We start from the raw sequence: 57,671 nt of genomic DNA, 5'->3' as shown, positions 1-57,671 counted from the left end.
CGGCGGGCGGTAACACTTTCGAGGTGCTGATGGACGCCGTGCGGGTGTGTTCCCTGGGCCAGATCAGCGCGGCGTTCTTCGAGGTCGGCGGACAGTACAGGCGTAACATCTGATGACGTGACCGCGGGCCGGTGCCGGTGCGCGGGCAGCGGCGCGTCGAGCGTGTGCACCCACGCCACCTGGTTCGTCGATCATCAGGCGATCACCAGATGTCGGTCGGACGTCGATCCGGGCGTCGGCGGGGATGCGCACCTGGGCGCGCTGTGTGGCCTTCATGTTGCCGGCATCGCCAACGTTGCCAGCATCGCCGTTCCCGGATGCAACGGTCGTACGCCGGAATGGCTATTGTTGATGGCTCCGCTGTCGATGGTCTGCCGGCCCGACGATCCCGTCCTGGAGATATTGCACCCGTGTCACAGCCGAAACCGCTTCCGACCGACCCGATCGCGGAGGCGCACCGGCAGTGGACCGCCCACGGATGGGGGCCCGTCGCGGACGGCATGGCCGCCGTCACCTCGCTGATGCGCGCGCAGCAGATCCTGCTCGCCCGGGTCGACGAGGTCCTGCGGCCCCTCGATCTCACGTTCGCCCGCTACGAGCTGCTCATGCTCCTGCTGTTCAGCCGCAAGGGCTCGCTGCCGCTGAGCCGCATCGGGAGCCTGCTGCAGGTGCACCCGACCAGCGTCACCAGCGCCGTGGACAGGCTGGAGGCCCGCGGGCAGGTGCGCCGCCTGCCGCATCCGACGGATCGGCGCGCGATCCTCGCCGAGATCACTGAGGACGGGCGGGCGACGGCGCTCGCGGCCACCGAGAAGCTCAACGACACGGTGTTCGCCGACCCCGGGCTTCCTGACAGCGGTGTGCGGGACCTCGTCGAGCTGCTCACCGACCTGCGGCGCGGTGCCGGCGACTTCTGACCCGCCCGGACCCGGACCCGGACCCGGGCCAACCGGTGCCCCGGCCCGGTGCGCGGCCGGGTTCGGGCGGTCGTCCCGAGGCCGGGTGGGGCGCCCGAGTGGCAGCTACCCTCTACAGACGTGACCTACCTCGACCACGCGGCGACCACGCCGATGCGCCCGGAGGCCGTCGCGGCGTTCACCGCCGTGTTGACGGACGCCGGGAACGCCTCATCGCTGCACGCCGGCGGTCGGCGCGCCCGCCGGATCGTCGAGGAGTCGAGGGAGTCCCTGGCCGAGGTGCTGGGCGCGCGGCCGTCCGACCTGATCTTCACTGCGGGCGGCACGGAGAGCGACAATCTGGCGATCAAGGGGCTGTACTGGTCGCGCCGCGCCGCCGACCCGCGCCGGCGCCGGATCCTGGTCAGCGCGGTGGAGCACCCGGCGGTGCTGGACACCGCGTCCTGGCTGGCCCGGCGGCAGGGGGCGGTGCTGGAGACGCTGCCGGTGGACGAGACCGGCCTGGTCGCCCCCGAGGTGCTGCGCGCCGCGGTGGAGTCCGACCCGGCCTCGGTCGCGCTCGTCTCGGTGATGTGGGCGAACAGCGAGGTGGGCACCATCCAGCCGGTCGCCGAGTTGGCCCGGGTCGCCCACGCTCGCGACATCCCGTTCCACACCGACGCCGTCCAGGCGTTCGGGCAGATCGAGACGTCGTTCGCCGCCAGTGAGGCGGACGCGCTGACGATCAGCGCGCACAAGATCGGCGGCCCGGTGGGGGTGGGCGCGCTGCTCGTGCGGCGCGGGGTCGAGGTGGAGCCGCTGGCGCACGGCGGCGGGCAGGAGCGCGACGTCCGCTCCGGGACGCTCAACACCCCGGGAGTGGCCGCCTTCGCCGCGGCGGCGGCCGCCGCCGCGGCGGAGCTGCCCGCCGAGCGGGTCCGGCTGGCCTCGCTGCGCGACGACCTCGTGCGCCGGGTGCTGGCCGAGGTGCCCGGGGCGACGCTCAACGGTGCCGCCCCCGGCGCCGGCCGGCTGCCCGGAAACGCACACCTGACCTTCCCCGGCTGCGAGGGCGACTCGCTGCTGATGCTGCTCGACGCGCACGGGGTGGAATGCTCGACGGGCTCGGCCTGCTCGGCGGGAGTGGCGCGGCCCTCGCACGTGTTGTTGGCGATGGGCGCCGGTGAGGCCCACGCCCGTGGGTCGCTGCGGTTCTCGCTCGGGCACGGCTCGTCGGCGGCGGACGTCGACGCGCTGGTCGCCGTGATCGGTCCGGTGGTGGCGCGCGCCAGCCGCGCCGGTGAGCTCGCGGGTCTGAGCGCGGGGTGAGTCGATGAGCCGGCGGCGGGAGCGCCCGCCGAGCCGGCGGTGTGGACGAGGGGTGGGATCGTGAGCCGGATGAGGGTGCTCGCGGCCATGTCGGGCGGCGTCGACTCGGCGGTGGCCGCCGCCAGGGCCGTCGACGCCGGCCATGACGTGACCGGCGTCCACCTGGCGCTGTCGCGCTCGCCCGCCTCGGACCGGGTCGGTGCCCGTGGGTGCTGCACGCTCGAGGACGCCCGCGACGCCCGCCGTGCCGCCGACGTGCTCGGCATCCCCTTCTACGTCTGGGATCTCGCGGAGCGTTTCGAGACCGAGGTCATCGACGAGTTCGTCGCCGACTACTCGGCCGGGCGCACGCCCAACCCCTGCGTGCGCTGCAACGAGCGCATCAAGTTCGCCGCGGTGCTGGAGAAGGCGCTCGCGCTCGGCTTCGACGCGGTCGTCACCGGGCACCACGCCCGGCTGGACGAGGACGGCACGCTGCGCCGCTCGGTGGACCCGGCGAAGGACCAGTCGTACGTGCTCGGCACCCTGCGGCCCGAGCAGCTCGCCGCGGCCCGGTTCCCGCTCGGCGACTCGACGAAGGCCCAGGTCCGCGAGGAGGCCGCGCGCCGTGGCCTCGCCGTCGCCGACAAGCCGGACAGCCACGACATCTGTTTTGTGGCCTCCGGGGACACCGGCGCCTGGCTGCGCGAGCGCCTGGGGCCGCGCCCGGGCCCGGTCGTCGACGCGGAGACCGGCGAGACCCTCGGCGAGCACGACGGGGCGTACGCCTTCACGGTCGGGCAGCGCCGGGGGCTCGGGCTGGGACGTCCCGCGCCGGACGGCCGCCCGCGCTACGTGCTGGAGATCTCCCCGGCGACGTCGACGGTGACCGTCGGCCCGTCCAGCGCGCTGGACATGCGCAGCCTGGTCGCGGAGCGGATGGTCTGGCCCCATGACGGGCCGGTGTCGTGCACCGCGCAGGTCCGGGCGCACGGCGGGGTGGTCCCCGCGGTGGTGACGGCCCGGGGCGACGAGCTCGACGTGCGGCTGGCGGAGCCGGTGCGCGGCACCGCGGCGGGCCAGGCCGTGGTCTTCTACGACGGCGACCGGGTGCTCGGCGGCGGGCGCATCCGCTCCCTGGCGGCCTGAGGCACCGGGCCCGCCCGAAGCCCGGCCGCCCGCCTGGCCGGAGTGGCTCGTGTGGCCTGCGGCGCGCCTTCGGTGATGCGCCGGGCGCGGTTGCCGCGTGCTGACGGGTCCTGCCAGCGAGTCATCCGAGGGGTTCCGCCGGCGGGTCGTTCCGACGGGTGATCCTGACGGGCGATCCTGGTGGGTGATTCTGGCGAGTGATTCTGGTGGGTGTTGTTCGCCGGCCGTGGCCTGGGGTCGCGGCCGGAATCTAAGGAGTCGATGTGGTGATGACGTGGTCTGCCACTGAGCGGGGCGCGGGCCCGGAGCCGATCCGGGACGTGCCGGGGGAGGGTGTCTCACCGCTGGGCAGCGACGGGACCGCCGAGCGGGCGGGCATCCCCTGGCCGCCCGGGACGGCCTCCGGGGTCGGGTCGCTGCCGGATCTCGACCCGGTCGAGGCCGCGCGGTACGTCCTGGGGGAGGTGCCGGACCTGCCGTTCCTGCCGGAGCTGCCGGGCCGCGGGGTCGGCGCCGACATCATCGGCCGTTCGTGCGCGCTGCTGGTGGACCTGCCGGTCGACTTCCAGCCGTCCGGGTGGCGGCTGGTGCCGCGGCCCGGCCTGGACCTGCGCCGGGCCCGTGACCTGCTCGCCCGGGATCTGGACGCGTTCACCGAGGCGGCCGCCGGCTACACCGGGCCGCTCAAGGTGTCGGCCGCGGGCCCCTGGACGCTGGCCGGCGGGGTCGAGCTGCCGCGCGGGCACAAGGCGCTCGCCGATCAGGGCGCGGCCCGGGACCTGGCGGAGGCGCTCGCCGAGGGGCTGGTCGCCCACCTGGCCGACCTGGGGCGACGGATTCCGGGTGCCCGGATGCTCGTCCAGCTCGACGAGCCGTCGCTGCCGGCTATGCTCGCCGGCCACATCCGCACTCCCAGCGGGTTCTCCGTCCTGCCCGCCGTAGAGGAGGGGCCGGCGACCGAGCGGCTGGCCGGCGTGCTGTCCGCGGTGACCGGGGCGGCGTCGGTCGCCGCGTCCGGCGTGCACTGCTGCGCGCCGGACGTGCCGCTCGACCTGCTGCGGCGGGCCGGCGCGCGGTTCGTCGGCCTCGACGCGACCCTGCTCACCCGGGCGCAGGACGACGCGGTCGGCGAGGCGGTCGAGGCGGGCGTCGGCCTGATGTTCGGCCTGGTGCCGACGGACGGCGCCGGGAACCTGTCGGACCCCCGTCGTACGGTCGCGGTGGCGGTCGACCTGTGGCGTCGGCTGGGGTTCGCTCCGGAACTACTCGGGGAGGTGGTGGCCGTGACACCGACGTGTGGTCTGGCCAATGCCAGGGTGGGTGACGCGCGCGCCGCGCTGCGGCACTGCCGTGAGGCGGCGCGGGTCCTGGTGGAATCTCCACAGTGAGCGTGGACGAGCGCGGCCTGGCCGCCGACGAGGTTGGTCTGGCTGCCGACGAGCGTGGCCGGGCCGCCGAGCTGGCCCGCGAGCTGGAGGAACACGCCTACCGCTACTACGTGCTCGACAAGCCGACCGTCGCCGACGCCGAGTACGACGCGCTTATGCGCGAGCTGGAGGCGATCGAGGAGCGGCACCCCGAGCTGCGCACCCCGGACTCGCCGACCCAGAAGGTCGCCGGCTCCTACTCGACGCTGTTCACCCCGGTCGAGCACCTGGAACGGCTGCTGTCACTCGACAACGTCTTCACCGACGAGGAGTTCCACGCCTGGGCGGCGCGCGCCGCGCGGGAGCAGCCCGTCACGGCGTGGCTGTGCGAGCTGAAGATCGACGGGCTGGCGGTCGACCTCGTCTACGAGGGCGGCCGGCTCGTCCGCGCGGCCACCCGCGGTGACGGTCGCACGGGGGAGGACATCACGCCCAACGTGCGGACCCTGGCGAGCGTGCCGTCCCGGCTGTGCGGCCCGGCCGTGCCGGAGCTGCTCGAGGTGCGCGGCGAGGTGTTCTTCCCGACCGAGCGGTTCACCGAGCTCAACGCCGCGCTGGTTGAGGCGGGGAAGGCGCCGTTCGCCAACCCGCGCAACGCCGCCGCCGGGTCGCTGCGCCAGAAGGACCCCCGGGTCACCGCCAGCCGTCCGCTCGACATGATCGTGCACGGCCTCGGCGCCCACCAGGGCTTCGACGTGGCGTCCCAGTCGGGCGCGTACGCGCGGTTCGCCGAGCTGGGGCTGCCGGTCTCCGCCCGTCACGAGGTGATGGCCTCGGTGGAGGACGTGCTCGCCTTCGTCCGGCGCTGGGGCGAGCACCGCCACGACGTCGAGCACGAGATCGACGGGGTCGTCGTGAAGGTCGACGACTTCGGCCAGCAGCGTCGCCTCGGCGCCACCTCGAAGGCCCCCCGCTGGGCGGTCGCGTTCAAGTACCCGCCGGAGGAGGTCACCACCCGGCTGCGCGACATCCAGGTGAACGTCGGCCGCACCGGCCGGGTGACCCCGTTCGGGGTGCTCGAGCCGGTGAAGGTGGCGGGGTCGACGGTGGCGATGGCCACCCTCCACAACATCGACGAGGTGGGTCGCAAAGGCGTCCTGATCGGCGACACCGTGGTGCTGCGCAAGGCCGGTGACGTCATCCCCGAGATCGTCAGCCCGGTCGTCGACCTGCGTGACGGTTCCGAGCGCGCGTTCGTGATGCCCACGCACTGCCCGGAGTGCGGCACCGAGCTGGTCCGCCCCGAGGGCGAGGTCGACATCCGCTGCCCGAACACCGTCTCGTGCCCGGCGCAGCTGCGGGAGTCGGTGTTCCACCTGGCGTCGCGCGGCGCGCTCGACATCGACGGGCTCGGTTACGAGACGGCGACGGTCCTGCTCGCGGAGGGCCGGATCCACGACATCGGCGACGTCTTCCACCTGGCCCCGGAGTCCTTCGAGGGGCTGCGTGGCTTCGCCGACAAGAAGATCGAGCAGATCCTGCGCGGCCTGGAGGCGGCTCGTGACCGCCCGCTGTGGCGGTTGCTGGTCGGGCTGTCGATCCGTCACGTCGGGCCGACGGCCGCCCGCGGGCTGGCCCGGGAGCTGCGTTCCCTCGACGCGATCGCGACGGCGCCCGCCGAGCGGCTCGCGGCCGTCGACGGCGTCGGGCCGAAGATCGCCGACGCGGTGGTCGACTGGTTCGCCGACCCGCGGCACCGCGACATCGTCGCCCGGATCGCCTCGGGCGGGGTCCGCCTGGCCGACGAGGGCGCCGGCGAGGGCCCCGGGCCGCTGGACGGCGTCGCGGTGGTCATCACCGGCACCCTGGACGGCTGGAGTCGGGACACGGCGACCGAGGCGGTGCAGTCCCGCGGCGGCAAGGTGACGGGCTCGGTGAGCAAGAAGACGACGTTCGTCGTCGCCGGCGCCGATCCCGGGGCGTCGAAGTACGACAAGGCCCGCACCCTGAAGATCCCGCTCCTGGACGAAGCCGGATTCGCCGTGCTTCTCCGTGACGGAGCGGATGCGGCTAGGGCACTCGCCGTGCTCGAGGAGGTCGACGGGTAACCTTCGCATCCTGGCAGCGAAAGGTTCATTACGGTGAGCACTCATATGTTCCGTCATGTTCTCGTCGGTGTGGCCGGGCGTCGGTGCGCCCGTCCCCGACACGTCGAGGGATCGACGCGGGGCCGTTCCGGTCGCCGCTGATGCGCGCCCCGCGAGCCGGCGGCGTGCCGCCGGAGCCAGGGGCCGGGTGGGGGGCCGCGGTCGGCGCGGCGGGATGCCTGACGGCCGCGGTGGTCGCCGTCGCCGGGGGCTGGCGCGGTGCCTTCGACAACCTGGGCGTGGCCTTCGTGCTGATCGCCGGGCTCGCCCTTCTCGTCGGGTCGCAGCCGGTGCCCGTCGGTGGGGCCTGGCCGGGCGCCTTCGGGCCGGCCGGTCTGCCGGCGGGCGCGCTGGGTGCCCGGCGCCGAGCGGGCGGGCCGGGCGCCGGCGGCAGTGATCTCACGATGACCTTCCTGTTCGCGCTCCTGCTCGGTTGGGGAACGCCGCCCGCGCTGGCGGCGCACCTGGTCGTCGGCGTCCTGCTGGAGCTCGTGCGGGGCGCGCGCCCGCGGTGGGTGATGGTGGTCGTCGGGCGCCGCTCGCTGGCGCTGTGCGCGGCGGGAGCCGTGGTGGCCGCGTACGGCCTCGGAGCCGATCTCGGGGCCGGGGATCTGCCCGAGGTCGCGCTCGCCGGCCTCGCGCTGTTCGCCGTCGACGACCTGCTCGGCCTGCCTACGCACCCGCGCGGGCCGGCGGCCGTCGGCGGCGCGGCCGTCGGCGGCGCGGCCGGCCGTGGCGGGGGCCGTGCCCACGCCGGGTACCGGGCTCCCCTCGCCGACCTGCGGCGCCGGGTGGCGGGCGGGGTGGCGACGCTGTCCCTCGCGCCGCTGGTGGTGGTCGCCGCGGCGCGAAGCGCCTGGCTGGTGCCGCTGCTGCTGCCGGCGCTGCTGGTGGTGGCCCGGGTCGGTGAGGTCTCCCGGCAGAAGGAGCACGAGGCCCGCCACGACGGGCTCACCGGGCTGCCGAACCGGGCGGAGCTCGCCGAGCGCGCGGCCGCCAGCTTCCGCGCGGCCGAGCGGACCGGCTGCCGGGTCGGCCTGCTGCTGCTCGACCTGGACCGGTTCAAGGAGGTCAACGACCGGCTGGGGCACGAGGTCGGCGACCGGCTGCTGGTCGTCGCCGCGGCCCGGCTCACCGCCGCGCTGCGCCCCGGTGACGTCGTCGCGCGGCTGGGCGGCGACGAGTTCGCCGTCCTGCTGCCCGCGCTGCCGGCCGGCGAGGCGGGCCGGACGGTGGTCGGGGAGGTGGCCGGGCGCGTCCGAGGCGTGCTGCGTGCCCCGTACGAGATCGACGGGCAGTTCTGCGACGTCGACGCGAGCGTCGGGGTCGCGCTCTACCCGGACCACGGCGGCGACCTTCCCGCGCTGTCGCGGTGCGCCGACCTCGCCATGTACACCGCGAAGGAGCACCACCTCGGCGTCCAGGCCTACGGGCCGCGTGACGCCAGCCGTGCCCGGCTACGGGCCCGGACGACCGCCGAACTCGGCTACGCCCTGGAGCACGGACAGCTCGAGGTGCACTACCAGCCGCAGGCGGAGATCGCCGACGGGCGGGTGCGGCGGGTCGAGGCGCTGCTGCGCTGGCGGCACCCCAGCCGGGGGCTGCTGCTGCCGGGAGTCTTCGTCCCGCTCGCCGAGTCCGCCGGCCTGATCCGCCCGATCACGTCGTGGGTGATGGGCCGCGCGCTCGCGCAGGTCGCCCGGTGGAACGCGGCGGGGATCCCGGTGGCGGTCGCGCTGAACGCGTCCGCGCGTGACCTGCGCGACCCCGGCTTCGTCGGCTCGGTCGCGGCCGCGCTGGCCGAGACCGGCCTGCCGGCCACGGCGCTGACCTTCGAGGTCACCGAGGGCGCCGTCACCGCGGACGGTGACGAGCCGGCCGGGGCGCTGCGCGACCTGGCGGACCTCGGTGTGCGGGTCAGCCTGGACGACTTCGGCACCGGCCGGGTCTCCCTCGACGCGCTGCGGCGCCTGCCGTTCGAGGAGATCAAGATCGACCGGACCGTGATCGGCCGGATGGCGGGCGCCGACCGCGACGCCGACTTCGTCCGCGCGGTCGTTCGGATGGCCGCGGACCTGGGGCTGCGGGTCGTCGCCGAGGGCGTGGAGACTCCCGTCGAATGGCGCCGGCTGGCCGGCTTCGGCGCGGACGCGGCCCAGGGGTGGCACGTGGCGCCCGCGCTGCCCGCGGTGCTGCTCACCCCGTGGCTCGCCGCCGCGTCGGCGGAAACGGCCGCACCGCCGCGGTCGGCAGCCGCGGTCAGCGGCGCGCAGCCGTGCTCAGCGGCCGGGGCCGGCCGTGCGGGCGAGGGTGGCGGCGATGCCGGCCAGGTGCGCGAGCCGGGCCACCTCGGAGGAGCGGAACGCGGGGCCTCCCGGCCGGCCGACCAGGACGGCCAGCCGTTCGTGCCCGACCGGGGCCGCGGCGAGCTCCATGTTGACCGCCTCCCAGCGGGCCGGGAACTCGCCGTCGTCCGGCACGACGCGACGCGCCGCGCGCAGCGGCAGCCAGGGCAGCGGGAGGCGCACCCGCTCCGGAACGCCGAGGTCGTCGCCGCCCAGGCTCGGCGCGCCCACCGAGGCCTCCCGGACCCGGACGTCGCCCGGCCCCAGGTACTCGAGCAGCAGCGTCCAGTCGGCGTGGAAGACCCCGGCGACCAGGTCGGTCAGCACGGCCACGGCGTCGGCGGGGCGTTCGGCGAGCGCGTCGACGAGCTCGAGGTCCTCGCTGATCCCGGCGCCGTCGGCCTGGTAGGGCCGCAGCGACTCGACTGAGACCCCGGGCACGGAGTGGGCCGCGGTGAACAGCCGCTCGGCCAGGCCGCCCGGGGGCAGGAGCACGATCAGGTCGTCGACCGCCCCGGCCGGTGTGTGCTCCACCACGGTGAGGCTGACGATGTCGATGCCGGCGGCACCGAGTGCCGTGGCCACCGCTCCCAGCACACCGGGATGATCGGGAAGCAGGAGCCGGAGCAGGTACGACATGTGGTTGAGCATGCGCAAGGGGCGTGACGGAACGGTGGCCGCCGGGTCACGCCCGCGTGTCGCGCCGCCCTACCGACGCCCGCCGCGCCCATGCCGTGTCGCCAACCGCCACGGATGAGTCGGGGTGGGGTGGTGGGCCGTACGATGTGGGGAACGCCGACGTTGTGTTCGCCGGCATGTCACCGCCGGCAGCAACCGGCGCGGCAGTCGTCCGGCGCCCAGCCGGCCGGGCCGCGGTCAGGGTCGCCGGTAGCGGCCTGCCGCCGGTCGTGGCCACCACCGGGCCACCACCCGCACGACGGCGCGCGACGACCTGACCGATCTCGGGCCTGTGCCCACCGCCCACGAGGGGTCCACCGGAATGGCGATCACCCGGGACGAGGTAGCCAACCTCGCCCGCCTGTCGCGGATGTCCCTGTCCGACGCCGAGCTCGACGCGCTCGCGCCGCAGCTCGAGGCGATCCTCGGCGCCGTCGCGCGGGTCTCCGAGGTCGCGGCCGCGGACATCCCGCCGACCTCGCACGCCGTGCCGCTGACCAATGTCTTCCGCGCGGACGTGACCCGCCCGTCGCTGCCGGCCGCCGACGTCCTCGCCGGTGCGCCCGCCGCCGAGGAGGGCCGGTTCCGGGTGCCGCGCATTCTCGATCCGGACGAGTGAGGGGCACCAGGCCGCACATGACCGACGTTTCCAGCACCTCAACGCCTGCCGCCGCGGCTGCCGCCGGCGCGGGCGCCCCCCGCCGCACGGACGACGTCGTCCGGCTGACCGCCGCCGAGACGGCGGCCGCGATCGCCGCGGGCGAGCTGTCCGCGCAGGACGCGACCCTCGCCGCGCTCGACCGCATCGCCAAGGTCGACGAGGCCGTCCACGCCTTCCTGCATGTTGACGCCGAGGGCGCGCTCGCCGCCGCCCGCGCGATCGACGCCCGCCGCGCCGCCGGGGAGAAGCTCGGCCCGCTCGCCGGCGTCCCGCTCGCGCTCAAGGACGTGCTCACCGCGCGGGGCATGCCGACGACCTGCGGCAGCCGCATCCTGGAGGGCTGGCGGCCGCCGTACGACGCGACCGTGGTCTCCCGGTTGCGCGCCGCCGACGTGGTCATCCTCGGCAAGGTCAACATGGACGAGTTCGCGATGGGCTCGTCCACCGAGAACTCGGCGTACGGGCCGACCCGCAACCCGTGGGATCTCACCCGCATCCCCGGCGGTAGCAGCGGTGGCAGCGCGGCGGCGGTCGCCGCCTTCGAAGCGCCGCTGTCCATCGGCACCGACACCGGCGGGTCCATCCGCCAGCCGGCAGCGGTGTGCGGGCTGGTGGGGGTCAAGCCGACCTACGGCGGGGTGAGCCGCTACGGCCTGGTCGCGTTCTCCAGCTCGCTCGACCAGGCCGGGCCGCTGGCCCGCACCGTCGGCGACGCCGCCCTGCTGCACGCCGCGATCGCCGGGCACGACCCGCTGGACAGCACCAGCGTCGACCTGCCGGTGCCGCCGGTGGTCGAGGCCGCCGCGCGCCGCGACATCCGCGGCCTGCGGGTGGGCGTGGTGCGCGAGCTCTCCGGTGAGGGCTACGACCCGGGTGTGCAGGCGGCGTTCGACGCGGCGGTCCAGGAGCTGGCCGGTCTCGGCGCCGAGGTCGTGGAGGTGAGCTGCCCGCACTTCACCTACGCGCTGGCGGCGTACTACCTGATCGCGCCGAGCGAGTGCTCGTCCAACCTGGCCCGGTTCGACGCGATGCGGTTCGGGCTGCGCGCCGGGGACGACGGCCGGGCCGGTGCCGAGGAGGTCATGAGCCACACCCGCGACGTCGGCTTCGGTGCCGAGGTCAAGCGGCGGGTCATGCTCGGCACGTACGCGCTGTCCTCGGGCTACTACGACGCCTACTACGGGCAGGCGCAGAAGGTCCGGACGCTGATCAGCCGCGACTTCGCCGCCGCCTACGAGAAGGCCGACGTGCTGGTCTCGCCGACCACGCCGACGCCGGCCTTCCCGCTCGGCGACAAGGTGGACGACCCGGTGTCGATGTACCTGTCGGACCTGTGCACGATCCCGTCCAACCTGGCGGGCGGGCCGGCGATGAGCCTGCCGGCCGGCCTGGTGGGCGGGCTGCCCGCCGGCATCCAGATCATGGCCCCGGCGTTCGCGGACGACCGGCTCTACCTGGTCGGCGGAGCGCTCGAGGCCGCCCTGGAGGCGCGCCGCGGACATCCGCTGCTGGACGAGGCACCCGCGCTCTAGCGCCGGCACCCGGAACACCGGGAAGCCGGGGAAGCCGGGGAAGGTCGGGAAAGTAAGGACGAGGAGGGACATGGCCGGGCTGCGCAGCGGCCGGCAGGACCGCGCACTGCTGCTGATCGTCTGGGGGCTCACGCTCCTGGTGCTCGTCCTCGGCGGCCTGACGCTGAGCCCGATCCTGCTGGTCTGGGGGATCATCGGGCTGCCCGCCGCGATCGCGCTGAGTTACGTCCACGTCCGTGACACCCGCTCCGCTCCCCGCCCGCCCGCCGCGGGTGAGGAAGACGGCGTCGACGGCATCGAAGAGGAGTCATCCCGGTGAGCACATCGGCTCCCGTCATCGCCACCCCGTCCTACGAGGACGCCACCGCCCGGTACGAGTCGGTGATCGGGCTGGAGACCCACGTCGAGCTCGGCACCGCGTCCAAGATGTTCTGCGGGTGCGCGACCGCCTTCGGCGCGGAGCCGAACACCCAGGTGTGCCCGGTCTGCCTGGGCCTGCCCGGCGCGCTGCCCGTGGTCAACGAGGCCGCGGTGCGTTTCGCGACGCTGATCGGGCTGGCGCTGAACTGTTCGATCGCGTCCTGGTGCCGGTTCGCCCGGAAGAACTACTTCTACCCGGACATGCCGAAGAACTTCCAGATCAGCCAGTACGACGAGCCACTGTGCTCGAACGGCTGGCTCGACGTCGAGGTCGAGGGCGAGATCCACCGGGTCGGGATCACCCGGGTGCACATGGAGGAGGACACCGGCAAGTCCCTGCACGTCGGCGGGGCGACCGGTCGGATCCACGGGGCGACCCACTCGCTGGTCGACTACAACCGCGCCGGCATCCCGCTGGTCGAGATCGTCACCGAGCCCGACATCCGCTCGCCGGAGGTCGCCCGCGCCTACGTCGACGAGCTGCGTGAGCTGTGCCGCGCGCTGGCCGTCTCGGACGTCCGGATGGACCAGGGCTCGCTGCGCTGCGACGCGAACGTCTCGCTGCGGCTGCGGCCCGCGCCCGGTGAGCCCGACGCGCCGTTCGGCACCCGGTCGGAGACGAAGAACCTGAACTCGCTGCGCTCGGTCGAGCGGGCGGTGCGGTTCGAGATCGTCCGGCAGGCCGCGCTGCTGGACGCGGGCGACCGGGTCGTGCAGGAGACCCGGCACTTCGACGAGGCCTCCGGGCGGACGTCGTCGGGCCGGTCCAAGGAGGAGGCGACCGACTACCGGTACTTCCCCGAGCCGGACCTGACGCCCCTCGCGCTCACGCACGAGTACATCGAGGCCGTTCGCGCGGTGGTGCCGGAGCTGCCGGCGCAGCGGCGCGTCCGGCTCATCGCCGAGCACGGGTACACGGTGCGCGACATCCAGGAGATGCGCAACGCCGGGGTGCTCGACCTGGTCGAGGCGACGGTGGCGGCCGGGGCCAGCCCGCCCGCGGCCCGCAAGTGGTGGCTCAACGAGCTCGCCCGGCGCGCGGCGGACGCCGGGGTCGAGCCGCGCGAGCTGGCGATCGGCCCGGCTGACGTGGCGCGGATCTGCGAGCTGGTCGCGGCCGGGCAGCTCACCGACGCGCTCGGGCGCAAGGTCATCGACGGGGTGCTCGCCGGTGACGGCTCCGCCGACGAGGTCATCGCCGCCCGTGGCCTGGCCGTGGTCTCCGATGACTCGGCGCTGCGCGACGCGGTCGACACGGCGATCGCCGGCGCGCCCGACATCGCCGAGAAGGTGCGGGGCGGCAAGGTGAACGCCGTCGGCCCGCTGGTCGGCGCGGTCATGAAGGCGATGCGCGGCCAGGCCGACGCCGCGGCCGTCCGCCGCCTGCTGCTGGAGCGCCTCGAGGCCTCCTGACACATCCGGGGCGGCGTCCGGGGCGGCGACGTGGGCCACATCACTGGTTCCGTTCTCGCTCCGGGCCCGGGGCGGCCGGTGTGCGACGATCGTCAGTGATGCAATCGACCACGCCGGGCCGGATGCCGGCGACCACACAGGGGCGGCTGCTCGCCACCAGCGACATCCACGTCCGCCACCCCGACAACCGGGCGATCGTCGAGGCGATGCGCCCGGGCCGCCCCGACGACTGGCTGCTCGTCGTCGGCGACGTCGGGGAGCTCTACGAGGACGTCGAATGGGCGCTGCGGCTGCTCGCCGACCGCTTCGCGCAGGTCGTGTGGGTACCGGGCAACCACGAGCTGTGGACGCTGGGGCGGGACCAGACGTCGCTGCGCGGCGAGGCGCGCTACCGGCGCCTGGTCGACCTGTGCGCCGGGCTCGGCGTGCTCACCCCGGAGGACCCCTACCCACTGTGGACGGGTCAGGGCGGCCCGGCGCGCATCGTGCCGATGTTCCTGCTCTACGACTACACGTTCCGGCCCGAGGGCACCTCGACCAAGCAGGAGGCGCTCGCCGCCGCCTACGAGGCCGGCATCGTGTGCTCGGACGAGTCGGTCCTCTTCCCCGACCCGTACCCGACCCGGGACGACTGGTGCCGGGCCCGGGTCGAGCTGACCCGGCGGCGGCTCGACGCGTGCCCGCGCGACGTCCCGCTCGTTCTCGTGAACCACTTCCCGCTGGTGCGGGAGCCGACCAGGATCCTGCGTTACCCGGTGTTCGCCCAGTGGTGCGGCACCGAGCTGACCGCGGACTGGCACACCCGCTACAACGTCGCCGCCGTGGTCTACGGGCACCTGCACATTCCGCGGACGACCTGGTACGACGGGGTGCGGTTCGAGGAGGTCTCGGTCGGCTACCCGCGCGAGTGGCGGTCCTGGCCGGCCCGTCGGCCGGTGCTGCGCCAGATCCTGCCGGCGCCGACGGGCGAGCCGGTGCCCCCGTGGGGGGCGCCCCGGGACGAGTCCGCCGCCGCGGCGATCCGGTCCGGGCTGGCAACGGATCGGGTGGATTAAGCCGAACGTCCGGTCGGTCGGCGTGGTCCTCCGTGTTACCACCATCAGTGCATCCGCGTGTCGGCTTGCCGACGAGCGACGGCGCGTCGGATGCGGAGCGGGTTAGCCGTTCGTAGGGTGTGGTCGGGCCGCACGGTCCTGTCAGGCGGTTCTCCGAGCGAGGGGGGAGGCGAGCCGTCGTGCCTCTCACCCCGACGGGGTTCAGCCCGTCCATGTCACGCCGCCGAGGCCGGGGCCGCGGCCGGCGTAACGCACTCATCGTCGCGCTCGTTGTGGTCCTGCTGGCGGTCGGCGGCGGGGTGGCCTACTGGTTGAAGTCCCGCTCCGACGCGCGTGAGGCCGACCGCCGGGTGGCCGCGGTCGCCCACGCCTACCTGGACGCCTGGAAGACGCTGACGACCGCGCCGGCCGCCGAGGAACCGGCGGCGGGTGACCCGGGCGGCGGCACCGCGGGCGCGCCGGCGACGGCCGCACCGGCAGCATCGGCCGCGCCGGCAGCTGCCGGGCAGGTCCGGGAGCGGGCGGGCGCCGCCGTGACGGCCCTCAGCACCGACGGCGACATCGCGGTCGGTGCCCTTGTCGGGCTGATGGGCGACGTGCGCGACCGGCTCTCGGTGACCGGGGCCGAGCTCGTCCCCGGCGAGCTGACCCGGTCGGGCACGAGCGCCACCGTCCCGTACACCGCGAAGCTGACGCTCGCCGGTTTCGCCGAGCCGCTGGCCTACGTGGGTGAGCTGGCCCTCGTCGACACCGGCGGCGGGCAGTGGAAGGTGCGGGCCCGGCCGTCCTCGGTGCACCCGTCCCTCAAGCCCGGCCTGCGCCTCGACCGCGCCGCGTCCACCGGCGAGCGCGGCGCCCTGCTCGACGTCAACGGGCGGCCGCTGGACGGCAGCCCCGAGCTCGCCGGGAACCTCGTCGGCCGGGTCGATCCGGCGTCCGGCCTGCAGCGGGTGTACGACGCCAGGCTGCGGCCGCAGGGCGGCTCGGTGGTGGTGCGCACCGACGGCAACGAGACCGTCGAGACCCTCAAGACCTACCCGAGCAGCAACGGCGAGGAGATCCGCACCACCATCAACCTGGACGTCCAGCGCGCGGGGGAGGCGGCGCTGGGGACCGCGTCGCGCCCCAACGGGGCCCTCGTCGCGATCGACACCCGTACCGGCGGGGTGCTGGCGGCGGTGAACCACCCGCTCAACGGCTACGGCCGGGCGGTGCGCGGCTCCTACCCGCCGGGCTCCACCTTCAAGATCGTGACGGCTACCGCGGCGCTGATGAGCGGCAAGGCCGCCGACACCATGATCGACTGTACGCAGACGGTGAGCGTCGGCGGGCGCGAGTTCCAGAACGCCGAGGCGGAGCAGTTCGGGGCCATCCCGCTGCGGACGGTCTTCGCCAAGAGCTGCAACACCGCCTTCATCCGGCTCGAGCAGTCGCTGCCCGACGACGCGCTCGAGCGGGCCGCGAAGCTCTACGGGTTCGACAGCTCCGAGCCGTTGCCGATCGCCAGCGTGGGCGGCTCGTTCCCGACCCCGCGCGACGCCGTCGAGTCGGCGTCCGCCTCGATCGGGCAGGGGCGGGTGGCCGCGTCGCCGCTGCAGATGGCGAGCGTCGCCGCGGCGGTGGCCAGCGGCACCTGGCATCAGCCGTTCGTCGTCGGAGAGTCCCCGCGCAGCAACCCCCTCCCGGCCGAGGCACTGGGGCCGCTGCGGGACTTCATGCGCGCGGTGGTCACCGAGGGGACCGCGGCCGGCGTCCCGATGCCCGGCGACGTCCACGGCAAGACGGGCACGGCCGAGTACGCCGACGGCAACCCGCCGCCCACGCACGGCTGGTTCGTCGCCTACCGCGGCGACGTCGCCGTCGCGGTGGTGATCGAGGACGGCGGGTTCGGCGCCGAGTCGGCCGCGCCGGTGGTGTCGGCGTTCTACACCGCCCTCGACGGCGGCCAGGTCGGCGGCCCGCCCGCCGCGGCCGGCTGATCGGTTCCCTGCCACCCCGCCGGCATCGACCGGACCATGATCACATGGCCGTCGCCGGCGGGGTGGCGCATGCTTGTCTGGCGTCCCGGCGGGCGGCGCGGCGACTGTCGTCGCGGTGTCGGTGTTGTGGTCTGTCTCTCCGGACGCGACGTGGTGCTTGACGCGGTGGCGGATGTCGGGGATGGTTATCCGCATGCTGCTCGGCATTCTCGTACGTACGATTCTCGTAGGCTCGGAGCGCGTGTAGTCGGACCAGATCGGTCTCCGACCACCCGCGCCGCCCCTCAGTGCCCATGGCACGAGGGGTTTTTTCGTGTCCGGCCCCGACCCCGGCCCCGCGTGACGCCGTTCCCGGACACGGGCACGGCGGCAACGCCGCGCACGGCGACCACCCGCCGCCGTCCGTGGACCCGTCCGTGGACCCGTCCGTGGACCCGCCCGTGAACGACGTCCCGTCCGCACCTCGCCGGCCCCGTCAAGGAAGACGACAGATGACCAGAGAGACCAGACAGATCACCGGAGCGCAGTCGCTCGTCCACTCGCTCGAGGCGGTCGGTGCCGACGTGGTCTTCGGCATTCCGGGCGGGGCGATCCTGCCTGCCTACGATCCGCTGTTCGACTCCACCCGGGTCCGGCACGTGCTCGTCCGGCACGAGCAGGGCGCCGGGCACGCCGCCGAGGGGTATGCCCAGGCCACCGGGCGTGTCGGGGTCTGCATGGCGACGTCCGGGCCGGGCGCGACGAACCTCGTGACACCGATCGCGGACGCCTACATGGACTCGGTGCCCATCGTCGCCATCACCGGGCAGGTGCCGAGCGCGGCCATCGGCACCGACGCCTTCCAGGAAGCCGACATCTGCGGCATCACGCTGCCGATCACCAAGCACAACTTCCTGGTGCAGTCGGCGGACGACATCCCGCGCACGATCGCCGAGGCGTTCCACATCGCCTCGACGGGTCGCCCGGGCCCGGTGCTGGTCGACCTGCCGAAGGACATCCTGCAGGCGGTCACGTCGGTCCTGCCGCACGAGGTGTGGCCGCCCACGCTCGACCTGCCCGGCTACCGCCCGGTCACCCGGCCGCACGCCAAGCAGGTCCGCGAGGCGGCCAAGATGATCAGTGCGGCGCGCCGGCCGGTGCTCTACGTGGGCGGTGGGGTGCTGAAGGCCCGTGCCGCCGCCGAGCTGCGGGTGCTCGCCGAGCTCACCGGCATCCCGGTGGTCACCACGCTGATGGCGCGCGGCGCGTTCCCCGACTCCCACCCGCAGCACCTGGGCATGCCCGGGATGCACGGCTCCGTCGCCGCGGTCACCGCGATGCAGAAGGCCGACCTGCTGATCACCCTGGGGGCCAGGTTCGACGACCGGGTCACCGGCAAGCTGTCGTCGTTCGCGCCCGGCGCGGCCGTCATCCACGCCGACATCGACCCGGCCGAGATCGGCAAGAACCGGATCGCCGACGTGCCGATCGTGGGCGACTGCCGGGAGGTCATCGCCGACCTGACCGCGGCACTGCGCACCGAGGAACGCCCCGACCTGGAGGGCTGGTGGCGGTCGCTGGACCGCTGGCGCAAGACCTACCCGCTCGGCTACGACCAGCCCGCCGACGGCTCGCTCGCCCCGCAGCAGGTCATCGAGCGGATCGGCCGGATCGCCGGCCCGGAGACCGTTTTCGCGGCCGGGGTGGGGCAGCACCAGATGTGGGCCGCCCAGTTCATCTCCTACGAGCACCCCTACACCTGGCTGAACTCCGGCGGCGCCGGCACCATGGGCTACGCCGTGCCGGCCGCGATGGGCGCCAAGGTCGGCCGCCCGGAGGCCACCGTGTGGGCGATCGACGGCGACGGCTGCTTCCAGATGACCAACCAGGAGCTCGCCACCTGCGCCCTGGAAGGCATCCCGATCAAGGTCGCGGTCATCAACAACGGTTCGCTGGGCATGGTCCGGCAGTGGCAGACGCTCTTCTACGACAAGCGCTACTCGAACACCGACCTGGGCACCCACCCGGTGTCGGCGCGCACCGGGGTGACCCGGGTCCCCGACTTCGTGCGCCTCGCCGAGGCCCTGGGCTGCGTCGGCCTGCGCTGTGAGTCGCCCGCGGACGTGGACGCCACGATCGAGAAGGCGATGAGCATCGACGACGCCCCGGTCGTGGTCGACTTCGTGGTCCACCCCGACGCGATGGTGTGGCCGATGGTGGCCGCCGGCTCGAGCAACGACGAGATCCGCGTCGCCCGCGACATCGCCCCCGACTTCGACTACTCCGGCGACGCGGAGGTCAACCTGTGACCCGGCACACTCTCTCGGTGCTCGTCGAGAACAAGCCCGGCGTCCTGGCCCGGGTGTCCGGCCTGTTCTCCCGGCGCGGCTTCAACATCGAGTCGCTCGCCGTCGGGCCGACCGAGCACGCGGACGTCTCCCGGATGACGATCGTCGTCGCGGTGGAGGACCTGCCGCTGGAGCAGGTCACCAAGCAGCTCAACAAGCTGGTGAACGTGCTGAAGATCGTGGAGATGGACACGGCCGTCTCCGTGCAGCGCGAGCTGATGCTGGTCAAGGTGCGGGCCGACCTCTCGGTCCGCTCCCAGGTGCTCGAGACCGTGCAGCTCTTCCGGGCCAAGGTCGTGGACGTCGCCCCCGACGCGGTGACGATCGAGGCCACCGGTACCCGTGACAAGCTGGACGCGCTCATCCGCATGCTGGAGCCCTTCGGGATCCGCGAGCTGGTCCAGTCCGGCATGGTCGCGCTCGGCCGCGGGTCGCGGTCGATCACCGATCGCAGTCTGCGCGCCGTCGAGCGCTCGGCCTGACTCCCATCCCTCATTCACCCCTCATTCACCCCTCATTTCCCTCGAGGAGATTCACCGAAGATGGTCGAGATCTACTACGACGACGACGCCAACCTCGACAACCTGGCCGACCGCAAGGTCGCCGTGATCGGCTTCGGCAGCCAGGGGCACGCGCACGCGCTGAACCTGCGCGACAGCGGGGTCGACGTCCGCGTCGGGCTGCCGGAGACGAGCACCAGTCGGGCCAAGGCCGAGGAGCAGGGCCTGCGGGTGGTGACCCCGGCGGAGGCGTCCGCCGAGGCCGACATCATCATGATCCTCACGCCGGACACGACCCACCGCAAGATCTACGCCGAGTCGATCGCGCCGCACCTCACCCCCGGCAAGGCGCTGGCGTTCGGGCACGGGTTCAACATCCGGTACGGCCTCATCGAGCCGCCGGCCGGCGTCGACGTCTTCATGGTCGCGCCCAAGGGCCCGGGTCACCTCGTCCGCCGGGTGTTCGTCGAGGGCAAGGGCGTACCGGTGCTCGTCGCCGTCGAGGCCGACGCCACCGGCAAGGCGCTCGACATCGCGCTCGCCTACGCGAAGGGCATCGGCGGCACCCGGGCCGGCGCGCTGCGCACGACCTTCACCGAGGAGACCGAGACCGACCTGTTCGGCGAGCAGGCGGTGCTCTGCGGCGGCGCCAGCGCGCTGGTCCAGGCCGGCTTCGAGACACTGGTCGAGGCGGGCTACACCCCCGAGGTCGCGTACTTCGAGTGCCTGCACGAGCTGAAGCTGATCGTCGACCTCATGTACGAGGGCGGCATCTCGCAGATGCGCTACTCCATCTCGGACACCGCCGAGTACGGCGACGTCACTCGCGGCCCGCGGGTGATCACCCCGGCGGTCAAGGCCGAGATGCGCAAGATCCTCGACGAGATCCAGGACGGGACGTTCGCCCGCGAGTGGGTCGCCGAGGACGACGCGGGCCGGGCCACCTTCACCAAGCTCGTCGAGGAGGGCAAGCAGCACCCGATCGAGCAGGTCGGTGGCAAGCTCCGCCCGATGATGTCCTGGATCGCGAAGGACTGAGGCGAGCCGGGCCGGGCGGCACGTGCCGCCCGGCCCGTCGACGTGCGCCCGCGCCCGCCACAGGTGAGAGCGGGCACACCCGTCGCGGCGCCCGAACGTGCGGAGCTGCGTCTGTAGGCTGTACCCGCACCGAACCGCCCACCGATTCGACATCGTCGTCGTCCGCCCGGGCCGCGGCGCAGCGCGTCCACGCCGCTGCGTCCTCCTCAGCGGTGGCCGGCGACGAGCGTGCTAGGAGCAGACCGTGCCCGTCGTACTCGTCGCCGAGGAACTCTCACCGGCCGGGCTGGAGGTCCTGTCCGGGGACTTCGAGATCCGTCATGTGGACGGGGCCGACCGATCCGCCCTGCTGCCGGCGCTGGCGGACGTCGACGCGGTCCTCATCCGCTCGGCAACGAAGATCGACGCCGAGGCGCTCGCGGCCGCCCCGCGACTGAAGGTCGTGGCCCGCGCCGGGATCGGGCTCGACAACGTCGACGTCCCCGCCGCCACCAACCGCGGCGTCATGGTGGTGAACGCGCCGCAGTCGAACATCGTCAGCGCCGCCGAGCACGCCATCGCACTGCTGCTCGCGGTCGCCCGCCGGGTCCCGGCCGCCCATGAGTCGCTCGTCGGCGGTGAGTGGAAGCGCTCGAAGTACGTCGGCGTGGAGCTGACGGAGAAGACCGCGGGCGTCGTCGGCCTCGGCCGCATCGGTGTCCTGGTCGCGCAGCGGCTGGCGGCCTTCGGCATGAAGGTCCTGGCCTACGACCCCTATGTCTCCGTCGCCCGCGCCTCGCAGCTCGGTGTGCGCCTGGTGGACCTCGACGAGCTGCTCACGTCCAGCGACGTCATCACGATCCACCTGCCGAAGACACCCGAGACGCTGGGGCTCATCGGGGCCGACGAGCTGGCCAGGGTGAAGCCGGGCGTGATCATCGTCAACGCGGCGCGCGGCGGCCTGGTCGACGAGGGCGCCCTGGCCGACGCGGTCCGGTCCGGCCGGGTCGGCGGTGTCGGGCTCGACGTGTACGTCAAGGAGCCGACCACCTCCTCGCCGCTGTTCGGGCTGGAGAACGTCGTCGTCACCCCGCACCTGGGCGCCTCGACGCAGGAGGCGCAGGACAAGGCCGGTCTGGCCGTGGCCCGTTCGGTGCGCCTCGCGCTCAGCGGCGAGTTCGTCCCGGACGCGGTGAACGTGCAGGCCGGCGGGGTCGTGGCCGAGGACGTGCGGCCCGGTCTGCCGCTGGCGGAGAAGCTGGGCCAGCTCTTCTCCGGGCTGGCCGCGGGCGTGGCCGCCGCGATCACCGTCGAGGTGCGCGGCGAGATCGCCGCGCACGACGTGTCGGTGCTGCAGCTCGCCGTCCTCAAGGGTGTCTTCATCGACATCGTCGAGGAGCAGGTCACCTACGTGAACGCGCCGCTGATCGCCAAGGAGCGCGGCGTCGACGTGGCGCTGGAGACCTCCGAGGAGAGCCCGGACTACCGCAACCTCGTCACGGTGCGCGGCGTCCTGCCCGACGGGACGGCGGTCTCGGTCAGCGGGACGCTCGTCGGTTCCCGCCAGGTCGAGAAGATCACCGCGATCGACGGGTTCGAGGTCGACCTGCGTCCCGAGGACCACCTGGCGTTCTTCCGTTACGAGGATCGTCCCGGCATCGTCGGGGCCGTCGGCGCGCTGCTGGGCGAGGCCCACATCAACATCGCCAACGCTCAGGTCAGCCGGCTCAGCGCCGGTGGCGAGGCCCTCATGTCGCTGTCCCTGGACGACGCGGTGGCGCCCGACATCCTGGCCGAGATCGCCAAGATCATCGGTGCGTCGTACGCCCGCGCGGTGAGCATCTCCGCGGGCTGAGCGCGCCCCGGTGCAGGTAGGGCGCCTGTGCGGCAAGATTCTCCGTACTTGACCGGAGTCGTGACGACTCGGCCCGGTGTGGGTGATCTTTAGCGGGAAGCGGCGCTCTTGCGCGCTTGCGCGCGTTACCGTGACAGGCATGGCGGCACGGCACCCGGATCCGTTCGAGGACCTTCGGCTCGACGAGCGCTTCGTCCGGTCGGCCCGGTTTCTCGAGCCATCGGCCCGTGAGCGGGCCGGTCAGGTTGTTCGGGGCCACGGGACACGGTGCCAGGTGGTGCCCGCGCCCCGTGGACTGCAGGGATTCGTTCACCGGTTGTTCGTCGCGCCGCCACGCCCGGCGCCGCGGACGAGACGACTCACCCGGGTGCTGGCGGTTGTCACGCTCGCCGTCGGCATGATCAGCCTGACGTTCGTGGCGCTGCGTCAGACCGCGGGCCGCGGCACACCGGTGGCGACGGAACCGCTGCCGGTCTCGCAGGTCAGCACCCCCGTCGGCGGGCCGGCGTCGGCGAGCAGCGGGGGTGAGCTCGCCGACGGCGCCGCGGCCACCGGCGGTGGGGGCGGTGTCGGGTTCTCGGCCAGCTCGGTTCCGCTCACCGTCGACCCCGCGGTCGGGGTGCCGGGGGGCTTCGACCTGGCGCCCGGGCTGTTCGCCGCGATCCGCAAGGGTGACTGCATGGCCTGGTCGGCCCGGTCCGTGTCTCCGGTCACGCCGGTCCGCGTCGACTGTGCGGCCCCGCACGTCGACGAAGTCACGAAGATCGTCAATCTCGGCGGCCGCTTCGCCGACTGGCCCGGCGTCGAGGTCCTGCACACCACGGCGCGGGACGTCTGCGCCGGGTCGATGCGCGAGTACGTCGGCGCCCTCGACGTGGCCCCGCACCAGGTCGTCGGGTCGGTGCGGCCGGACGAGGCGAGCTGGGAGCGGGGGGTGCGAGCCGTGGTCTGCACCATCCGCTCGGATGATCTCGCCGCGCGCTCGGGGCGGTTCGTGGTGGCTGGCGTGGTGGCTGGCACCGTCCGGAGCTGACCGCTGGGCCGGCGGGTGGGCTGGGCGATCCGGTAAACTGCCACCGTGATGCGTGCGCTGCTTCTTCTTAGGTGCCGCGGCGGGGCCTGATCCGATCCGGCTGATCCGAGCCGGACAGATGGCTGGCTTCCCCGCCGCGGAGTTCTCGTGCGTCAGCGCCGGGTCCCGCTCGGCGGGGGATAACCGCCGGCTCTTCCGAGGAAGCAGGAGCAGTGATCACACCGCAGCAACCGTCCGGCATGCCCATTGAGAAGTACCGCCCGTTCCCGGCGGTCGCGCTGCCGGACCGCACCTGGCCCAACGCCACGATCACCGAGGCCCCGCGCTGGTGCAGTGTCGACCTGCGGGACGGCAACCAGGCCCTGATCGACCCGATGACGCCGTCGCGCAAGATGCAGCTGTTCGAGCTGCTGGTCGCGATGGGCTACAAGGAGATCGAGGTCGGCTTCCCGGCGGCGAGCCAGACCGACTTCGACTTCGTCCGTCAGCTGATCGAGGATGACCTGATCCCCGACGACGTGACGATCCAGGTGCTGACCCAGGCCCGCGAGGAGCTGATCGAGCGCACCGTCACCTCGCTGGTCGGCTCCCGCCGCGCCCTGATCCACCTGTACAACTCGACGTCCACCCTGCAGCGCCGGGTCGTGTTCGGCCTGGACCGGGCCGGCGTCACCGACATCGCGGTGCAGGGCGCCCGCTGGTGCGCCCAGTACGCGGAGAAGCTGCTGGAGGGGACCGACGTCCGCTGGCAGTACAGCCCCGAGTCGTTCACCGGGACCGAGCTGGAGTACGCGCTCGAGGTCTGCGAGGCGGTGATGGACGTCTGGGCGCCCACCCCGGACAACCCCGTCGTGCTGAACCTGCCCGCCACGGTCGAGATGTCGACGCCGAACGTGTACGCCGACCAGATCGAGTGGATGAGCCGCAACCTGACCCGCCGGGACTCGGTGGTGCTGTCGCTGCACCCGCACAACGACCGGGGCTGCGCGGTCGCCGCGGCGGAGCTGGGCGTCATGGCCGGCGCCGACCGGGTGGAGGGCTGCCTGTTCGGTAACGGCGAGCGTACCGGCAACGTCTGCCTGGTCACGCTGGGGATGAACCTGTTCTCCCAGGGCATCGATCCGATGATCGACCTCTCCGACATCGACGGCGTGCGCCGCACCGTGGAGTACTGCAACCAGCTGCCCGTGCACCCGCGCCATCCCTACGGCGGCGACCTTGTCTACACGGCCTTCTCCGGCTCCCACCAGGACGCCATCAAGAAGGGCTTCGAGGCGATGGAACGGACCGGCCAGACGCTGTGGGAGGTCCCCTACCTGCCGATCGACCCGAAGGACGTCGGCCGCTCGTACGAGGCCGTCATCCGGGTGAACAGCCAGTCGGGCAAGGGCGGCGTGGCGTACCTGATGAAGTCGGAGTACGCGCTGGACCTGCCCCGCCGGCTGCAGATCGAGTTCTCGGGCGTGGTCCAGAAGCACACCGACGACGCCGGCGGCGAGGTCACGGCCGGCCAGCTCTGGGAGATCTTCACCCGGGAGTACCGGCCGGAGGGCGGGGACCCGGCGGCATCGCTGGAACTGCTCGGATCACGGACGACCGCGGCGAGCGGCGCACGGGACGAGGTGACCGTCTCGGTACGTCTGGACGGCACGGAGACGGTCATCACGGGCAGCGGCAACGGCCCGATCGACGCGTTCGTGGCCGCGCTGTCCGAGCGGGGTGTGTCGGTGCGCGTCCTCGACTACAACGAGCACGCGCTGGGTTCGGGCGCGGATGCCCGCGCCGCGGCCTACCTGGAGGTCGCGGTGGGGGAGACGGTGCTGTGGGGGGTCGGGATCGACCCCAACATCGTCACCGCCTCGCTGCGCGCGGTCGTCAGCGCCGTGAACCGGGCGTCCCGGGAGAGCTGAGTATCCGGCCGGTGCGGGTGGGCGGGATGGCCGTGCCGTCGTCCGCACCGGCCACGACCTGCGCCGCGGCCAGTGCCGTGATCAGTCGTTGAGGGAGGCCGGCTCGGCGTCCCTGATGCCCTGCCGGACCTGGTCGACCAGCTCGGCGGGAACGTCGGCCATCGAGTGGTCGACCCGGGCGTGGGTGTTGACCGCGCCGAGGAGCTCGTCCTCGGTGCCGGCGACGAACCGGGCCTCGCAGCCGGGGATGATCGCCCCGCAGTAGAACTCCTTCATGGCGGGCGGCCGCGCGATGCTCACCTCGCGCACCCGCGCGCCCGGGTCGCCGACGGGGCGCGGGCCCATCAGCGCCTGCGCCGTCCAGAATCGGTTCCGCCTCATGCGGCCGACAGATCCGCGAGACGCAGCATCAGGCGCTCCATCCGTACCAGGCCGAGAGGCCGTCCCATCTCGGTCACGATTATCACCGGGTCGAACCGGCAGCCGGCGGGCCGGGTCATCGCCCGGCGGGCGACCTCCGTGACGGGCTCGTCCGGGAGCGCGAACAGCGACGTGGGAATCCGCTGCGGTTCCCGCCCACCCGCGCCGCCGGCCAGCCGCACGGCGACCGGCCGGCACCGGTTGCTGACGATGATGGCAGTCCCGCCACCGGAACCGTCGCCCCTGAGCGTTTCGTGATCCTCGGCGTGTTCTTCGGCGTGTTCCTCGGGACGTCCGCCCGGGGACGGCGAGCCGGCGTCGTCGCTTGGAGCGGGCGAGCGCGCGCAGGGCGGGCAGCCCGGGACCTGGCCGCAGCGCCCGTAGTCGCCGGTCGAGATCCGGACCGGCTCCATCAGGCTCACGATGCGCGAGGAACGGTCGGAGCGCGCGGAGAGCAGCCTGATCCGCCTGGCCACGGCCGGGTCGAGCTCCTGCCAGCGGGCGGACGGCCGTCCGAGCAGGAAGCCCTGCCCGAGGGGGACGCCGAGGGCGACCAGCATGGTCAGCTCCTGGACGCGCTCCACACCCTCGGCGATGACCCAGCTGTTGAGGCGGCTGGCGAATCCGCCGACCAGCTCGGTGAGTGCGATCTTCACCTGGTCGTCGTCGATGTTCGAGACCAGTGACGCGTCGAGTTTCACGAAATCGGGCCGGATGTGGGTGAGCTGGCGCAGGCCGGCGTATCCCGAACCGACATCGTCCATGGCGAGGAACGCGCCGTGGTCCCGCAGCTCCTGCGAGGTCGCCGTCAGACCGGTCGCGCGCTCGATGTCGACGGCCTCGTTCAGCTCGAGAACGATGCGGGAGAGATCGGCGCCCCGCCAGACCGCCGCGACCTCGGGGGAGGAAAGGAGATGCGGGAACACGTTGACGGCGAGAAAACAACGGTCGGGAAGATGATCGCGGGCGGCGAGTGCCCGGCGCAGGACCCGGGCCTCGAGCTCGGCCGCGCAGCCGCGGCGGTCCGCCTCGCCGAACACGAGATGGGGTGCGTTGCGCGGGTCCGGGCCGAAGCGTGCCAGGGCCTCGTAGCCGGCCGTGACGCCGCGGCGCAGGTCCACGATTGGCTGGAAGACAAGGGATGGCGCGTCGGGGTCGGCCAGGATGCCGTCGAGATCCGGCCGCACGGGCAGGCCGGGAACCTGGCGGCGTCCGTCCGCGGGGCAGGCTCCGCCCGCCTCGTCCACCTGACCCTGACCGGCGGGTTCGCGCGCCCCCGGTGGACCAGCCTCGACCGGGCGCCTGATGGTCGACTGTTGAGAAACCATGCGCCGTGCACCCCCTCGTGTCGCCGCACGCCGCATCGTCGATGTTGTTGATTTCTTATCACTTTTTCAACGCTCTGGGCACGGCTGGTGGCGGGAGTTGTGGTGCCGTTCGAGTGCGTGGTCCGAATTTTGTCTGCTGCGCATTTATCGTGGCCAGGGCGATTGTGGTCCGGTTGATGTGGTGGCGTCTTTGTCTGCTGCCGCTTACGTCAACGCGCGATGTGTCCTCGTACGTCGTCTCCTGGTTCAGTGGAATGACGACCGGCGACGGCCGGGGCGGCACGATCCGTCGCCGGTGACCCGGGTCGCCCCGGGCCACCCCGGGGTGGCCCGCGATCTGTTCCCCGGCGGGCGCGACCGGGCGCCCGTCCGGCCTGGTCGCGCCCGGGGCGGGCGCGCCGGACGTCCACGCCGGGCGGACTAAAGTCGAGCCCCATGAGGCTTGCGGTCATTGGTGGCGACGGAATCGGTCCGGAAGTGGTCGCGGAGGGGCTGCGCGTGCTACGAGCCGTGCATCCCAAAGTGGAGACCACCGACTACGACCTGGGCGCGCGGCGCTGGCACGAGACCGGCGAGACCCTGCCCGACAGCGTCCTGGCGGAGCTGCGCGGGCACGACGCGATCCTGCTCGGCGCCGTCGGCGACCCCGGGGTGCCCAGCGGCGTCCTGGAACGCGGGCTGCTGCTGCGGCTGCGGTTCGAGCTGGACCACCACGTCAACCTCCGGCCGGTCCGGCTGTACCCCGGAGTGACCTCACCGCTCGCCGGTGACCCCGCCATCGACATGATCGTGGTGCGGGAGGGGACGGAGGGCCCCTACGCCGGCGCCGGCGGCACGCTGCGGCGCGGGACGCCACAGGAGGTGGCGACCGAGGAGAGCCTGAACACGCGCTTCGGGGTCGAGCGGGTCGTGCGCGACGCCTTCGCGCGGGCGAGCCGGCGTCCCCGCGCCCACCTCACCCTGGTGCACAAGACCAACGTGCTCACCAAGGCGGGCGACCTGTGGGCCCGCACGGCCGCCGAGGTCGGCGCCGAGTTCCCCGGCGTCAGCGTCGACTACCAGCACGTGGACGCCGCCTCGATGTTCTTCGTGACCGACCCGGCCCGGTTCGACGTGGTGGTCACCGACAACATGTTCGGCGACATCCTGACCGACATCGGCGCCGCGATCACCGGTGGCATCGGGCTCGCCGCCAGCGGGAACCTCGACCCCTCGGGCGCGAACCCGAGCATGTTCGAGCCGGTCCACGGCAGCGCTCCCGACATCGCCGGCCAGGGGCTGGCGGACCCGACCGCGACGGTCGCCTCGGTCGCGATGCTGCTGGACCACCTCGGCCACGCCGACGAGGCGGCTCGGGTGGAGGGCGCGGTGGCCGCGTCGCTGGCCGCCCGCGCCGCGGCCGGCGGTGCCCGCCGCTCCACCCGCGAGATCGGCGACGACCTGGCCGCCCGCGCCGTGGGCTGAGCCGGGCCCCACTCCGACCGGCCGCGCGAGCGGGAACGACCGCGCGGCCGGCGAGCCGGGGGAGGGCCGGTGTGTCCCCGCCGATTCGTCGTTCGTTTTCCGTCCGGTCATCCGGCGGCTATTCTTCGGTGAACCCGTAGATCCGGTACGACGGCAGCCGACAGGGCCCGACCACGGCGACGATCGGCGGTTTCGTCCTCTCTGACCGTTTGTTTGCTGATCGTTCGGCACTTCGCTGATCGTTCGGCACGGAGCCGTTCGTCACGGCACCGGTGGGCGACAGCGCAGGCGAGCGCTGGTCAGTGACAGCGTTCGCGCACCGCGGTGCTCGTGCCCGCGGTGCTCGCCAGCCCGCACGTCCCCCTGACGTAGCCCGTCCTGGAGTCATCATGGCCATCACGCCCACCTCGAAGATCTGGATGAGCGGCGAGTTCGTCGACTGGGACGACGCCCGCATCCACGTGCTCAACCCGACCCTGCACTACGGCTGGGGCGTGTTCGAGGGCATCCGCGCCTACTCGACGCCCGTCGGCAGCGCGGTCTTCCGGCTGACCGACCACATCGCCCGCCTGTACCGCAGCGCGAAGATCTACCTGATGGAGCCGACCTTCACGCCGGAGGAGCTCGTCCAGGCGACGAAGGACACCATCGCGGTGAACAACGTCGAGGAGTGCTACATCCGGCCCCTGATCTACCTCGGGTACGGCGAGATGGGCCTCAATCCGCTCCCGTCCTCGATCGAGGTCATGATCGCGGTCTGGCCCTGGGGCTCCTACCTGGGCGAGGACGCCGAGCGCAACGGGGCTCGGGCGACCATCTCGACCTGGCGCCGCAACGACCCGAACATCATCCCGCCGGCCGCGAAGGCGTCCGGCCAGTACCTCAACTCGTCGCTCGCCAAGGTCGCCGCGATCAAGGCCGGTTACGACGAGGCGATCATGACCAGCCCGAACGGCCACATCGCTGACGGCTCCGGCGAGAACGTCTTCATCGTCTCCGGCCGGCAGGTGATCACCCCGCCGCTCAGCGACGGGCCGCTCGGCGGCATCACCCGCGCCTCCGTCATGCAGATCGCCGCGGACCAGGGCTACGAGGTGCGCGAGCAGCACATCGTGCGCACCGACCTCTACCTCGCCGACGAGGCGTTCTTCACCGGCACCGCGGCCGAGATCGTTCCCATCTCCGAGGTGGACGACCGGCGGATCGGCACGGGCCGGCCCGGCCCGGTCACCCGGGAGATCCTCGACATCTTCCACCAGGCCACCCACGGCGAGGTCGACCGCTACAAGGACTGGAACGAGCTCGTCAGCTGACGTCCCGCCCGGCGGCGAGCCGACTGCGTGACCACGCCGCCGCCGCGTGTGCCCTGGCCAACCCGACCTTGGACGCCTACCGTCTCCAGTAGTCGTTTCACGAGCGCACAAGCGTCCGGAGTCGGAGTTCGGGAGGACGTCATGCGGGTTTCGGAGGGCACGCGTGTTTCGGGGGATACGCGCGTTTCGGAGGATATGCGGGCTTCGGAGGGCATGAGTGTCTCGGAGGGCATGAGCGCTCTGGTCCTCGTCGTCGGGCCCGGGCACACCCTGCGCCAGGCGGCCCGGCTGATGGCCGCCCGGCACGTGGGTGCCGCCGTCGTGCTCGACGGCGACGGCCAGGGGTTCGGAATCCTCACCGAGCGCGACGTCCTGCGGGCGATCGCGGCCGACCAGGATCCGGACGTCGAGGTCGTGGGCGACCACGTCACCCGGGACGTGGTGGTCGCCGCCCCCGACTGGTCACTCGACGAGGCGGCCGCGGCGATGCTGCGCGGCGGGTTCCGGCACCTCGTGGTCACCACCGGCGCCGAGGTCGAGGGCGTGCTTTCGATGCGTGACGTGGTGCGCTGCTGGAGTCGGCAGCGGGTGTCGGCCTGACGTGCCGGCCGCGATGGGTATTACCGGTCGTGTTCGCATTATCACGATTGCGCGATGAACGTGTCGGCTCCGGGATCTGCAGCACACGAGACCGCCGAGCGGCGCTACGTTCACCGCATGCACGACACTGAGGCGGTCACGCTGCTGCGGGCGACCACGCTGCTGAAGGAGCTCGACGAGGAGGATCTGCTGCGGCTGGCCAGCCGGTCCGTGACCCGGCGTTTCCGCCGGGGCCAGGTGGTCTTCACCGAGGGGGAGCCGGCCGACACCCTCCTCGTCATCGCGTCCGGGCGACTCAAGATCCTCACCAAGGCCGACGACGGGCGCGACCACGTGCTCAACATCGCCGGTCCCCGGGAGACGCTGGGCGAGCTCAACATCGTCGAGGCCGGGACGAGGTCCGCGAGTGTCGAGGCGCTGGAGCCGAGCACCGCGCTGGTGCTCGAGCGCAGCGCCGTGTGGGAGCTCGTCCGGGAGCGCCCGGCTGTCGCCGAGCAGCTCATCCGCGCGCTGGTGGCGCACGTGCGCCGGCTCACCGGGGCGAACGCGGACCTGGTCTTCCTCGATCTCCCGCGCCGGGTCGCGAAGCTGCTGCTGATGCGGATGCGCGAGGCCGGCCGGCCGGTCATCGAGCTGGGCCTGACGCAGACCGAGATCGCGTCGCTGCTGGGCGGCTCGCGCCAGTCGGTCAACCAGGCACTGCGCGAGTTCGAGCGGCGGGCGTGGATCCTGTCCGAAGGTCAGACGATCACCATCATGCAGGTTGACCGCCTCCGCCGGTTCGCGGGCGACTGACCGCCGCGGCGGGCGTGCGCGGCGTCCACGGCGTGCACATGGCGTCCATGGCAATTGCCACACTTGCCGCGTGTCCAGCGTGTTACATCGTATGGTGGGACGCTGGCGGCGAACCCGTCCCCGTCGCGCGTTCCGGTCACTGACCAGGCAGACCGGGCGCGTGACGGCCAGACACGGTTCCAGCGAGAGGTCCATCGTGGTTCACGACACCCCAGCTCCGCTCGGTTCAGCTCCGCTCGGCGCGGTCGGCGGGCTCCCGTTCGACCGGGAGTCGCTGCACATCTACGACACCACGCTGCGCGACGGCACCCAGCAGGAAGGCCTGTCGCTGTCGGTCGCCGACAAGCTGGCGGTCGCCCGGCACCTCGACGACCTGGGTGTCGGCTTCATCGAGGGCGGCTGGCCCGGCTCGAACCCCAAGGACGCCGAGTTCTTCCGGCGGGCCCGCACCGAGCTCGACCTCAACGGCGCGCTGCTGACCGCGTTCGGGTCGACCCGGCGGGCCAGCAAGGCCGTCGCCGACGACTCCCAGGTCGCCGCGCTGCGCGACGCCGGCACCTCCGTGGTCTGCCTGGTGGCCAAGGCCGACCGCCGGCACGTCGAGCGCGCGCTGCGGACCACGCCCGCCGAGAACCTCGCGATGATCCGCGACACCGTCCGTCACCTGACGAACGAGGGCAAGCGGGTCTTCGTCGACGCCGAACACTTCTTCGACGGCCACCGCGCCGACCCCGCCTACGCGCTCGAGATGGTGCGCACCGCGGCCGAGGCCGGTGCCGAGGTGATCGTGCTGTGCGACACCAACGGCGGCATGCTGCCCACCCGGATCGGTGACGTCGTGGCGGCCACGCTCGCGAGCACCGGAGCGCGCCTGGGTATCCACACCCACGACGACGCCGCCTGCGCCGTCGCGAACAGCCTGGTGGCGATCGAGGCCGGGGCCACCCACGTCCAGGGGACCGCCAACGGCTACGGCGAGCGTTGCGGGAACGCCAACCTGTTCAGCGTCGTCGCGGGCCTGGAGACCAAGCTGGGCCGCCAGGTCCTGCCGGCCGGGCGGCTGCGTGAGCTCGTGCGTGTCTCACACGCCATCGACGAGGTCACCAACTCGGCCCCGAGCACGCACCGGCCCTACGTCGGCGCCAGCGCCTTCGCGCACAAGGCCGGCCTGCACGCGAGCGCCGTCAAGGTCGACCCCGACATGTACCAGCACATCGACCCGGCCGCCGTCGGCAACGACATGCGGATGCTCGTCTCCGAACTGGCCGGCCGCGCGACCCTCGAACTCAAGGGCCGCGAGCTCGGCATGGACCTCTCCGGGGAGCGTGAGGCGCTCGGTCGGGTGCTGGAGATGGTCAAGGACAGGGAGGCCTCCGGCTACGCCTACGAGGCCGCCGAGGCGTCCTTCGAGCTCATGCTGCTGGACGAGGTATCGGGCCGGGAGCGGTTCTTCACCCTGGAATCCTGGCGGGTCATCGTCGAGCAGCGCTCCGGCGGCGAGGTCGTCAGCGAGGCCACGGTGAAGCTCACCTCCCACGGCGAGCGGCACGTGTCGACGGCGGAGGGCAACGGGCCCGTCAACGCGCTCGACACCGCCCTGCGCAAGGCGCTGGAGAAGGCCTACCCGGGTCTGGCCGATCTCGACCTGGTCGACTACAAGGTTCGCATCCTCGACGGCCGGCAGGGCACCGGTGCGGTCACCCGCGTCCTGGTGGAGACCAGCGACGGCCGCGGCCGCTGGGACACCATCGGCGTCGACGAGAACATCATCGCCGCCTCCTGGGTGGCGCTGCAGGACGCCGTCACCTACGGCCTGCGCCGCCAGGGTGAGCGCCCCGACCCGGATGCCGTCTGACTATCTGACCGGGCCGGCCCGATCGCCCGCGCCGCGGGTTCTTCATCATCGGATGATCTACACGGCCAACGCCGTCCGGGCGTTTCGGGCCTGTCCTGTCAAAGAATTCCCGGTTGACGCCAACGCCGCCCGGTCATCCTTTGGTGCCCGTTACGCTGACCGCGACGCTTTCGGGCATCCCGGTCATCCGCCACAGGTGGCGGTGGACGGGTTCGGGGGCTCCCGGGGGCGACGGTGATGGGCGATCTCGGCTGCTGCGGCCGAGGAGAGGGGACGGCCGTGTCGCGGTGCCCGGCGGTTGAGCGCCCGACAGGGCGCGACCGTGCTCGGGGAGGTCGGCGATGAGCCGTCGTTCCACCGGCAGCGTGGGTGGACGCCGAGGCGGCTCGCACCGCTCGTCGCCCGGAGTATCGGACATCGTGTGGGTCGACCCGCCGTCCGGGGGCCGCCGCCGGACGGGCGGTCGCCGCCGTTCCACCTCAGGGCGCGTCGAGGCCACCGCGCGCATCGAGCTTCCTGAGCGCACCGAACTTCCTGAGCGCACCGACAGCCTGGCGCCCGCCGAGGGCCACGTGCCCACCGACGACGGCGTGGGCACCGACGGCCGCGTGCCGGCCAGCCGCGTGCCGGTCGAGGGCCGCGTGCCTGCTGATGGCCGCGTGCCCGCCGGCGGCGCCGGACCGGCTGGAAGCTCCCCCCGCGCCATGCCGTCTCCGGACGCCGATGCCTCCGAGCAGGACGTTCTCTACGGTCGGTCGTCCTCTGCCGAACGGGCTGCGGCCCGCCGGGGCGGGATCGCCGCCGGCCGCCGGGTACGGCTGGGGCGGCGCCCCGCGCCCGGCGCGTGGCCGGTGGGCGGGAGCCGGTCGCGCACCACGCGGAGCCGGGACCTGGCCGGGGGGCGCGGCCGGAGACGGGACCGGGACGCTTCCACGAACGGGTCCTGGTCGCTGCCGAAGATCGCGCTCGCGGCCACGGCTCTCGCGCTCGCCGTCACCGCGGTGGCCGGGCCGTCGTCCGAAACCGCCGCAGCGAAGCTCACCGGCCCCGTCAACGGACGGGTCGACCAGACCGAGCTGCTGCCCGAGGGTGGCGCCGCCTTCGGGGGCGCGACCGTGGAAGACCTCGCCAGCGTCGTGGGCGCGTCCGGGCAGGTCCGCCTGCCCGTGCGAGCCGGGCTCGCCGCCTCGCCGGTCGCGAGCCGGCCGGCCGGGTCCGCCACGGCCACGTCCGGCACGTCCCCGACGGCAGGCGCGTCGCCTTCGCCGGCCGGAACAGCGTCGACCGGAACAGCGACCGCGGGCGCGTCGGACGACGGCACCGTCCGCAACGCGCCGCTCGCGACCCCGCCCGGCTCCAGCAAGGAGGCGTCGACCATCCCGGCCCGGGCCCTGGCGGCGTACACCAACGCGGCCGACCGGGCCGCGACCGAACATCCAGGCTGCTACCTGCACTGGTCGGTCCTCGCCGGCATCGGCGCGATCGAGTCGGGCCACGGGCAGGGTGCACGCACGGACAGTAACGGCCGGGTCGCGCCCACCGTTGTCGGCCCGCGTCTCGACGGCTCGCCCGGGATGTTCCGCATCCGCGACACCGACGACGGCTGGCTCGACGGCGACACCGTCTGGGACCGGGCGGTCGGCCCGATGCAGTTCACGCCGTCGATGTGGCGGTGGATCGGGCGCGACGCCGACGGCGACGGCCGCGCGGACCCCAACGACTTCGACGACGCCACCCTGACTGCCGCCGATCGCCTCTGCCAGGCCGGGGGTGACCTGCGCGTACCCGACAACGTGCTCTCCGCGGTGCGCTCCTACAACCCCTCCGACGGCTACATCCGCTCCGTGCTCGGCTGGGCGGCCTGGTACGCCGTCGGACCGACGGTCGTCGGGAACCTGGGCACCGGGACGGCCGACCCGGCGGGCGCCGGCGCGACCGGGGGCGACGGCGGCGACCCGACCACCGACGCCCTGGCGACCGACCAGCCCTTCCAGGTCACCACCCTCGTCCCGCTGCCGGGCTCGTCCGACGGCACCTGCGTGGCCCCCGTGATCGACCAGGCGTCGATCAGCGCGGGCGGTGTCGGCGGGGACGTCGTGACCGGATCGGAGTACGAGTCGCTGGAGGTCCGCGCCCGGGTGGGCGGCACCGCCGAGCGGACCGTGACCATCGAGCTCACCCTGCTGGACGAGACCGGGGCGACGGTGGCGACCGGGGTGAGCGCGCGGGCGCTGCCCGGCGGCGACGGCGTCGTGCCGCTGGGCCGGCTGGACGGGCTGGCGATCGGGCGGGCCACCGGCCGCGGCCCGTTCGACGTGAAGGTCCAGGTCCTGCCGGCCGGCCAGGACTGCCAGCCGGTGCAGGCCACCGCGCGGGTCGGCAACGTCGATCCCGCGGACTTCGCCGGCGCGCCGTCCACGCTGGCCAGCCTCCGGCGGCGGCTGGAAACCTACCGGGACACGGGACGGATCACCCAGACGGCCGCGGCGGACCTGCTCGCCACCCTGCCGGCCGGCGACGGCGGCCTGCAGGCCTCGGTGGAGCTCGCCCGCTTCCTCGACCGCCTCGCCGCGGCCATCCGGATCGGGGAGATCGCCGCCGACGCGGCGACAGGCCTCGGTGACGTCGCCAATGCCCTGCAATCCCAGCTGAACCCACCGGCGAGCACACCGCCCGCGGGCGGGGCCCCGTCACCGGGCACGACCGAGGACGTCCCCCTGCCGTTCGACGTGGTCCCGCTGGCGCCCGGGACCTGACGCACGCCGCCGATCGCGGTGATCCGGACCCGGAGGTGGCCGAGCGCCTCGACGAGGCGCGTGCGCTGGTCACGGTGTCCGGCACCGACGTCCTGCGCTCGCGGTGGCCGTACCTGCCCTCGCCGCGCGCCGACCCGCCCCACCACGGGCGGGAAGGCGCCGCGGCCCACGGCGGGCGCGCAGGCGTCCCGGACCATGATGGGCGGGAAGGCATCACGCCAGCGGCACTCGTGTCCGCCGGCACGACATCAGTTCACTGGACGGGGACGCCCCCGGCGTCTCAGTCCTCGTCCGGGATCTCCTCCCACCACTGGCACCACCAGTCGCCGCCGACGAGGACCCGCAGCTTCGGGTGCCAGCAGTAGGTGATGTCCTTGTCGGTGTCCAGGTAGTACAGGCAGTTGTCGCAGCGCTCGTCACCGTTCGGCTTGCCGCGGAGGATGGCGTCCTCCGCGAGGTGGCCCAGCTTGACGCTGAGCTCCTCGTCGATCGGCTTGGGCTCGGGTGCGCCGACGTCATAGACGGGGGTCGCGTCGATCTCGGTCACCGTTCTCCTTCCAGGTCGATGGCGGATCGTGCTGGGCCACGCCGTGTCCCGACCGGGGCGCCGACCCGTATCCGGCAATCCTGCCTGATTCTCGGCTTCCGTTGCGGATCAGTGGTCATGGGCGATCATCAGTTCCGCAGCCGCCTGTCTCCGGGCGGCGGTCCCCGTCTTGCCCGCTCGTGCGGTGCGGGGTTCCCGCTTCACGGCCACCCGCCCCGCGGGCGGGGTCTTACGGTCGGCTCCACGGGCGTTCGGCGCATACGCACCCGGGTCTTCGGCCACTCCGGCACCCGTTGCGAAACGTCTCAGGTTCAGCGAGGCGTTGTAGTCGCGGTCGATCACCAGAGCGCAGTCCTGGCAGACGAACGTGCGGTCCGACAGCGTGAGGCTTGGGTTTCGCCATCCGCAGCCGGAACAGGTCTTGCTCGACGGGTACCAGCGGTCCGCGACGATCAGCCGCGAGCCGTACCACGTCGTCTTGTAGGTGAGCTGTCGCCGGACTTCGGCCATGCCGGTGTCCGACACGCCACGGGCCAGCCGGCGGTTGCGGACCATCCCGGCGACGTGGAGATCCTCGACCACCACCACGTCGTGGGACGTCGCCAGGCGGGTGGTCAGCTTGTGCAGGCCGTCGCGGCGCCGGCCGGCGACCCGGGCGTGGATGCGCGCCAGCCACGCGGCCCGCTTGCGGCGCCCGACGCTGCCCGGCTTCGACCGGGCGTAGGCGCGCGACGTGCGGCGCAGCCGGCCCAGCGCGGCGTCCAGGTGCTGTGGGTTGGGCACCCTCTCGCCCGTCGACAGGACGGCGAGGCACCTCACCCCGAGATCCACCCCGACGGTCCCACCCTTGCGCTGCCGCGACGGGGCGTCGGGCAGGTCGCGGGCGACCTGCACCGTGAACGACACGAACCAGCGGCCCGCCGTCCGCGAGACCGTGGCGCCCCTTGCGCCTGCCCTTACGGGAGTCGCTGAACGCCTTGAGGCCGCAGGCAAGCTGATCCAGCCCGGCCGAGTACGTCTCCTTCGAGCACTCCGGCCACCACGAGGCGACCTCGCCCTTGGCGTCGTTCCACTGCCGGCGCAGCGTCGGCATCGTCCACGGGACCGGTGTCCGCTCGGCCTCGGGCACGCCGTAGGTGACCTCGGCCGCGCGCTGGTCCATCGCGGCCTTCACCCGGGCCAGGCCCCAGTTGAACGCGAACCGCGCCGCGCCCGCGTGCCGACCCAGCGCGACGAGCTGCGCCGGAGTCGGATCGAGGGCGTAGCGGTACGCCTGCAGGACCGTGCTCACCCAGCATCCCCGGGGCCGGCGACAGCGACGGCGGCCGCGCGCCGCGCCCGGTTGGCCGCCGCGCGCCGGCCGTACAGCCGGGCGCACAGCGAGGTGAGGATCTCGGTCACGTCGCGCACGAGGTCGTCGTCCACCTCGGACGGGTCGACGACGAGCAGCCCGCCGAGACCGGCAGCTTGCCGGCCGCGAACCAGCGCCGGGCCCTCACGTACGCGACGCCCCGCGAGCACGCCCACCGCTTGAGGTTCACATGAACATTACAGATCACCATCGGTCGCTATCGACCACTCGACACGCAACAGTTGCCACCCTTCGCCGTCCCGGTGAACCGGATCCGGCGGCCGGGCGGCCGAATGATCGAGTGGTTCGGGCCACAGTGCGGCCGGACGCCGCCACGTGCCGGAACCCGGCCCGGATCCGGACACCCCGATTCCCGCGTTCGGTCGGTACGGTCGCGGAGTGCGCATAGCGAGGTACACCGACGGGTCCGAGCCGGCATTCGGAGTGGTGGAAGGCTCCGTGGCGGACGGAACCGCCATTGTTGCCGGGATCACACCGCATCCGTTCGCGCCCTTCACCTTCACCGGGGTGCGGCGACCGCTGGCGGAGGTACGGTTGCTGGCCCCCGTGCTGCCCAGCAAGATTCTCTGTATCGGGAAGAACTACGCCGACCACGCACGGGAGATGGGCGGCGAGGCCCCGACCAGTCCCGTCCTGTTCCTGAAGCCGTCCACGAGTGTGGCCGGCCCCGGGGACCCGATCGTGCTGCCGCCCGACAGCGAGCGGGTCGACTACGAGGGCGAGCTGGCCGTCGTCATCGGCCGGCTCTGCCGTGACGTGCCGGCGGAACGCGCATTGTCCGTCGTCCTCGGCTTCACCTGCGCGAACGACGTGACCGCTCGCGACCAGCAGGCGACGGACGGCCAGTGGACCCGCGCCAAGGGCCACGACACCTTCTGCCCGATCGGCCCCTGGATCGAGACGGACCTCGACCCGTCCGACCGGGTCATCCGGACGACGCTGGACGGCGAGGTCCGCCAGGACTCGCGGACCAAACTCCTCCTGCACGACGTCCCGGCGCTGGTGGCGTTCATGTCCCGCGCGATGACCCTGCTCCCGGGAGACGTCCTGCTGACCGGTACCCCGGCCGGAGTCGGCCCGATGCGCGCCGGCCAGACCGTAGCCGTCACGGTGGACGGCATCGGAACCCTGACGAACCCCGTGACCACCCGATAACCAGGCCACGGCCGCGACCAGGCCGCTCCCGCCCCCGGTCGTCCCGGCCTCGAATCCCGGGGTTCCCGCCGCCCGGAGCCCCGGGCCCCGAGCCCGCCACGCATTTGGCCGTGATGGCGGTGTGCTGGGTGGGACGGGGATGTTCGGTTCTGGGGTTGGGGTGGTGTCGCGGGCCTGCTCCGGGGGTGCGAACGGCTCGGATGGGACGACTCGCCCCGCGCCCACCCCTCGTGTGGACCGCGGTCGCCGATGGGGTACAGTAGGCATCGCCCGCGAGGGCCCCATGGGGTATGGGGTAATTGGCAGCCCAACGGATTCTGGCTCCGTTAGTCTAGGTTCGAGTCCTGGTACCCCAGCTGCACAAGATGCACCACGATGCTGTATATTGAACGAGACACACAGACAGTCTTGGCCCCGTCGTCTAGCGGCCCAGGACGCCGCCCTCTCAAGGCGGTAGCGCCGGTTCGAATCCGGTCGGGGCTACGTTACAAATAATCGCGAGCGCCAACCTTCTTAGGTTGGCGCTTTTGCGTTTCCATTGTTTCACCCCGCCTCGCTCACCCCTGTGCTCCGGGCCCAACGACGTCCGCCCGGCGGGTGTGACCCCCGGCGGGCGTGAGCTTTCGAAGTCCGGGGAGCGCGGTGCCCTCCGCCCTGTCACGTCGGTGTGACGACTCCACCGGCCTGGCCGTACCCCACCGATGGCCGCCCAGCCGTGTGCCGTGCGCGCTGGGCCGGGTGGCGTGGGCCGTCCGGGGTGAGCCGGGGCGCGCGGATGGCGTGCGGGATGCGGGCGGTACGAGTCCGCCGCGACGGGTGCGCCGGAGGCGCGGACAGCGTGCCGGTGGCATCGGAGTGCCGGCGGCGTGCAGAGTGCCAGTGATGTCCGGTGGCGTGCCGGTGCTGGCGGGTGTCCCGGTGGACCTCGGGTCGCCGGGCTGCCGTCAGCGGGTGGGATCGGAAGCGGGCGAAGGACTAGTCAACGACGCGCAGGCGGGGCATGGCCGCGGGGTGGCGGGCCATGGTGCAGGGGCGGCAGCTGCACGTGCTCGGACCGCCCCAACCGTGGACGACCTCCTCGGCAGCCTCGGACGAGCCGAGCGGCTCCGAGCCGACCAGACGCAGCACGGGACGGGTGGTGAGCGAGGCCGGGGCGCAGCCGTCAGTGAAGGTCTCCGCAGGCTGTGGCACCGCCTGGGTGATGCGGACGGGGGCGGTCGCGGTAGTCAGGGCCACTGGGGGCACGAGTCCTCCTCCGCGGGTGGCCGTCCTGGGGCCACCTCGCGGACCACAGCCTGTCGGGAACCGCGGTATGTGCGCCATGCTTCTTTGAGCCCGTTACCAGGTGGTACAGATGGCCTAGTCAAAGCTGGGCATAGTCGTCATACGACACCACCCTTGACAGCCATGGTGCTCCAAGGCCGGAACGGGAGAAACTTGCTCGGATGTCCTCCGCCAGCCCCTCCATGCCCGAACGGGCGCGCCGCCGTCACGGCAGCGCCCACGTCGGGCGCGCCGCCCGGCGGCTCGAGAAGTCTCGGTCGTCCCGGTCACCCGCGGCGGATGCCGGGCTGGCCGCGGCGACCGCCGACGCCGTGCTCCGCGGTCCCGTCGCGTGGTTCCCCCGCGGCCGCGGCCTGCCGACCGAGGACTGGGCCGCCCGCCACGCGCTGATGTGCTGGGTTCTGGCCCTGCACCTTCCGGCCATCGTCGGGTACGCGCTGTGGCGCGACCACAGCCTCCCGCACGGCCTGCTGGCGGCGAGCCCGCCGGCGCTGCTGTTCGCGGCCGCGCTGGCCCCCGGCATGCGGCGGGTGCGCGCGCTGGCCGCGAGCCTCGGCCTGCTGTGCTGCTCGGTCGTCTTCGTGCATCTCTCCGACGGCCTGACCCCGATGTACTTCCACTTCTTCGTGGTGGTCGCGCTCATCGCGCTCTACGAGGACTGGACCGTCTACCTGCTGGCCATCGCCTTCGTCTTCCTCGCCATCCTCGCGATCGGCGACCTGATCACCGACGAGGCCGCGTCGCGGATGGACAACGCCCTGCTCCTGGCAGGGCTCCACGCCGGCTTCATCTTCGCCCTGGCCGGTGCCCAGATGGTCTTCTGGCACTACAACGAGCAGTCCCGTCGGCGGGTGGAGGACTACCGCCAGCAGCTCTACGAGGGCCAGCAGAGCCTCATGGCCCGGCTGGAGGAGACCGACCGCATCCGCAGCGACCTGGTCGCCACGGTCTCGCACGAGTTCCGGACGCCGCTGACGGGCATCCGGGGGACCCTGCTCACGATCAGGCGCCGCCGGGACCGCCTCTCCGACGCCCAGCTCGACGACATGCTCGACTCGGCCGTCACCTACTCGGACCGCCTCTCCAGGCTGCTGGAGAACATGCTGACGGCCGCCACGGCCACCGGCACCGACGACACCACCGCCGCCGACCTGCCCGAGGTCGTGCGCGAGGTGATCGCGAGCCTGAACTACGCCGGCAGCAGCGTGACGGTCGACCTGCCGCCCCAGCTCCCGGTGCGGATGGCCCGCCAGGCGCTGCACCAGGTCGTGGCGAACCTTGTGGACAACGCGCTGGTGCACTCCTGGCCGGGCGCCCCGGTGCGGCTCATCGCGGGCCGGGTCGGCGACGAGGTCGTCCTGCGGGTCCGCAACCCCGGTCCGGATCTCGACCCGGCGACCATCCGCCAGCTCTTCGAGCCGTTCACCCAGCGGGACGGAACGGCGACCCGGCAGACCGACGGCGCCGGCATGGGGCTCTACGTGGTGCGGCGGCTGGTGGAGGTCCACGGCGGCCGGCTGCGGATGTCCTCCGAGAACGGCGAGATCATCGTCGAGGTCGACCTGTGGGCGGCGTCCACGACATCGGCCACCACCGGCACGGCCGATCCGGCTCCGATGCCGGTACCGATGCCGCTGCCACGCAGCATGCGCAACCGGTCGGATCTGCCCGACCCGCCCGCGCTGCCGGCCGGCTCCGGTGCGCTGCTCGGGCCGCGGGGCGGTCCCGCCGCCCCCGGGCACAGCGCGGTCGCGCCGGCCCCGACCCCTGAGCCCGCCAACTTCCCCCGCCCCGCCTCGGCGCCCCGCCCGGCAGCGCCCCCGCACGCCGCGTCCCGGCACGCTCCGTCCCCCCGGACCTGGGGCTCGATGTCCTCGTCATCCCTGCCCGCGGACTGGGGACACTGACCTCGAGGCACGCGCACGGACCGGCCCCACCGGCCTCGTCGAAGCGAGTTGCCTCAGCCAGTCCATGCGCTGATCAGCCAACTCGGTTCGGTGTGGGCGGCGGCCGGTTCGGCGTGAGCACTGGTGGCGGCGGAAGCACGCGGAAATGCGGGCGGAAATGCGGTAGGCCCGAGCGCAGGTGGCGCTCGGGCCTACCGTCGGTGCCCTGGTCCGGGGCGCCCCGCCCGGGGCAGGAAGACCGTTGTCTGTCCGCCGCCCGGGTCGGAGCGAAAGGAGGATCGCGTTACTTGGCCGGCGCCTGGCTCGCGGGCGGGGCGGTCGTGGGCGGGGGCGCGGGGGCGTCCTTGCAGGTCGGCTCCAGCCAGACGCTGTCGCCCTTGTGCATCATGGTGCCGGCGCCGGGGGTCGTGCGTGCGGCGTTGGGCCCGGCGCCGTACTGGCAGCCGCCGTTGCCGTCCAGGACACCCAGGCCGGCGCCGACCAGGGTGTTGCGGGCGGCGGCGAGGGCCTGGCCGGCCACGGCGGGCACCTCGACGCAGTTCGTCGCCTGCACTGTGAGTGTCACCTTGGTGGTGACCGGGACGACGCTGCCCGCGTTCGGGGCCTGGTCGATCACGGTGCCGCCGTTCTTGCCCTTCTGGCAGACCTCGTTGGTCGCCACGTTGGTGAACCCCTTGCCCGACAGGGTGTTCGTCGCCGCTGCCTGGCTCTGACCCACCACGTTGGGGACGGTGCCGTCCTTCGGTGTAGGTGTGGCCGAGGCGCTGGCGGGCGGGGCCGAGGTCTGGCCGGGCTGGGTGGGCGTGGCCCCGGGCGTGGCGCTCTCGCCGGGGCGCGGGGAGGTGCCCGCGCGGGGGCTCGCGCCCGCGGCGGTGCTGGTGGGGATCGCAGCCGGGTCCATTCCAGGGGGCATCGGGGCCCCGCCGGGCAGCGTCGCCGTCACCGACGGGTCGGTGATCACCTGTCCGCCGCCGTCCGCGGTGAGCGCGCTCTCGCTGTCACCGGCCGCGGCCAGGGCCCAACCACCGGCGCCGGCGACCAGCGCGACGACCAGGCCGGCTCCGGCCGCGATGCGGCTGCGGCGGCGGCGGTCGCCGGCAGAACGCCCGCCTGGTCCGCCCGGTCCGCCCGACGAGCCCGAGCTGCCCGGGGCCGGCTGCTTGTTCGCCGGGATCGCGGAGATCACCGTGTTGCGGTCGGACGCGGAGCCCGTGGAGCGGGCCGGGACGCGGACCGCCGGCCGGCCACCGGTGTCGTCGTCGCTCCAGTCGGCGCGGACGGGTGGCATCCCGGCGATCTGGGTGTGCTCGGCGTCGTTCCAGTCCGGCCGGACGGGTGGCATCCCGGCGATCTGGGTGTGCTCGGCGTCGTTCCAGTCGCCGGCCGGGCCACCCGCACCCGTGACGCTGGTCGCCGCGACCGCGGCGCCGGCGCCGGCGAGGCGGCGCCCCGCCGCGGCCGGCTGGCGGCCGCGCTCGTCCTCCGCCCAGTCGGCGGCCGAGCCGATCCGGGTCTGCGCCGCGTCGAAGGCCGCTTCCCGTTTCCCGGGCGCGTCGCGGCGAGGTTCGGGGACGGCGCCGCGGCCGGTGCCGGAGTCGCGCCCACGCCGACCCGCGGACCGGTCGTCGAACTCGCGGTCCCGGTTGTCGGGACGGCGGTTGTCGAGGTCCAGCTGGTCGTCGGAGTCGAAGTCCGGGTCGTCGCGGTCGCGGTCGTTCTCGAGCGCCTCGATCAGGTCCTCCGCGGCGTCCGCGGCGGAGGCGGGCCGCTGGCGCGGCGACTTCGCGAGCATCGACGACAGGACGTCCCACAGGGCCGGCGGGACGCCCTGGATGGGCAGTGGCTGGTCCTCGCGGTGCGCCCGCACCATGTCGGCCGGGTGCGCCTCGTCGAAAGGCGGGCTGCCGGCGATGAGCTCGTAGAGCACGATCCCGGCGGCGTAGATGTCGACGGCCGGCGTCGGAGGGGCGTCGGTCGTCAGCTCCGGCGCCATGTAGAGCGGGGTGCCGATCGGGCCGGTCAGCGAGGCGCGGGTGGGGGTGTGCACCATCCGCGCCACGCCGAAGTCGGTCAGCCGGACGTAGGGGCGGCGCGGGTCCGAGGTGTCGATGAGGACGTTCTCGGGCTTGACGTCGCGGTGGATGATCCCGGCCGCGTGCACGCTGTCCAGCGCCCAGAGGAGCCCGACGACGAGGTTGACCGCCTCGGTCACCGGTCGTGGCCCGCTCTGGTCGAGGTGTGCCCGGAGGTCGATGCCCTCGACGAGGTCCATCACGATCGCCAGGGGCGTGTCGGGCTCTCTGATCAGGTCACGAACCCGCACCAGGTCAGGGCTGTCGAGCTCGACGAGCAGGTCCCACTCGCGCAGGAACCGGTCGACGATCTCGGGGTCATGAGCGAGCTCCGGCCGAAGTACCTTGATGGCGACGGGCTCTCCGTCGGGGACATGGGCCCCGCGCCAGACCTGGCCGGCCGTTCCCTGCCCGAGCAATTCGTGCAGGACGTACCGTGCACCCAGTTTGCGCACTGCGCCTTTCCCCCTTTGTGTGCCGTCCGGGAGCGGACGGCGCGAGCCTGTGACGCTGCCGCGGCGGGGGCTGCGGAAGCCTGAGGACTCCGGTGAACCCTCTCGCCTACCAGTGGCGAGAGCCCGTTGACGTAAAGTCCGACCGGGCCACCGGATCGACGCACAGCGACGGACGCCCCCCTGTCCGGTCGGCATCCCACGGGCTGGCGGGCTGACCGGACTGCGCCATCACTGCTTGTGCGCAGAAACTGCTCAGTACGTCGATCCTGCTCTGTTGACAACACCAGAGGCTACGATGCCGGGCTCTCTCCGGGTGCGTCGGGGTGCCGGCGGGGCCGGCTGGTGCGGGAGCATTGTGTTTCCGGACATCGAATATCGGCTTTCACGGTGGAGCGGCGGTGGTTTTCGCTGTGCCCGGTGGGGTTCTTGGCGCATTCGTCGTGATCTGAGACACGATTCCCGTTTCGGGTGTGGGGATTCGGTCGGCACCCGTCGGAGCCTGCGGGCTGGACAGCTCCCGGGCCGCGGCGACCACCGCGGTACCGTGCCGCCGTCCCGGCGACCGGGTCAGCCGTTCGACCGGGCCGGACAGCGACAGCGCGGCGACCACGCCGGACGCGCCGTACACCGGGGCCGACACCGAGGCCAGGCCCGGCTCGCGCTCGCCGAGGCTCTCCGCCCAGCCACGCCGGCGCACCTTCGGCAGGACGTCCGCCGCGAACGCCGCGCGCGCCAGCAGTTCGGGCTCGGCCGCGTCGTCGAAGGCGAGCAGGACCTGCGCGCCGGAGCCCGCGGTCATCGGCAGGGCCGCGCCGACGGGCACGGTGTCGCGCAGCCCGGTGGACCGCTCGGAGGCGGCGACGCAGACCCGGACCGGTCCGCGCCGGACGTAGAGCTGAGTGCTCTCGCCGGTGGCCTCGCACAGGGCGGTGAGCACCCGGCCGGCCGCGTCGATCATCTCCCAGGGCAGGGGGGTCGGGCCGCCGGCGGCCAGTCGTGGGCCGGGCACGAACCGGCCGTCGGAGTCGCGGGTGAGCAGGCGGTGGGTCTCCAGAGCCAGGGCGAGCCGGTGGGCCGTCGCTCTGGTCAGGCCGGTGCGAACGACCAGGTCGGCGAGCCCGGCCGGCCCGTGCTCAACGGCGCTCAGGACCAGGGCGGCCTTGTCCAGCACGCCGACGCCGCTACTATGTTCCATAGTCTGATATTGCCATCTCATTCTCTGAGATGCACGACCGCGAGACGGTGACCGCGAGACGCATGCCCCGTGGAAGGCACGGCACGGCCATGGGGCGCGCGGTCCCGTCATGACAGCGAAGTCCGAGCAGCGTGGGCCCGCCCACGCGAGAGAGGGAGTGGGGCCAATGGGTCGCACACTCGCGGAGAAGGTCTGGGACGCACACGTCGTCCGCCGCGCGGACGGAGAGCCCGACCTGCTCTACATCGATCTGCACCTCGTCCACGAGGTCACCTCGCCGCAGGCGTTCGAGGCGCTGCGGCTCGCCGGGCGCCCGGTCCGCCGTCCCGACCTGACGCTGGCGACCGAGGACCACAACGTCCCGACGACCGACACGCTGCTGCCGATCGCCGACCCGGTCTCGCGGGCGCAGGTCGACGCGCTGCGCAAGAACTGCGCCGAGTTCGGGGTCCGCCTGTTCCCGATGAACGACCCGGGCCAGGGCATCGTCCACGTGGTCGGCCCGCAGCTCGGCCTGTCCGAGCCGGGGATGACGATCGTCTGCGGCGACAGCCACACCTCGACGCACGGCGCCTTCGGGGCGCTCGCCTTCGGCATCGGCACCAGCCAGGTCGAGCACGTGCTGGCCACCCAGACGCTGCCGCAGCGCCGCCCGAAGACGATGGCGGTCACCGTCCAGGGCGAGCTGCCCGCCGGCGTCACCGCGAAGGACCTGATCCTCGCCGTGATCGCCCGGATCGGCACGGGTGGCGGCGCCGGCTACGTCCTCGAGTACCGCGGCGAGGCCATCCGTGGGCTGTCCATGGAGGGCCGGATGACGGTCTGCAACATGTCGATCGAGGCGGGCGCGCGCGCCGGGATGATCGCCCCGGACGAGACCACGTTCGAGTACCTCAAGGGACGTCCGAACGCCCCGACCGGGGCCGACTGGGACGCCGCGGTCGAGTACTGGCGCACCCTGGCCACCGACCCCGACGCCACGTTCGACCACGAGGTCGTCATCGACGGGCCCAGCCTGAGCCCGTACGTCACCTGGGGGACCAACCCGGGCCAGGCTGCGCCGCTGAGCTCGCCCGTGCCCGACCCGGCCGCCTACGCCGACCCGGCCGCGCGCGGCTCGGTGGAACGCGCCCTGGCCTACATGGACCTCGTGCCGGGCACCCCGCTGTCCGACGTCGCCGTCGACACCGTCTTCATCGGATCCTGCACCAACGGCCGGATCTCCGACCTGCGTGCCGCCGCCGACGTGCTGCGCGGGCGCCAGGTGGCGGACGGCCTTCGGGTCCTGGTCGTCCCCGGCTCGATGGCGGTCAAGGCCGAGGCGGAGGCGGAGGGCCTCGACGAGGTGTTCCGCGCCGCGGGCGCCGACTGGCGCAGCGCCGGCTGCTCGATGTGCCTGGGCATGAACCCGGACACCCTGCGGCCGGGGGAGCGCAGCGCGTCGACGTCCAACCGCAACTTCGAGGGCCGGCAGGGCCCCGGCGGGCGGACCCACCTCGTCTCGCCGGCGGTCGCCGCCGCCACCGCGGTGACCGGCCGCCTCACGGCGCCCGCCGACCTGTAGGGCGCCCCGGCCCGGTCGAACTCCGGGCTCCCGGACCCCGGGCCACCGGACTCCCAGACTTCCGAAACTTCCGAACGGACTCGAAGGGAACGTGCCGTCATGGAGGCGTTCACCATCCACACCGGTCGGGCGGTGCCGCTGCGGCGCAGCGACGTCGACACCGACCAGATCATCCCGAGCGAATGGCTCAAGCGCATCGAGCGGACGGGCTTCGGTGCCGGGCTGTTCTCCGAATGGCGGGCGGACCCGTCGTTCGTGCTGAACGACCCCGCCCACGCCGGTGCGTCGATCCTGCTCGCCGGCCCGGACTTCGGCACCGGCTCGTCGCGTGAGCACGCGGTCTGGGCGCTGCAGGACTACGGCTTCCGCGCGGTGCTCTCGCCCCGCTTCGCCGACATCTTCCGCGGCAACGCGCTGGGTAACGGCCTGCTCCCGGTGGTGCTGCCGGCCGACACGGTCGAGGCGCTGACCGCAGCGGTGGAGGCCGACCCGACCACGGAGATCACCGTCGACCTGGTGGCCCGGGAGGTCCGCGGCGCCGGTCAGGTCGCCGGCTTCGAGCTCGACGACTTCACCCGCTGGCGGCTGATGGAGGGCCTGGACGACGTCGGCCTGACGCTGCGCCACGAGCAGGACATCACCGTGTTCGAGGCCAGCCGGCCCGGGTGGCTCCCGACCACGGCCTGAGCCTCCCGCGTCACCTGAGGATTTTCCCCGGGCCGAGCGGGGACGTCCCCGCTCGGCCCGGGGATTTCCGGCCCACTGACGGGCTCCCGGGCCGCCCTCGCGGATGTTGCGTTGATCACGTTCCAACCCCTTGCGGCGCCCCAGGTGGTGGGTGGTCCGCGCGCCGCCGGCCGGCCTGCCGCCCGGTGTTCGTCGCAACGCTGAGGGTGATCTCACATCCGCATGGGGTAGTTCCATGGTGTGTTGCTGTGAGGACCTTCTCCGGCTGGCGTCTGCCGGCTACCAATTCGTGACTTTCGGCTTGAATTCGCCCCCGCCAAAAGTTACTGAAGGTGACCAAGTTGCAGGATGCGGCGGGCTCGTAGGACAGCGCGCAACCTGTAGCCACCCGACGCGAACCCGCTGACGTGCGGGTTTGTGTGACGCGACACGCTCATGGGAATTGCCCTCGACAGTGGAGATGCCTACGGTGCAGCGCAGTGTGATGCCCGATCTGCTCCCCACCCCGCACCGTGCGGGGGCGTCCGGAGGTTGTTGTGAACAAGTCCCAGTTGGTTGACCGCATCGCCCAGCAGATCGAGGGTGGGCGGTCGAACGCCACCAAGGCGGTCGACGCGGTGTTCGACGCGATCCAGGAGGCCGTGGCCGGCGGCGAGAAGGTCACGATCACCGGGTTCGGTGTGTTCGAGCGGGTGGAGCGCGCCGCGCGCACGGGCCGCAACCCCGCGACCGGCGAGCCCGTCCACGTCGCCGCGTCCGTGGTGCCGAAGTTCCGTCCCGGCTCGGAGTTCAAGGCCAGCGTCTCGGCCAGCAGCGACTGAGCGGCTGACGGCCGTGCCCTCACGCGGCCGCGCTCCGGAGCGAGCGTGGACACCCACGACGCTCCGGAGCGCGGCCGCGGCGGACGCAGAGCCCGCCGCCGCCCGTCTGCCCTGCCAGCTAGCGGCGCCCGCGCTCGTACGCCTGCGCCATCAGGTCGGCCTGGTAGTCCGAGAGGCGCTCGTCGTCCGCCGAGGTCGTCTGGCGCTCCCAGCGGCCGTCAGCGGCCAGGGTCCAGGCCTCCACCTGGTCGGAGAAGGCGTGGTCGAGCATCCCCCGGACCGTGGCCTGCCGCTCGGTGTGCGGGACCCGCACCAGCGCCTCGATCCGGCGGTCCAGGTTGCGGTGCATCATGTCGGCGCTGCCGATCCAGAACTCGCCGACCGAGGCGAACTCCAGCACCCGGCTGTGCTCCAGGAACCGCCCGAGGATCGACCGGACGTGCACCGTCTCGGACAGCCCCGGCACCCCCGGCCGCAGCGCGCAGATGCCGCGCACCAGGCAGTGCACCGGCACCCCGTCGCGGGACGCCCGGTAGAGCGCGTCGATGATCTTCTCGTCCACCAGGCTGTTGACCTTGACCCGGATGCCGCACTCGCGGCCCTCCCGGGCGGCCGCGGCCTCGGCCTCGATCCGCTGGATGATGCCGTCCCGCATGTGCTGCGGGGCGACCAGCAGCGAGCGGTACTCGGTCTGCCGGCTGTAGCCGGTCAGCACGTTGAACAGGTCGGTCAGGTCGGCGCCGACGTCCGGGTCGGCGGTGAGCAGGCCCAGGTCCTCGTAGAGGCGCGCGGTCTTGGGGTTGTAGTTGCCGGTGCCGACGTGGCAGTAGCGGCGTAGCCCGCCGCGCTCCTGGCGCACCACCAGACAGATCTTGCAGTGCGTCTTGAGTCCGATCAGCCCGTAGACGACGTGGCAGCCCGCCCGCTCCAGCTCGCGCGCCCAGCGGATGTTCGCGCTCTCGTCGAACCTGGCCTTGATCTCCACCAGGACGACGACCTGCTTGCCGGCCTCGGCGGCCGCGACGAGCGCGTCGACGATCGGTGAGTCGCCGGAGGTCCGGTAGAGCGTCTGCTTGATCGCCAGGACGTTCGGGTCGGCCGCGGCCTGCTCGATGAACCGCTGCACCGAGGTCGTGAACGAGTCGTACGGGTGGTGGACGAGGACGTCCACCTCGCGCAGCACGCCGAAGAAGTCCGGCGGCTCGCCCTCGTCGGTGAGCAGCCGCGGATGCGTGATCGGCACCCGCGGCGGGTCCTTCAGCTCCGGCCGGTCGAGGTCGTAGAGGGCCCAGAGCACCGACATGTCGAGCGGGCCACGGACCCGGTGGACCTCGCGGTCGCTGATCTCCAGCTCGCGCATCAGCAGGCTGAGCAGGTCGTCGTCGATGTCGTCGTCGACCTCGAGGCGGACCGCCGGGCCGAACCGGCGCCGGGCCAGCTCGCGCTCCAGCGCCTGGAGCAGGTCCTCCGCCTCGTCCTCCTCGACCTCCAGGTCGGCGTTGCGGGTGACCCGGAACAGGTGCGAGTCGGCGACCTCCATCCCGGGGAAGAGCTGCCCGAGATGGGCGGCGATGACCTCCTCGAGCGGGACGAAGCACGCGGTGGTGTCGTCCTGGGCGTGCCGGGGGGCGGCCTCCGTGCCGGCCCGGTCCCCGGCCGGCTCGTCGACGTCCACCCGGATCAGCCGCGGGACGTTCTGCGGCACCTTGACCCGCGCGAAGCGCTGCGCGTCGCCGCCGGGCTCGCGCACCGCCACGGCCAGGTTCAGCGACAGGCCGCTGATGTAGGGGAACGGGTGCGCCGGGTCGACCGCCAGCGGGGTGAGCACCGGGAAGATCTGCTCGTGGAAGTAGTCCCGCAGCCGCTCCCGCTGCGGGTCGCCGAGCTCCTGCCACAGCTTGACCGTGATCCCCGCGTGCGCGAGCGAGGGCGCCACCTCGTCGGTGAAGCAGCGCGAGTGGCGGGCGGTGAGCTCGGCGGTGGTGCGGCTGATCAGGTCGAGCTGCTCGCGGGCGGTCAGCCCGTCGGCCGAGCGGACGGCCAGCCTCGTGGCGTGCCGGCGCATCAGGCCGGCCACCCGGACCATGTAGAACTCGTCGAGATTGCTCGCGAAGATGGCCAGGAACTTCGCCCGTTCCAGCAATGGGGTCGAGACGTCCTCGGCGAGTGCGAGGACACGGCTGTTGAAATCAAGCCAGGACTTCTCGCGGTTGATGTAGCGGTCCGGCGGGAGGTCCGAAGGGGTCGGCGTGCGGGGCGCCTCCAGGGGCTCCAGCAGCGCGCTTCGGGCCTTCCGCTGCGGCTGATCCGTACGGGTCGCCACCAGCTCGCTCATGCTTGTCCATGCTGCCAGGCTTGAGTGAACGCGGCAGCCTCGAAGTATGACGATGTGAGGTAATCATGAGGATTGGTTGTGCCGTCCGGGCTGCTGAGATGTCCTGTGCCGCTTCCGTTCGGTGACAGTCGTGCCGCGATGTGGCATTTGTTAACGGACGGGAAACAGGCCAGAGTGACGATCGGTGGCGTGGTGGAGACTCCTGGGACACCCGGTGGCCGGCTCACGCCCGCCGGGCCGGCGTCTGCCGTGCCCGACATCGCGGGCGCGCAGCGGGTCACCTACCGGGTGAGTCAGCGGTTCCGGTACACCTACGACGGCAGCGCGACGAACCTCGACCACCGGCTTGTCGCGGTGCCCCCGCCGCGGCACGGCGGCCAGTTCCGCCGGTCCGTCGACCTGCGGGTCTCCGCCCCGGAGGCGCGCACGACCTGGCAGCGCGGGCCGGACGGCCTTCAGATCGCCAACATCCGGATCGACGTCGTGCCGCCGACGCTGGACTTCGATGTCACCGTCGTCGTCGAGCGGATCGCCCGGGCCGGGTGGCCGACGCTGCCGGCGTCCGCGCTGAGCAGCCGGCGCCTGCTGACCGCCACCGCTCTCACCGCCCCCACCCCGGCGATGATCGACGCGGCGCGCTCGATGGCCGGGCCCGACCCGGTCGCCGCGGCCCGCCGGGTGTGCGGATGGGTCCACGAGCGCATCGCCTACGTCTCGGGCAGCACCGACGTCGGGACGACCGCCGCCCAGGCGCTCGCCGGCGGGCGCGGCGTCTGCCAGGACCAGGCCCACGTGATGATCGCGATGTGCCGCGCGGCCGGTATCCCCGCCCGGTACGCGCAGGGGCACATGCTGGGTGAGGGCGCCTCGCATGCCTGGGTGGAGGTGCTGGTGCCCGCGGCCCTCGCTCCGCCCGTGGGCGGGGCCTCGCCCGTCGGCGGGGCTGACGCGCTCGGGGCGGGGGCGGTCGATCCGGGGCCGGCCGAGGCGTCCACCCCCGGCGGTGTCGGCGCGGCCGCGGTGGCCTTCGACCCCTGCCACGACCGGCTCGCCGACCTGCGGTACGTCACGGTGGCGGTCGGTCGCGACTACCAGGACGTCGCACCGACCTCGGGTCGCTACGTCGGCGCGGGCCGCGGCGTCCTGGTCGCCACCGCGCGGGTCGACGTCGTCTAGAGGGCCGAGCTACTTCCGACTCAGGACCAGCCCGCCCCGCCGCCGCCACACCGACCGACCGGCCGACCCGCACTACCACTGTCGCCGGCCCGGTCGGCGCCGGCGCGACTGCCGGCGCCGATGCCGGTGTCGCGGCGAACCGGCGCTCGTCCGGTTTGGCCGTCCGCGACGTCTCGTCTGACGCCATAGGGTGCCCGACGCGCCGCGCGCACCACAGGTGGACACTCTTTGTGTTTGCCTGATCACAAGATACGGTGACCCGAGGGGCTCTCCGACGAGCTGGTCTCTCGGCGTCGATTGATCGAACACGCACGAGCTGTCCTGGTTCGCGGGAGTTCCCGACGAGCGTGCCGCGGCCTGCGCCGCGGTCAGTGACCCCTCGCGAGTGATCAGGCCCAGCGGGTCCTGGTCACCCGCGACGCACCGTCATCCGCGACGCACCGTCATCCGCGAAAGCCGTCATAACCCTCGGTCGCCGCCGGCTGACCCCACGGACGTCGGTGCGCAGAGAACCGGCCCAGGTGCCGGTGGGGCGGACCACCGGACCACAGGGGGAGGAGGGTGGGCGTGCCTCTACTGCTCGACGGCGTCGGGATCGCGGCGGGTCTCACCGCGGCCGCCGGCTGCGTGTGGACAGGCCGCCGGCTCGGACGGGCCCACGGCAGATGGCTGATCTGGGTCGCCGCGGCGCTGGTGGCGTGGACGGCCAGCCAGTCGGCGTGGGTCGCCGACGGGCGTGACGGCCAGCGGCCCCGCCGGCCGTCCCTGGCGGACGTCGGCTACCTGGCGATGCCCGTCCTGGCACTCGCGGCGCTCGCCGCGACCCCGACCGCGCGGGCGCGCCGGCCGGTGAACCAGCCGGATCTGCCGCCCCTGCCGGCGGGTGTGCCGATCGCGGGCGGGCCGGGGACCTCAGGTGGCTTCGGCGGTTCCGGTGGCTTCGGTGGTTCCGACCGGGTCCGCCGGTCGCGGGCGGAGCGCACCGGTGACGGCGTCGCGGGCCTGGTGGACCGGCTGCTGCTTGCCTGCTCGGTGATTCTCGTCGGCTGGGGGCTCGGGGTGCGCCCCGCGCTCGCCGCCGCCGGCACGGACGGGTGGAGCCGTGCCGTGGCGGCCGTCTATCCCGCCGGGGCGGTGCTGCTCGTCGTCGCCGCGCTGCACGCCACGGCGTTCCGGCGGCCTCCGGACCGGGTCCGGATCCTCGCGGCCGCCGTGGGCCTGTTCCTGATCGTCGCCTCGACCTCATGGCTTCGCGGGCCGACCGACGCCGCCGCCTTCCCGGCGGTGGTCGGGGTCGTGCCGATCGCCGGCTGCGCGTTCGTTCTGCTGGCCGTGCTGCGTGCGGCCGGCGGCGCCCGGATCGGGACGGCGGGCTTCGTACTCCCGGCGGCCGCGCACGCCGCGGGTCCAGAGCACGCCGCGGGGCATGCGCACGCCATGGACTTCGGTCACGCCGCGCGGTTCGGCCATGCCGTCGGGTACGGACACGCCGTGTCGACACGCGCCGGCACCGGCGGTGTTCGCGGGGCAGGCGGTGGACGGGCGGCTGGCGGTGGACGGGCGGCCGGGGGCGTTCGCGGGGCCGGCGGCGGTCGCGGAGCCGGCGGCGCCGACGCGGGCGACGCCGGCGACGGGTCCGAGCGCTGGGGCTTTCTCCTGGTGCCCACGCTGGTCGCCGGCTGCGCGACGGCGACGGTGCTGGCCGGCCTCGCCGGCGGCCACCGCCTCGACGGCGTCGAGATCGGGCTGGCCGCGGTGGTAGTCGCCGGGATGGTGGCCGACCGCCTGGTGGCGGCCCGCGCGGGCCGGCGGCTCGCCCAGCGGGTCCACGCCGCCGAACGGGAGATCCACCACCGGGTCTTCCACGACCCGCTCACCGAGCTGGCGAACCGCGCGCTGTTCCAGCACCGGCTGCGCGGCGCCCTGACCGACCGCTGGCGCTCCGGCGACGACCGGTCCGGTGGCGGCATCGCCATCCTGTACTGCGATCTTGACGACTTCAGCGCCCTCAACGACAGCCTCGGCCCGGCGGCCGGTGACCATCTGCTGCGCACCGTCGCGCAGCGGCTGCGGCACTGCGTGCGCACCACCGACCTGGTCGCCCGGGTCGGCGCGGACGAGTTCGCGGTACTGCTGGCCGGCGGCGACGAGTCGCCCGAGGTGGTCGGGGAGCGGGTGCTGGCCGCGCTGCGCCACCCGATGGCGGTCGGCGGGCGGCCGCGCTCGATCCGCGCCAGTGTCGGGCTCGCCGTCGCCCGCCGCACCCACGAGACCGGGGAGTCGCTGCTTCGGCACGCCGAGACGGCCGTCCACGTGGCCAAGTGCTCGGGCAAGAACCGGCTGGTGACCTACCGGCCGGGGATGGCCTCGCCGGAGGCTGGCGCGCACCTGGCCGACGCGCTGGCCACGGCGCTGCGCCGCGGCGGGCGCTCGGCGGGCTTCGACGTCCACTACCAGCCGATCGTGCGGCTGCGGGACGGGCACCCGGTGGCGCTCGAGGCCCTCGCCCGCTGGACCGACCCCGGGCGCGGGCCCGTCCCGCCCGGCACGTTCGTCGCCGCCGCCGAGAACGGGGGGATGGTCGGCCTGCTCGACGACCTGGTGCTCACCCGGGCGTGCACCGAGGTCGCGCTGGCCTACCCGGCCGGCTCGCGGCTGCGGCTGCACGTGAACGTCTCGGCGAGCCGGATCACCGACACCAGGCTGCGCGACAGCGTCGCCCGGGTGCTCGCCGCGAGCCGGCTCGACCCCCGCCGGCTCGTCGTGGAGGTCACCGAGACCAGCCGGATCGCGGACCTCTCCGCCGCGGCCGACGTGCTCTCGGGCGTGCGGGACCTGGGGGTGGCGATCGCGCTGGACGACGTCGGCGCGGGCAACACGAGCCTGGCCGTCCTGCACCGGCTGCCGGTGGACGTCGTCAAGCTGGACCGCACGCTCATCGAGTCCCCGATGGACGGCAGCCGGGTCTCGAACCTGCGTCGCTCGATGATCGACGTCGCCCACGCGCTCGGGGCGGTCGTGGTCGCCGAGGGCATCGAGCGGGAGTCGCAGCTGGTGGAGCTGGACCGTCTCGGCTGCGAGCTCGGCCAGGGTTTTCTCTTCGCGCGGCCCGGGCCGCTGTCGGGTCTGCCGCCCATCGGCGGCGGTCCCGGCGGTGGTCCCGGTGACGGCGAGGACGGCTATGGCTCCGGCGGGGAGGAAGGTGGGTCCCAGAAGTGGTGAGGCCCGGTCCAGCGGCGCCGCGTGCCCTGGCGGTGGGGCGGGATGAGCCCGAACACGGTGGCGGCCGAGCCGGAGCCGGCGCGGTTGACGGCGCCACCCGCCAGCACCCAGGCCCCGATGGGCGGGAGCGCCTCGAGGTGCGCCAGGTTCTCCAGGGAGACGCGGTGCTCGCGGTAGAGCGCCCTGGAGACCGCGTACGTGTCGTCCGAGCCCGGGTCGGGGCCGAAGGTGTCCGACCCCAGGGCACCCCGCCGCCCGAGCCGGCCGGTCTCGATCAGCCAGCGCACGGCGGCCAGCCCGAAGCCGGGCTGATGGATGCCTCCGTGCCCGTCCAGGTTCGGGTAGGCGGGCGTGCCCCAGCGGCGGTCCCATCCCGTCCACGCGATCACGGCGGCACCGGCGGGGATGCGCCCGTGCCGGCGCTCGAACGCCGCCAGGTCCGCCAGGCTCACCTGGTAGTCGGGATTCTCGGCCGCCGCGGCGCGGACGTCGATCCGCACCGCGGGCAGGAACAGGTCCGCCGGGTGCAGCGCGTCGGCGAGCGCCCCCGCGGGGTCGAAGTGGCCGGGCGCGCCCCAGTGGGTGCCGGTGTGCTCGCCGCGGCGCACCAGCTGGAGGTAGTAGCCGTCCCGCTCGATGGTCGCCGCGGTGGTCAGGGTGAACTCGGGATCGCCGGGGAACACCGGCGTCGTCGCCGGGTCGTGCACGTGCGCCAGGCTGACGACGGTCACCGCGCCGAGGCCGTCCCCCGCACCCCCCGCGCGGGCGGTGCGGGCCCAACGGGGCCGGTTCACGCAGCGGTGCGCGGGGACGGGTCGGCCGCGAGCGCTCGGGCGGTGGCCGGGCCCAGCCCGAGGGCGCGGGCCGTGTTGAGATCGGCGACGGTGTCGACGTCCCGGCGCAGTCCGGGAACCGTGTCGGCGAGCAGGGCGGTGAGGTCGACGGCCCCCGAATCGAGGTGCGCCTCGAAGCTGCCGGGGCCGAACGAGGGACACAGCGAGGCACCGGGAGCGGCGCTGAGTAGCACCGTGCCGGTGCCGACCGCGTCCGCGAGCACGCCCCTACCGGACGGCGGCGCGGCCGCCAGCGCCCGTCGCAGCTCGGCCGGGCGCAGCGCGGGGAGGTCGGCGGAGACCGCGGCGACGGCGCATCCCGGGTGTATCCGGCGGGCGAGCGCGGCGCCGTGCGCGAGCGCCGGGTTGAGCCCCCGGTTCGGCTCGTCCGCGGCCACCAGCAGCCGGCCCGTCCGCGTGAGGCCGTACATGCCGCCCACACCGGTCGTGCCGCCCACGCCACCCGCGCTGCCGCTCCCTGTGCTGTCAGTGCCGGCCGGGATCTCGGACCGGTCCCGCGCGAGCTCGGTGAGGGCGCGCCGCGCGCGGGGGTCGTCTGTGACGACGACGAGGCCCACGACGCCCTCGCCGGCGTCGAGCACCGCCCTCGCGGTGTCCAGAGCCATGGCCAGCGCGAGCGCGCCGCGGTCCGGCCGGTCGAGCCGGGACTTCGCGGCGGTCAGCGGCTTCAGCGGGACCAGGACGACCCAGGGCGGGGCGGTCTCGGTGGTCAGCACAGCGCCGACGATAGGACATCCGACCCGCCGCGGGCGGTCCCCGCGGCGTCCGGCATCCGCCCGCGAGGCGCCGGGCGACGGGCCCGCCGGCGGTGCCCGGGTCCTCCCGTCATGGCACGAACTCGACAGTCTTCCCGGCGCTGAGCAAGACTGCCCACTCATGGGACGACCATGGCGGGGCGGGTT

At 73.4% G+C, this 57,671-nt stretch carries 44 protein-coding genes, 2 tRNA genes and 2 pseudogenes (2 of these 48 running past the window's edge); 35 read left to right on the top strand and 13 right to left on the bottom strand.

Translation table 11 applies throughout. The features are described from left to right. The 7 genes from AC559T_RS32125 to AC559T_RS32095 all read left to right on the top strand — a co-directional run. Window positions 1–113 carry the 3' portion of a methylmalonyl-CoA mutase family protein gene (locus AC559T_RS32125; RefSeq protein WP_498871064.1) on the top strand. It extends 3,289 nt beyond the left edge of the window, so 113 of the gene's 3,402 nt are visible here — the last part of the coding sequence; the start codon falls outside the window, past its left edge; the stop codon is at window positions 111–113. A 297-nt stretch (window positions 114–410) separates the two neighbouring features. After that, on the top strand, window positions 411–917 hold the full coding sequence (locus AC559T_RS32120) for a MarR family winged helix-turn-helix transcriptional regulator (protein ID WP_071060699.1): 507 nt from the start codon (window positions 411–413) through the stop codon (window positions 915–917). A 120-nt stretch (window positions 918–1,037) separates the two neighbouring features. Next, window positions 1,038–2,225: a cysteine desulfurase family protein gene (locus AC559T_RS32115; RefSeq protein ID WP_498871063.1), complete on the top strand. Its 1,188-nt coding sequence runs from the start codon at window positions 1,038–1,040 to the stop codon at window positions 2,223–2,225. A 69-nt stretch (window positions 2,226–2,294) separates the two neighbouring features. Further along, window positions 2,295–3,353: a tRNA 2-thiouridine(34) synthase MnmA gene (gene mnmA, locus AC559T_RS32110; RefSeq protein ID WP_071060695.1), complete on the top strand. Its 1,059-nt coding sequence runs from the start codon at window positions 2,295–2,297 to the stop codon at window positions 3,351–3,353. Window positions 3,354–3,622: 269 nt separating this feature from the next. Beyond that, window positions 3,623–4,741 carry a methionine synthase gene (locus AC559T_RS32105; protein WP_071060728.1) on the top strand — a complete coding sequence of 373 codons (1,119 nt, stop codon included), beginning with the start codon at window positions 3,623–3,625 and terminating at the stop codon, window positions 4,739–4,741. Continuing rightward, on the top strand, window positions 4,738–6,828 hold the full coding sequence (gene ligA, locus AC559T_RS32100) for an NAD-dependent DNA ligase LigA (RefSeq protein WP_498871062.1): 2,091 nt from the start codon (window positions 4,738–4,740) through the stop codon (window positions 6,826–6,828). Before AC559T_RS32105 ends, ligA begins: the two co-directional genes overlap by 4 nt. A gap of 140 nt (window positions 6,829–6,968) precedes the next feature. Beyond that, window positions 6,969–9,641, top strand: coding sequence for a putative bifunctional diguanylate cyclase/phosphodiesterase (locus AC559T_RS32095; RefSeq protein ID WP_498871061.1), 2,673 nt, complete (start codon window positions 6,969–6,971; stop codon window positions 9,639–9,641). Between the two features lie 84 nt (window positions 9,642–9,725). Here the strand turns inward: AC559T_RS32095 and AC559T_RS32090 are convergent. Beyond that, a pseudogene (locus AC559T_RS32090) lies at window positions 9,726–9,851 on the bottom strand (ACT domain-containing protein); the annotation flags it as partial. 361 nt (window positions 9,852–10,212) lie between these two features. On the opposite strand from AC559T_RS32090, the gene gatC reads away from it, so the two are divergent. The 12 genes from gatC (at window position 10,213) to leuA (ending at window position 25,592) form a co-directional block, all read left to right on the top strand. Then, window positions 10,213–10,509, top strand: a complete 297-nt coding sequence (gene gatC / locus AC559T_RS32085; RefSeq protein WP_498871060.1) for an Asp-tRNA(Asn)/Glu-tRNA(Gln) amidotransferase subunit GatC — start codon at window positions 10,213–10,215, stop codon at window positions 10,507–10,509. A 17-nt stretch (window positions 10,510–10,526) separates the two neighbouring features. Then, window positions 10,527–12,083 carry an Asp-tRNA(Asn)/Glu-tRNA(Gln) amidotransferase subunit GatA gene (gene gatA, locus AC559T_RS32080; RefSeq protein ID WP_241831294.1) on the top strand — a complete coding sequence of 519 codons (1,557 nt, stop codon included), beginning with the start codon at window positions 10,527–10,529 and terminating at the stop codon, window positions 12,081–12,083. Between the two features lie 70 nt (window positions 12,084–12,153). Continuing rightward, the gene (locus tag AC559T_RS32075; protein ID WP_112107622.1) at window positions 12,154–12,402 is read left to right on the top strand and encodes a hypothetical protein; all 249 of its coding nucleotides are present in this window, start codon (window positions 12,154–12,156) and stop codon (window positions 12,400–12,402) included. Then, complete coding sequence (gene gatB, locus AC559T_RS32070) at window positions 12,399–13,916, top strand: Asp-tRNA(Asn)/Glu-tRNA(Gln) amidotransferase subunit GatB (protein ID WP_112107623.1); 1,518 nt, start codon at window positions 12,399–12,401, stop codon at window positions 13,914–13,916. Before AC559T_RS32075 ends, gatB begins: the two co-directional genes overlap by 4 nt. A 122-nt stretch (window positions 13,917–14,038) precedes the next feature. Further along, complete coding sequence (locus AC559T_RS32065) at window positions 14,039–14,971, top strand: metallophosphoesterase family protein (protein ID WP_071060726.1); 933 nt, start codon at window positions 14,039–14,041, stop codon at window positions 14,969–14,971. A 179-nt stretch (window positions 14,972–15,150) separates the two neighbouring features. After that, on the top strand, window positions 15,151–16,950 hold the full coding sequence (locus AC559T_RS32060; protein WP_498871059.1) for a penicillin-binding transpeptidase domain-containing protein: 1,800 nt from the start codon (window positions 15,151–15,153) through the stop codon (window positions 16,948–16,950). A gap of 293 nt (window positions 16,951–17,243) precedes the next feature. Then, window positions 17,244–19,238 carry an acetolactate synthase large subunit gene (locus AC559T_RS32055; protein ID WP_498871058.1) on the top strand — a complete coding sequence of 665 codons (1,995 nt, stop codon included), beginning with the start codon at window positions 17,244–17,246 and terminating at the stop codon, window positions 19,236–19,238. Continuing rightward, window positions 19,235–19,759, top strand: coding sequence for an acetolactate synthase small subunit (ilvN, locus tag AC559T_RS32050; RefSeq protein WP_020458728.1), 525 nt, complete (start codon window positions 19,235–19,237; stop codon window positions 19,757–19,759). Before AC559T_RS32055 ends, ilvN begins: the two co-directional genes overlap by 4 nt. 60 nt (window positions 19,760–19,819) lie before the next feature. Next, entirely contained in the window at window positions 19,820–20,815 is a 996-nt protein-coding gene (gene ilvC, locus AC559T_RS32045) for a ketol-acid reductoisomerase (protein ID WP_020458729.1), read from the top strand. 244 nt (window positions 20,816–21,059) lie between these two features. After that, window positions 21,060–22,649 carry a phosphoglycerate dehydrogenase gene (serA, locus tag AC559T_RS32040; RefSeq protein ID WP_020458730.1) on the top strand — a complete coding sequence of 530 codons (1,590 nt, stop codon included), beginning with the start codon at window positions 21,060–21,062 and terminating at the stop codon, window positions 22,647–22,649. A 139-nt stretch (window positions 22,650–22,788) separates the two neighbouring features. Further along, window positions 22,789–23,682: a septum formation family protein gene (locus tag AC559T_RS32035; protein ID WP_498871057.1), complete on the top strand. Its 894-nt coding sequence runs from the start codon at window positions 22,789–22,791 to the stop codon at window positions 23,680–23,682. Between the two features lie 239 nt (window positions 23,683–23,921). Continuing rightward, window positions 23,922–25,592 carry a 2-isopropylmalate synthase gene (gene leuA, locus AC559T_RS32030; RefSeq protein WP_498871056.1) on the top strand — a complete coding sequence of 557 codons (1,671 nt, stop codon included), beginning with the start codon at window positions 23,922–23,924 and terminating at the stop codon, window positions 25,590–25,592. A gap of 81 nt (window positions 25,593–25,673) precedes the next feature. Here the strand turns inward: leuA and AC559T_RS32025 are convergent, their stop codons facing one another. Further along, on the bottom strand, window positions 25,674–25,973 hold the full coding sequence (locus AC559T_RS32025) for a DUF1059 domain-containing protein (RefSeq protein ID WP_071060673.1): 300 nt from the start codon (window positions 25,971–25,973) through the stop codon (window positions 25,674–25,676). Beyond that, on the bottom strand, window positions 25,970–27,340 hold the full coding sequence (locus tag AC559T_RS32020; protein ID WP_498871055.1) for an EAL domain-containing protein: 1,371 nt from the start codon (window positions 27,338–27,340) through the stop codon (window positions 25,970–25,972). The genes AC559T_RS32025 and AC559T_RS32020 overlap by 4 nt, the downstream gene beginning before the upstream one ends. A 435-nt stretch (window positions 27,341–27,775) precedes the next feature. Here AC559T_RS32020 and AC559T_RS32015 point away from each other — a divergent pair, with 435 nt between their 5' ends. The 6 genes from AC559T_RS32015 (at window position 27,776) to AC559T_RS31990 (ending at window position 36,123) form a co-directional block, all read left to right on the top strand. Then, entirely contained in the window at window positions 27,776–28,804 is a 1,029-nt protein-coding gene (locus tag AC559T_RS32015; protein ID WP_112105832.1) for a 3-isopropylmalate dehydrogenase, read from the top strand. Window positions 28,805–29,193: 389 nt separating this feature from the next. Beyond that, on the top strand, window positions 29,194–30,117 hold the full coding sequence (gene ilvE, locus AC559T_RS32010) for a branched-chain-amino-acid transaminase (protein ID WP_071060665.1): 924 nt from the start codon (window positions 29,194–29,196) through the stop codon (window positions 30,115–30,117). A 213-nt stretch (window positions 30,118–30,330) separates the two neighbouring features. After that, window positions 30,331–30,717 carry a CBS domain-containing protein gene (locus AC559T_RS32005; protein WP_041253718.1) on the top strand — a complete coding sequence of 129 codons (387 nt, stop codon included), beginning with the start codon at window positions 30,331–30,333 and terminating at the stop codon, window positions 30,715–30,717. 117 nt (window positions 30,718–30,834) lie between these two features. Continuing rightward, on the top strand, window positions 30,835–31,512 hold the full coding sequence (locus tag AC559T_RS32000; protein ID WP_041255536.1) for a Crp/Fnr family transcriptional regulator: 678 nt from the start codon (window positions 30,835–30,837) through the stop codon (window positions 31,510–31,512). Between the two features lie 196 nt (window positions 31,513–31,708). Further along, window positions 31,709–33,367 carry a citramalate synthase gene (cimA, locus tag AC559T_RS31995; RefSeq protein ID WP_112105831.1) on the top strand — a complete coding sequence of 553 codons (1,659 nt, stop codon included), beginning with the start codon at window positions 31,709–31,711 and terminating at the stop codon, window positions 33,365–33,367. 341 nt (window positions 33,368–33,708) lie between these two features. Next, window positions 33,709–36,123 (top strand): murein transglycosylase, encoded by a 2,415-nt coding sequence (locus tag AC559T_RS31990; protein ID WP_498871054.1) that lies wholly within the window; start codon window positions 33,709–33,711, stop codon window positions 36,121–36,123. Between the two features lie 280 nt (window positions 36,124–36,403). On the opposite strand, the gene AC559T_RS31985 is transcribed toward AC559T_RS31990, so the two are convergent. The 4 genes and pseudogenes from AC559T_RS31985 to AC559T_RS31970 all read right to left on the bottom strand — a co-directional run bounded on the left by AC559T_RS31985 (window position 36,404) and on the right by AC559T_RS31970 (window position 38,197). Beyond that, complete coding sequence (locus AC559T_RS31985) at window positions 36,404–36,670, bottom strand: hypothetical protein (protein ID WP_112105829.1); 267 nt, start codon at window positions 36,668–36,670, stop codon at window positions 36,404–36,406. Window positions 36,671–36,778: 108 nt separating this feature from the next. Beyond that, window positions 36,779–37,663: an RNA-guided endonuclease InsQ/TnpB family protein gene (locus AC559T_RS31980; protein ID WP_498871053.1), complete on the bottom strand. Its 885-nt coding sequence runs from the start codon at window positions 37,661–37,663 to the stop codon at window positions 36,779–36,781. Between the two features lie 220 nt (window positions 37,664–37,883). Next, a pseudogene (locus AC559T_RS31975) lies at window positions 37,884–37,961 on the bottom strand (helix-turn-helix domain-containing protein); the annotation flags it as partial. After that, window positions 37,958–38,197, bottom strand: a complete 240-nt coding sequence (locus AC559T_RS31970; RefSeq protein WP_498871072.1) for a hypothetical protein — start codon at window positions 38,195–38,197, stop codon at window positions 37,958–37,960. The gene AC559T_RS31970 and the pseudogene AC559T_RS31975, both read right to left, overlap by 4 nt. Window positions 38,198–38,420: 223 nt before the next feature. On the opposite strand from AC559T_RS31970, the gene AC559T_RS31965 reads away from it, so the two are divergent. From AC559T_RS31965 to AC559T_RS31955, 3 genes are all read left to right on the top strand, one after another. Next, on the top strand, window positions 38,421–39,197 hold the full coding sequence (locus AC559T_RS31965) for a fumarylacetoacetate hydrolase family protein (protein ID WP_112105833.1): 777 nt from the start codon (window positions 38,421–38,423) through the stop codon (window positions 39,195–39,197). 284 nt (window positions 39,198–39,481) lie between these two features. Further along, window positions 39,482–39,553 (top strand) — tRNA-Gln (locus AC559T_RS31960). A gap of 54 nt (window positions 39,554–39,607) precedes the next feature. Then, window positions 39,608–39,680 (top strand) — tRNA-Glu (locus tag AC559T_RS31955). Window positions 39,681–40,172: 492 nt separating this feature from the next. Here the strand turns inward: AC559T_RS31955 and AC559T_RS31950 are convergent. Further along, complete coding sequence (locus AC559T_RS31950) at window positions 40,173–40,442, bottom strand: hypothetical protein (RefSeq protein ID WP_498871052.1); 270 nt, start codon at window positions 40,440–40,442, stop codon at window positions 40,173–40,175. 200 nt (window positions 40,443–40,642) lie between these two features. Between AC559T_RS31950 and AC559T_RS31945 the strand changes: the two genes are divergently transcribed. Then, window positions 40,643–42,388, top strand: coding sequence for a sensor histidine kinase (locus tag AC559T_RS31945; protein WP_498871051.1), 1,746 nt, complete (start codon window positions 40,643–40,645; stop codon window positions 42,386–42,388). A gap of 283 nt (window positions 42,389–42,671) precedes the next feature. Here AC559T_RS31945 and AC559T_RS31940 read toward each other — a convergent pair whose 3' ends face one another. Together AC559T_RS31940 and AC559T_RS31935 are read right to left on the bottom strand one after the other, a co-directional pair. After that, a complete protein-coding gene (locus AC559T_RS31940) occupies window positions 42,672–44,915 on the bottom strand; it encodes a serine/threonine-protein kinase (RefSeq protein WP_498871050.1) in 2,244 nt (747 codons plus the stop codon). 382 nt (window positions 44,916–45,297) lie between these two features. Next, entirely contained in the window at window positions 45,298–46,110 is an 813-nt protein-coding gene (locus AC559T_RS31935) for an IclR family transcriptional regulator (RefSeq protein WP_498871049.1), read from the bottom strand. A 166-nt stretch (window positions 46,111–46,276) separates the two neighbouring features. Between AC559T_RS31935 and leuC the strand changes: the two genes are divergently transcribed. The 3 genes from leuC to AC559T_RS31920 all read left to right on the top strand — a co-directional run bounded on the left by leuC (window position 46,277) and on the right by AC559T_RS31920 (window position 49,182). Further along, window positions 46,277–47,674: a 3-isopropylmalate dehydratase large subunit gene (gene leuC, locus AC559T_RS31930; protein WP_498871048.1), complete on the top strand. Its 1,398-nt coding sequence runs from the start codon at window positions 46,277–46,279 to the stop codon at window positions 47,672–47,674. Window positions 47,675–47,773: 99 nt separating this feature from the next. Next, window positions 47,774–48,361 carry a 3-isopropylmalate dehydratase small subunit gene (gene leuD, locus AC559T_RS31925; protein WP_020458749.1) on the top strand — a complete coding sequence of 196 codons (588 nt, stop codon included), beginning with the start codon at window positions 47,774–47,776 and terminating at the stop codon, window positions 48,359–48,361. 536 nt (window positions 48,362–48,897) lie between these two features. Then, entirely contained in the window at window positions 48,898–49,182 is a 285-nt protein-coding gene (locus AC559T_RS31920; RefSeq protein WP_006541029.1) for an HU family DNA-binding protein, read from the top strand. A gap of 118 nt (window positions 49,183–49,300) precedes the next feature. Here AC559T_RS31920 and AC559T_RS31915 read toward each other — a convergent pair whose 3' ends face one another. After that, entirely contained in the window at window positions 49,301–51,517 is a 2,217-nt protein-coding gene (locus AC559T_RS31915; RefSeq protein ID WP_498871047.1) for an RNA degradosome polyphosphate kinase, read from the bottom strand. Between the two features lie 192 nt (window positions 51,518–51,709). Between AC559T_RS31915 and AC559T_RS31910 the strand changes: the two genes are divergently transcribed. Further along, a complete protein-coding gene (locus AC559T_RS31910) occupies window positions 51,710–52,693 on the top strand; it encodes a transglutaminase family protein (protein ID WP_498871070.1) in 984 nt (327 codons plus the stop codon). A gap of 567 nt (window positions 52,694–53,260) precedes the next feature. Next, window positions 53,261–55,915, top strand: a complete 2,655-nt coding sequence (locus tag AC559T_RS31905) for a putative bifunctional diguanylate cyclase/phosphodiesterase (RefSeq protein ID WP_498871046.1) — start codon at window positions 53,261–53,263, stop codon at window positions 55,913–55,915. Here AC559T_RS31905 and AC559T_RS31900 read toward each other — a convergent pair. Both AC559T_RS31900 and cofC read right to left on the bottom strand, forming a co-directional pair. Continuing rightward, the gene (locus AC559T_RS31900; RefSeq protein ID WP_498871045.1) at window positions 55,873–56,709 is read right to left on the bottom strand and encodes a cyclase family protein; all 837 of its coding nucleotides are present in this window, start codon (window positions 56,707–56,709) and stop codon (window positions 55,873–55,875) included. The genes AC559T_RS31905 and AC559T_RS31900 overlap by 43 nt on opposite strands. Continuing rightward, window positions 56,706–57,485 carry a 2-phospho-L-lactate guanylyltransferase gene (gene cofC, locus AC559T_RS31895; RefSeq protein ID WP_071060637.1) on the bottom strand — a complete coding sequence of 260 codons (780 nt, stop codon included), beginning with the start codon at window positions 57,483–57,485 and terminating at the stop codon, window positions 56,706–56,708. The genes AC559T_RS31900 and cofC overlap by 4 nt, the downstream gene beginning before the upstream one ends. A gap of 160 nt (window positions 57,486–57,645) precedes the next feature. Between cofC and AC559T_RS31890 the strand changes: the two genes are divergently transcribed. After that, on the top strand, window positions 57,646–57,671 hold the 5' portion of the coding sequence (locus AC559T_RS31890; protein ID WP_071060635.1) for a lysophospholipid acyltransferase family protein. The gene runs 838 nt beyond the window's last position; 26 of the gene's 864 nt are visible here — the first part of the coding sequence; its start codon is at window positions 57,646–57,648; its stop codon lies beyond the right edge, outside the window.

Source organism: Frankia sp. Hr75.2, from assembly GCF_949319125.1.
In the GTDB taxonomy this organism is placed as follows: domain Bacteria; phylum Actinomycetota; class Actinomycetes; order Frankiales; family Frankiaceae; genus Parafrankia; species Parafrankia soli.
This window is presented reverse-complemented; position numbering and strand designations above follow the sequence as displayed.

Bases quoted from the DNA above. Each gene is read 5' to 3' on its own strand.
- mnmA (WP_071060695.1), top strand. From the start codon at position 2,295: ATGAGGGTGCTCGCGGCCATGTCGGGCGGCGTCGACTCGGCGGTGGCC.
- AC559T_RS32105 (WP_071060728.1), top strand. From the start codon at position 3,623: ATGACGTGGTCTGCCACTGAGCGGGGCGCGGGCCCGGAGCCGATCCGG.
- AC559T_RS32095 (WP_498871061.1), top strand. From the start codon at position 6,969: ATGCGCGCCCCGCGAGCCGGCGGCGTGCCGCCGGAGCCAGGGGCCGGG.
- gatC (WP_498871060.1), top strand. From the start codon at position 10,213: ATGGCGATCACCCGGGACGAGGTAGCCAACCTCGCCCGCCTGTCGCGG.
- gatA (WP_241831294.1), top strand. From the start codon at position 10,527: ATGACCGACGTTTCCAGCACCTCAACGCCTGCCGCCGCGGCTGCCGCC.
- AC559T_RS32075 (WP_112107622.1), top strand. From the start codon at position 12,154: ATGGCCGGGCTGCGCAGCGGCCGGCAGGACCGCGCACTGCTGCTGATC.
- AC559T_RS32065 (WP_071060726.1), top strand. From the start codon at position 14,039: ATGCCGGCGACCACACAGGGGCGGCTGCTCGCCACCAGCGACATCCAC.
- AC559T_RS32055 (WP_498871058.1), top strand. From the start codon at position 17,244: ATGGCACGAGGGGTTTTTTCGTGTCCGGCCCCGACCCCGGCCCCGCGT.
- ilvC (WP_020458729.1), top strand. From the start codon at position 19,820: ATGGTCGAGATCTACTACGACGACGACGCCAACCTCGACAACCTGGCC.
- AC559T_RS32035 (WP_498871057.1), top strand. From the start codon at position 22,789: ATGGCGGCACGGCACCCGGATCCGTTCGAGGACCTTCGGCTCGACGAG.
- leuA (WP_498871056.1), top strand. From the start codon at position 23,922: ATGCCCATTGAGAAGTACCGCCCGTTCCCGGCGGTCGCGCTGCCGGAC.
- AC559T_RS32025 (WP_071060673.1), bottom strand. From the start codon at position 25,973: ATGAGGCGGAACCGATTCTGGACGGCGCAGGCGCTGATGGGCCCGCGC.
- AC559T_RS32020 (WP_498871055.1), bottom strand. From the start codon at position 27,340: ATGGTTTCTCAACAGTCGACCATCAGGCGCCCGGTCGAGGCTGGTCCA.
- AC559T_RS32015 (WP_112105832.1), top strand. From the start codon at position 27,776: ATGAGGCTTGCGGTCATTGGTGGCGACGGAATCGGTCCGGAAGTGGTC.
- ilvE (WP_071060665.1), top strand. From the start codon at position 29,194: ATGGCCATCACGCCCACCTCGAAGATCTGGATGAGCGGCGAGTTCGTC.
- AC559T_RS32005 (WP_041253718.1), top strand. From the start codon at position 30,331: ATGAGTGTCTCGGAGGGCATGAGCGCTCTGGTCCTCGTCGTCGGGCCC.
- AC559T_RS32000 (WP_041255536.1), top strand. From the start codon at position 30,835: ATGCACGACACTGAGGCGGTCACGCTGCTGCGGGCGACCACGCTGCTG.
- AC559T_RS31990 (WP_498871054.1), top strand. From the start codon at position 33,709: ATGAGCCGTCGTTCCACCGGCAGCGTGGGTGGACGCCGAGGCGGCTCG.
- AC559T_RS31945 (WP_498871051.1), top strand. From the start codon at position 40,643: ATGTCCTCCGCCAGCCCCTCCATGCCCGAACGGGCGCGCCGCCGTCAC.
- AC559T_RS31935 (WP_498871049.1), bottom strand. From the start codon at position 46,110: ATGGAACATAGTAGCGGCGTCGGCGTGCTGGACAAGGCCGCCCTGGTC.
- leuC (WP_498871048.1), top strand. From the start codon at position 46,277: ATGGGTCGCACACTCGCGGAGAAGGTCTGGGACGCACACGTCGTCCGC.
- leuD (WP_020458749.1), top strand. From the start codon at position 47,774: ATGGAGGCGTTCACCATCCACACCGGTCGGGCGGTGCCGCTGCGGCGC.
- AC559T_RS31915 (WP_498871047.1), bottom strand. From the start codon at position 51,517: ATGAGCGAGCTGGTGGCGACCCGTACGGATCAGCCGCAGCGGAAGGCC.